We start from the raw sequence: 55,136 nt of genomic DNA on the forward strand, positions 1-55,136 counted from the left end.
GGTCATCAATGGAACCTGCCCGGCCAGTCTGGGCAGCATCCCTGCCGCAGCCCGGCAATACCCTGACCTGTGCCTGTTGTGGGTTGATGCCCACGGCGATTTCAATATCCCGGCGACGACCGACACGGGCTACCTTGGCGGGATGGTGGTGTCTGCGCTGTGCGGTCTCTGGGACAGCGGCTGCGGCGCGGGCATACGCTCGGAGAACGTGGTGCTTTTGGGCGCTCGCGACATCGACGCGCAAGAGCGCCAACTGTTGAGCGCCCATAACGTGCGCACGATTGCACCGCAGGACGCCACTGCCGAGAACGTGCGCCGCGCCATCGGACAATCGAAAGTCTGGGTGCACATCGATTGGGACTCCCTTGAGCCGGGTTATGTGCCAGCCGACTACGCGGTGCCCGGCGGCCTGCTGCCGCAACAACTCAGCTCGATTCTGGGAGCAATTCCGCTCGAGCAGATCGTGGGCCTGGAAATCGCCGAGTTCAATGCCTCCTGCGATGCCGCCACGGCCCAGCGTGCGACGAACTACATCATCGATATCGTCGACCCGATTCTGTCCAAGACGCACCTTGAAGCGAGCGTGTGTCATGCATAAACACACCGCCGATACTGGGCGGCTGCGTTTCAGCAAAATGCACGGCGCGGGCAATGACATGATCATTCTGGATCTGCGCAATGCACAGGATCCGTCGCGCGAGCTGTGCAAGTACCTGGCGAATCGCAATAAAGGGATCGGTGGCGATATGGTCCTGGGCGTCAAGGCGCCGCGCAATCCGTTGTCTGTCGCCTCGTTCGATATCTGGACTGCACAGGGCGAGTCGTCCCGGCAATGTGGCAATGGCGCGCGATGTGTGGCGGCATGGCTGGTACGTGCAGGCGTGACTGACGCGTGCGAGTTCACCCTCGACAGTCCTTCCGGGACCCATCGGGTCCGGGTCATGGAGGGTGGCAATTATCAGATCAGCATGGGCGCGCCGAACTTCTCGCCCGCTGCAATACCGGTCTTCGGCTTCACAGAGCCGCAGGCGGATTATGAGGTCGAAGTCGCCGGGCAGAACCTTGTGTGTGCCGCCGTATCGATGGGCAATCCCCACGCGGTGATCGATGCCCAGGACAAGGATTACCCAATCCCGGCTGTCGGCAGCGCCCTGCAAAACTCCGGGTATTTCTCTCCAGACGTCAACGTCGGGTTTGTACAGCTGGAGTCGCGAAACAAGATAAAACTCAAGGTTTACGAATACGGCGCCGGCGAAACCCTGGCTTGCGGCAGCGGCGCGTGCGCGGCTGTCGCGGTGTTGGCGCGCGCCGGACGGGTCGACCGTTCGGTCGATGTCGAACTGCCCGGCGGAACCCTTGGAGTGACATGGGAGAGTGATTTGTCCGCGATGTATCTCTCCGGCCCTGCTGAATTCGTATTTGATGGAGAACTCGCTCATGCCGTTGTATGAAAGCATTCTGGACACGATCGGCCGTACGCCAATCGTCAAGTTGCAAAGACTCGCCCCGGAACACGTCACCGTCTATGCCAAGGTTGAGTCGTTCAATCCCGGTGGTTCGGTCAAGGACCGGTTGGCACTGGCCGTGGTCCTCGATGCCGAGGCCAAGGGGCTGCTCAAGCCTGGCGATACGATCGCCGAATGCACCTCCGGTAATGTCGGGATTGCGCTGGCGATGGTGGCAGCCGCACGTGGCTACAACTTTGTGGCGGTGATGTCCGACAGCTATTCCATGGAGCGGCGCAAACTGATTCGCGCCTATGGGGGCAAGGTCCTGCTGTTTCCTGCCCACCTGGGCAGCAGCGGCGGCAATCAGTTGGCCGATGAGCTGGCGCAGAAATTCGGCTGGTTCAGGTCCCGGCAGTTCGATAACCCGGCCAACCCTTCCTATCACCGCGAAACCACCGCTGCGGAAATACTCGGCGATTTTGCCGGTAAACGGCTGGATTACTTCGTCACCGGTTTCGGCACCAGCGGCACGCTGACCGGCGTCGGCCAGATGCTGAGACTCGCCCGGCCGGCGGTGCAGATCGTGGCAGCGGAGCCGGAAAACGCCGCGCTGCTGTCGGGCGGTACCTGGGGCGTGCATCAGATCCAGGGGCTGGCGCCCAACTTCACGCCGACCATCATGGACAAGACGGTCATCGATACCGTCCTGACCGTGAATGAGTATGAAGCGCGCGATACGTCTCAACGGCTGGCCAGGGAAGAGGGCATTTTTGTCGGTATTTCTTCCGGGGCCTCGGTTGCCGCAGCGCTGAAAATTGCCGAGACCGCGCCGGCAGGTTCGGTGCTGCTGGCCATGCTTCCGGACACCGGTGAGCGTTATCTCTCGACCTTCCTGATGGACGGCATCGCCGAAGGTTCCGACGATGACTGGCTGCAATCGCTCGATCAGTAACAGGGAACGGTTACTTCGCAGAGCACCTGTTCTAAGGGATTGGCATCATGGTGGAAACTCTTCCGGCAGCAGCAGATTACATAGCGTTCACGCGCCCGTTTCCAATGCACCGTGGTGGTGTACTGGAAGATCTCAGGCTGACGTATGAGACGTTCGGGCAACTGAATGAACGTCGCGACAACGTCGTTCTGATCCTCCCCGGCATGTCGGCCAACAGCCATGTCTGCAGTGTCGCCCGCGATCCTGAGAGCGGCTGGTGGGAAGACTTTGCCGGCCCGGCCAAGCCGATAGATACAGACCGCTGGTTCGTGATCTGTTTCAACTACCTGGGCGGTTGCAAGGGAACGACCGGGCCGATGTCCATCGACCCGAGGAGCGGCAGACCTTACCGGTCGCGTTTTCCCGAGCTGGCCATCGAAGACATCGCTGACACGATCGTCATGGCCATGAAGGCGTTGGACATGGATGAAGTGGCCTGCCTGATCGGTACCTCGATGGGCGGCATGTGCGCGCTGGCCCTGTTGACCCGGCATCCGGGTTTCGTCCGGCATCACATCAACCTCTGCGGCGCCGCCAGTTCGCTTCCGGTGTCCACGGCCTTGCGGTCATTGCAGCGGGAAGCCATTCGCAGTGACCCGCTCTGGGCCGGTGGCGAGTACTCGCCGGATGCGCGGCCGATTCACGGGATGACGCTCGCCCGCAAGATGGGCCTGCTGAGTTATCGCTCCGGCGCGGAGTTGAATCGCCGATTTGCCCGCCCGGATGAGTCGGCAGGGAAATCCGCGGGCACGGCTCACGACTTCGAAGTTGAGGATTATCTGCAAGCCAATGCCTGTCGATTCGCCCGGGACTTCGATCCCAACAGTTATTTGCAACTGAGCCGCGCGATCGACCTTTATGCCTGCCTGAAAAGCCCCCGGGGCGGTTTTCAAACTGTAGGCCTTGAGCAGGTTCTGGTGGTGGGGGTCGAGAGCGACACGTTGTTTCCTGTTGCCCAACAGCAACACATCGCCCAAGGACTCGGACAGGATGGCGCGCAGGTGACCTTTGTCCGGCTGGATTGCCGTGACGGGCACGATGCCTTTCTGACCGATCTGCAAGCGTTCGGGCCACTGCTGGAAAATTTCATGAATCGTATTGGCTCCGTCCTTCCTGCGGGCAGGGCGGAGCGTCGCCTGGAGTTGCACGATGAACGATTTTGACAAGGTTGCATTGGTGACCGGCGCCAACCGTGGCATCGGTTTCGAGGTGGCACGCCAACTGGCCGGTGAGGGGGTGACGGTCGTGCTCAGCGGCAGGGATTATCAGGCTGTCGCGCAGGCCTGCGATACGCTGGTCGGCATGGGTCTGAAGGCCTTTCCGTGCCTGCTGGATGTCACGGATGAAGACAGCATCGCCTCGGCGGCCAAACTGCTGGAGGCGCGGTTCGGTCGGCTCGACATCCTGATCAATAACGCCGCGATTCGCATCGAATCCTACGGGTTGAACCCTTCGCAACAGCCACTCGAACAGTGGCGACAGACGTTTGAAACCAACCTGTTCGGCATGGTCGCGGTGACGCAGCACTTATTGCCGTTGATTCACAAATCCCCGGCCGGACGCATCGTCAACGTCTCCAGCCTGCTGGCATCGCTCACCACTCATACCGACGTTGATTCGTACGCCTATTCACCGATGTTCAAATCCTTGCCGGGGTATAGCGCCAGTAAAAGTGGCGTGAATTCGTGGACGGTGCACCTGGCTTACGAACTTCGCGACACGCCGATCAAGGTGAATGCGGTACATCCCGGTTATACCAAAACCGGCATGAATGACGGTGCCGGTGATCTTGAGGTGCAGGAGGGCGCGCGGACCAGTGTCGCGCTGGCAATGATCGGCGCCGATGGCCCCACGGGCACCTACCGGCATCAGGACCGCGTCATCCCCTGGTGAGTCAATGGCGGTTTTTATTCTTGTTGTTCAGTAGAAGGGATTCTTCATGATTAAGCTTGCACTCGTCACAGATAAGCCGAACCTGCACATCGATTACGACATGCCGCCATTGCTCCAGGCTTGCGAGCAACTGTCGATCAAGGCCGATGTGTGCTTCTGGGACGATGAGTCAATCGATTGGGCGGCCTACACCGCCGTGTTGATTCGCTCACCGTGGGATTGCATTGAAAACCTCGACGCGTTTTTTGCCTGGTGCGACAAGGTGCACGCACTGACCTGCCTGTTGAACGTGCCGTCAGTGGCCCGTTGGGGATTGAACAAGTTGTACCTGAAGGACATTGCTGCGCGCGGCGTGCCGATCATTCCCAGCGTGTTCCTGGCGCCTGACGATACTCCCGAAGGATTTCTGGCGGACTTCCTGCGGGCGAACAGCGACAGCCATGAGTTTGTCGTCAAGCCGACCATCGGTTCGTATTCGCGCGGGGTCAAACGGTTTGTCCGCGATGACAGCGCTGCGGCGCTGGCGCATATCCGTTCGCTGCAACAGCGTGGTTCGCATGTGATCATCCAGCCGTACATCACCACCATCGACACGTATGGCGAGACGGACCTGACGTTCTTCGATGACACGTTCAGCCATTCCATCCGCAAGGGCGCCATGCTCATGGCGGACGGCACGGTCAACGTTCCGACCCCCGAGTTTCGCCAGCCGCGGGAGGCGGATGCCGAGGAGCAGGCGGTGGCGCTTTCCGCGCTTGTGGCGTCTGCGCAGGTGTTGGGTCTGGAGTTGCCACTGCTCTATGGCCGGGTCGATGTGATCCGCGATTATGCCGGCCGGCCGATGATCATGGAGATGGAAATATGCGAGCCGTCGCTCAACCTGCCGTTTCGGGCTGACAGTGCGATGAACCTGATCCAGGGCGTGCTCAAGCGCATCGATCGGCATTTGGTTGATCTGTGAAGCCACGCTGACGCCCGTAAACAAGCCCGGCTGCACTGCCGGGCTTTTTTTGTGGGCGCGATTATTCGACTATGGGGGCTTTGCGATGACAGAAGGATCATGCGTCATGTCCGACACAGCCAAGCGGGTCAACATTGTCGACACTCAGGTGTTGTCCCACGACTGGTACCTGTTGAAAAAAATCACCTTTGACTACCTGCGCAACAATGGCGACTGGCAGCGCCAGACCCGTGAGGTCTACGACCGTGGCAACGGTGCAGCGATTCTGCTGTTCAACCGCGACAAGCGCAGCGTGGTGCTGACCCGACAGTTCCGGCTGCCGGTATTCGTCAATGGCCACGATGGCTTGTTGATCGAAGTGGCGGCGGGGCTGCTGGAAGGTGCGGCGCCGGAACAGCGGATCCGCGACGAGGCCGAAGAGGAAACCGGCTACCGCGTGCATGAGGTGAAGAAGGTGTTCGAGGCCTACATGAGCCCTGGCTCGGTGACCGAGAAACTGCACTTCTTCATCGCCGAGTACGACGCGAAGTCGAAGGTCAGCGAGGGTGGTGGCCTGGAAGAGGAGACCGAAGAACTGGAAGTGCTGGAATGGGCTTTTGATGACGCGTTGGCGGCGTTCCATCGCGGCGAGATCTGCGACGCCAAGACCATCATGCTGTTGCAGTATGCGGCAATGAATAATCTGTTCAGTGCCTGAGTCAGAACAGATCCCCGGTTGTGCCAATCGCTGACCACTGGCCACCCTCCAGCGTCAGCAAGCGCTCCTTGGCCTCAAGCCCTACGGCAAATCCGGTCAACTTCCCCGACGCGCCGATCACCCGATGACACGGCGCGACAATGGAAATCGGATTGCGCCCGTTCGCAGCGCCCACCGCTCGCGAGGCGGATGGACTGCCGATCTGTTCGGCGATCTGGCTGTAGGTGCGGGTTTCGCCAAAGGGGATGGTCAGCAGCGCAGCCCAGACCTTCTTCTGAAAATCGGTACCGACGAAATCCAGCTCCAGATCGAAGCAGTCGCGGTTGCCGGCAAAATATTCTTGCAACTGCCGAGCGGCTTTCTGCAGGAACGGATCGTCCGGCGCTTGCGTCATCGGCCCGAGGCGCACCCGGCCTGGTTTATCGTTTTCCCAGAGGATGGCCGCCAGTCGTGCGCCGTTCGCGACCAGCTTCAATTCGCCGACCGGTGAGGGTAGGGTGATGAACGTGTAAGGCATGGGCAGAACTCCGGTTCGGCACGGCAAGAGCGCCCAGCATACTGCCTGATCGAGGAGGCGCAAATCGCAATAGCGACCATACTGCTTGTTGCTTTTGAAGCGTTCCCGTCTGTCCTGCACAGAATCCAAAAACAATAAAAGAGATCGACTCATGAAGTACGAACCTTTGGCCAAAACGCTGATTGCGACGTCACTGGCACTGAGCTGCCTCATGGCCCACGCTGCGTCGGTGGCACCGGTTGCCGCCGAGAACGGCATGGTGGTCACCGCCCAACACCTGGCCTCCTACGTCGGCGTCGATGTGTTGAAAAACGGTGGCAACGCCGTCGATGCCGCGGTTGCCGTTGGCTATGCGCTGGCGGTGGTCTATCCCGCAGCTGGCAATCTCGGCGGTGGCGGTTTCATGACCATTCAGCTGGCGGACGGGCGCAAGACATTCCTCGACTTCCGCGAAAAAGCCCCGCTGGCGGCGACCGCCAACATGTACCTGGACAAGGACGGCAACGTCGTCCCGGACCTGAGCACCCGTGGCCATCTCGCCGTGGCAGTGCCAGGCACCGTGTCAGGCATGGAGCTGGCGCTGAGCAAGTACGGCACCAAGCCGCGCAAGGACATGATCGCCCCGGCGATCAAACTGGCTGAAGACGGTTTCGAACTGGAGCAGGGCGACGTCGATCTGCTGGACTACGCCACCGATGTGTTCAAGAAGGACATGCGCGATTCCGGGTCGATCTTCCTGCACAACGGCGAACCGATGCAGGTCGGGCAGAAACTGGTGCAGAAGGATCTGGCGAAAACCCTGCGCACCATTTCTGAAAAAGGCGCCGATGGTTTCTATAAAGGCTGGGTAGCCGACGCCATTGTCACCTCCAGTCAGGCCAACAAGGGCATCATCACCCAGGCCGATCTCGACAAATACAAGACCCGCGAACTGGCCCCGGTGGAGTGCGATTACCGTGGCTACCACGTGGTCTCGGCGCCACCGCCAAGCTCCGGCGGGGTGGTGATCTGCGAGATCATGAACATCCTCGAAGGCTATCCGATGAAGGACCTGGGCTTCCATTCGGCCCAGGGCATGCATTACCAGATCGAGGCGATGCGCCACGCCTATGTGGACCGCAACAGCTATCTGGGCGACCCGGATTTCGTCAAGAACCCGATTGAGCACCTGCTGGACAAGAACTACGCAACCAAACTGCGCAACGCGATCCAGCCGCAGAAGGCCGGAATCTCCGCCGAGCTGAAACCCGGCGTCGCGCCGCATGAAGGCAACAACACCACGCACTATTCGATCGTCGACAAGTGGGGCAATGCGGTGTCGGTGACCTACACCCTCAACGACTGGTTCGGCGCCGGCGTGATGGCGAGCAAGACCGGGGTGATCCTCAACGACGAAATGGACGATTTCACCTCCAAGGTCGGCGTGCCGAACATGTATGGTCTGGTCCAGGGTGAAGCCAACGCCATCGCGCCGGGTAAAACCCCGCTGTCGTCGATGAGCCCGACCATCGTCACCAAGGACGGCAAAGTGGTCATGGTGGTCGGCACGCCGGGTGGCAGCCGGATCATCACCGCCACCTTGCTGACCATGCTCAACGTCATCGACTACGGCATGGGCCTGCAGGAAGCGGTCGACGCACCACGTTTCCACCAGCAATGGATGCCGGAGCAAACCAACCTCGAAGACTTCGCCGCCAGCCCCGACACGAAGAAGATCCTCGAGAGCTGGGGCCACAAGTTTGCGGGGCCGCAGGACGCCAACCATATCGCTGCGATCCTGGTCGGTGCGCCGTCGCTGGACGGTAAGCCGGTGGGCAAAAACCGTTTCTACGGCGCCAACGATCCACGGCGCAATACCGGGTTGTCACTGGGTTACTGACAGGCGTAAAAGAGGGGGGGCGGACTCTGGTCCGCCCCCGTCTCAAGGATCGATCAAGGAAGGCCCATCATGTCTAGCGCATTGCTGATCATCGACGTCCAGCAGGTCCTCTGCTCCGGCCAGTACCAGTGCTTCGACATCCACCGCGTCATCGCCACCATCAACCAGCTCAGCACGCGCGCGCGTGAGGCCAGTGTGCCGGTGGTGCTGATTCAGCATGAAGAAAAGGACAGCCCGCTGGCCAACGACGCCGAAGGCTGGCAACTGGCCGAAGGCTTGCTGACTGACACGCAGGACCTGCGTGTATGCAAAACCACCCCGGATTCGTTCTACCAGACCGACCTGGGCAAACTGCTGCCCGGCGAAGACTTCGAACGCCTGATCATTTGCGGCCTGCAAACCGATTACTGCGTCAACGCCACCGTGCGTCAGGCCCATCAACTGGGGTATGACGTGGTGCTCGTCGCGGACGCCCACTCCACCCTCGACAACGGCAACATGAGCGCCGAAGACATCATCGCCGAACACAACAAAGACCTGGCGCACCTGACGGGTGCTACCGGCCGTATCGACGTCAAACCCGCAGCCGATATCGTTTTCTAGAGCCCGCGAATACCCCTGTAATAGCGAGCCTGCTCCGGGCGGCGTTCCGACGAAAGCGGTGTGCCAGTGACGCATGTGTTGGCGGACACGACGTCTTCGCGAGCAAGCCCGCTCCCACTGGGGATTGTGGGTGGATGAAGGATTTGCGGCTGACCGAGATCAAAAGTGGGAGTGGGCTTGCTCACGAATGCGCCGGCACAGCCAGCATCAATGTCGACTGACCTGACGCCTTCGCGAGCAAGCCCGCTCCCACAATAATGTGTGGTGTTCGCAGGTTTCCCTGTCCGGCATAAGTCCCCTGTGGGAGCGAGCCTGCTCGCGAAGGTGGCAGCACTGACAACACATCGCAGGCATAATGCCGCCGCCCCGAAGAATGGAATCTGTCGATGTTGTCTTTGAAACCCCGCCATGCTTTTCTGCTGGCGTCCCTGATGTTCATTCCCGCTGTACACGCCAGCAGTTTCGATTGCGCTAGCGCCACCAGTCCGGCTGAAAAAACCATTTGCTCTGATCCCTATATCTCGAATCTTGATGAGAAACTGGGCTCGCTGTGGCGTGCTGCGTTGCCGAACGTTGTGGATGCGAAAGCCTTGAAGGTCGATCAACGAGGCTGGCTGAAGCAACGCAATGAATGTGCTGCGGATGTTGCTTGTTTGCGCCGGCAATACCTGATGCGCCTCAAGGCCCTGGAGTTCATGACAAAACCCTTCAATTGGGATGCGACATGGCAGCTCATTCCATGGGGCGTCTCAGCGGCGGTTGTGGTGAATACCAAGCGTATCGATGCCACTCATATCGCCTTTGATATTTCAGGCGTGGCCGGCGCCAACTCCGGCGACATGGATGGCGTCGCCACCATTGAGGGCAGCGAAGCGCACTATGCCCAAGACGACTGTTCGTTGAAGTTCAGCGCATTCAACGGACTGTTGGACATTGCACAAGATGGTGCAGACCCTACTTGCGGTGGTGGTATGGTGGTCTATTACGGCGGGCGCTACGTGGCGTCGGAACAGTCACTGTCGATTGATTACGACCTGCTCAGTCTGGGGGTGGCGCGGACTGAGCAGGAAAACGAGCTGTTGCACACGCTGCTCAAAGGCGATTATCAGACGTTGTTGCAAAACAGCGGCTCGATGGTGACGGGGGAGGCTTCCAGCGATGTGCCGGATGCTCAGGTCGATGAGTTCTGGTTACGTGGGCTGGCCAATACCAATGCAGGCATCCTGATGCGAGCGCCGGACGCTCGGATATGGCTCGTGTTATTGGTGTTCGATGAGCAGCGTCAATTGCGTGCCCGCTATTACACCAACGTACCGCAATGGAAAAAACGTGTGCCCGAAGCACTGCTTGCCTGGCATAAGCGAATAGCAAACGGTGAGACTTTGCCGCTGGATTTCATGCCCTGATTCTCTGCCGCGAGGGACTGAGCGACACATCGACGGGGCTGCCCTGCAGGCCCCGCTTGGCTCAAGTCGCAAACATCCACCCTCGCGCACTCGCCACCGGCTCCGACACCACCCCCTCCAGCACCATCCGCGTGATCGTATCCGCTGCCGTTTGGTAGTCCTCATCCTGTGGCACCGGGCGCCCGGTGATGCAGCCCATTTGCCAGCCGATGTTGGTGTAGGTGCGGGTTGCCGACCAGATGAACAGCATCAGATGCTCCGGGTCCACCGGTGCCAGCAAGCCGCGCTCGATCCAGCTGCGCAGGCAGTCGACGTTGCGTCGGGCTTCGGCGTGCAGCAGGTCACGGCATTCGTCCGGCAACTGTCGACCGCCGAGCAGCAGTTCACCACTGAACACTTTGGCAATCGCCGGATGCTCGCGGGCGATGCGGATGCGTGCGGCGACATAGGCGCGCAGGCCAATCAGCGGATCGTCGCTTTCGCGCAGCGCTGCCGAGGCTTCCAGCAGCGGTTCGACGAACCCCAGCAGGACTTTGCAATACAGGTTTTCCTTGGTCTGGAAGTAGTAATACAGGTTGGCCTTGGGCACGCCGGCGCGGGCGGCGATGTCGCGTGTCTGGGTCGCGTCGAAGCCGTTGGCGGCAAACTCCTCGCTGGCGGCGGTGAGGATCAGTTGCTCGTTGCGTACGCGGATGGCGCTCATGGGAATACGATGTGAGTGGATGGCATGGGCAGGTTCTAGCGAATTCGGTTTCGCAATATACAAAACTATATAGCGGTGAGGCCAGCTAACTCGTCGGACAGCGCTATGCTGGTTCGATCATTGGAATAACGGGGAGGGGATATGACTATTCAGGTAATGCGCGCGACCACGGCTCAGTTGGAGGCGGTGGCAGAGCTGTTCGACGCTTATCGCGGTTTCTATCAGCAGCCGTCGAATCTGGCGCAATCGCGAGCGTTCATTGCCGAGCGCATGGCCGGCGATGAGTCGGCGATTTTTCTTGCGCAGGATGAACAGGGCGGAGCGCTGGGCTTTGTACAGTTGTATCCGACGTTTTCCTCGATCGATGCCCACCGCACCTGGCTGCTCAGCGACCTGTTCACCGCGCCTGCCGCCCGTGGTAGCGGGGTCGGACGATTGCTGATGAACACGGCCCGCGACTTTGCGCTGCAGACCGGCGCCAAAGGGCTGGTGCTGGAAACCGCTACCGACAACTTCACTGCGCAGGGGTTGTACGAGTCACTGGGTTATGTGCGTGATAGCGGTTATTACACCTATATGCTCGATCTGCGGCAGGACTGACTGACTTTTTGTGTAAATTTCCCGATTCAGTCTTTCCTCAAGCGACTGCTCTCTCTAGAATCCGCCCGGCCTCCGCAATGGAGGCTCTTTGATATCACTTGGCTCGGTTCAGATAGGGAAGACAATATGCAATTCGGGAAAATCCTGGCGCTGGGCCTGGTGTTTACGCTGGGTGGTTGTGCCAGTTTCACCAAAGACGAAGTGGCGCCGGTCAAACTGCCATCGATGGCCAGCTACGCCAACAAGCCCAATGTCTATGTGGATTTCGACTTCTATCAGGGCGAGCCGAAAAGCGCTTCGGCTGTAGAGGTGCCGCAGGCACGTGACCAGCTCAAACCAGAGCTGCAAAAGATTCTGAGCGATTCCGGCCTGTTTGGCCGTGTCACGCTGGACGAGTTCCAGAAGCAACCGGGCGATTACAGCCTGCGCCTGAAAATGTACAACCATCCGCCGAATGCCGGTTCGATGGTGCTGGGCTTCATCAGTGGTTTCAGTCTGGGGGTGATCCCGGCATACGGCACTGATCAATACACCATGAGCCTCGAAGCCGTGGACGGAACGGGTCAGGCCCTGACCACCGCGAGCAACCACGATGCGGTGGGTACCTGGATCGGCATCTGGTTCATTCCGCTGATGGGCAATACCCCGAAGGCGGCGGTCAATGACACGTTCGCCCGTCAGGTCAATGCGCTGCTCAAGCAAATGATCGACAACAACCACCTGAAATACTCGGCGCTCGAGACGCGTATTCCACGGGCGTGATGCGAAAAAAAGAGCCGCAATCGCGGCTCTTTTTTTTGCCCTTATTTCAGGGCCTGAATGAACTGAGGATCGCTGTACAGTTCCTTCAGCAGATCGCGCAGCATCGGGTTGTAGGCATTCACCGCATTCGGAATCGCAATGAAACCGAAGAAGCTGCTGCTCCACTGGCTGCTGACATTCTTGGTCGCGTCGTAGACCACGTGCTGACCGTCAAGCAGCGTAAAGCGTGCAGCGAGTTCGCCATCGCCTGTGCCCATGCCGGCCGACAAGTTGTTCTTCACCACCAGCACTTTCAGCTGACGCTGGGCTTGCGGATCAAGCAGGCCGGCCTTGCGCAGCTCTTCGGTGATGGCGTCCTGAATGTGCGCCGGGATGCTGCCGGACGGCGAGCGCACCGGGTTGGCCCGCACCGTCAGCGAACCTTCGCCGGACTCGGCACTCACTTGCGGATTGCTGATCGCATGCAGGGGAGGGGTCTGCTTGAGCTTCTGAACGTTTTCGTAGCTTGGCTCATAGCGAGTCATGGTCATGCCACAACCTTGCAGCAGCACGGCCAGCATCGGGATCAACAACAGAGACTTTTTCACGGCGTTTCCTTGCGTGCGGAATAAAGGGGGGGCGAATTATGGGCAGAGTGCCATCATTGGGCAACCGTCTTCGCCCATGAAGCGCTCAGTGCTTCAATAGACTCTCGATCTGTGCCAGCTCCCAGGTGCTGAGCAGATTCACCGGGTCAGTGCCGTACCGGCTGTCGAACCACCATTCGCGGCCGTCCGGACAACGGCAATGGTCACAGTGATGCAAGCGCCCACCCTCAACATCCAGCAACAGACGCCAGCCCTCGATATCGACCGCAGCCAGTCCGCCGTCGACGGGTGTCATGCATCTTTCGAACTTCAGTACACCCAGCGCTGCCTCGCGCAGGCGCTGGCAAACGTCGCGGGCACTCAGCAATGCAGTCATGGTCGTACTCGATGGTGGCAGAAGCGCGTCAGCATAAATCGCGAGTCGACGGGTGTCAGCGATCGCTGGCCCGATTCCGAACTATTCCGTAACATCCGCACCCCGCTTTTTTACGAACATCCGCGGCCACGCTCGTCGGCCGCTCAGTCAGGTAAGCCATGAAACCGATACGTCTGCGCGCCGATGTCCTGGCCGGACTCACCACCTCGTTTGCCTTGTTGCCCGAATGCATTGCATTTGCGCTGGTGGCCCACCTCAATCCGCTGATGGGCCTGTACGGCGCCTTTATCATTTGCACGTTGACCGCGTTGTTCGGCGGCCGGCCGGGGATGGTTTCCGGGGCCGCGGGTTCGATGGCGGTGGTGATCGTTGCGCTGGTGGTGCAGCACGGGGTGCAATACCTGTTGGCGACGGTGCTGCTCGGCGGCTTGATCATGATGGCCTTCGGCTTGCTGCGCCTTGGCAAACTGGTGCGCATGGTGCCGCACCCGGTGATGCTCGGGTTCGTCAACGGCCTGGCGATCATCATCGCGCTGGCACAACTGGAGCACTTCAAGAGCGGCGAACACTGGCTCAGCGGCACACCGCTGTACCTGATGACCGGGCTGGTGCTGCTGACCATGGCCATCGTCTACCTCTTGCCACGCCTGACCCGCGCGGTGCCGCCGGCACTGGTGGCGATCCTTGGTGTGGGGCTGCTGGTTTACCTGTTCGGTTTACCGACCCGAACCCTTGGCGACATGGCGCATATCGCCGGCGGCCTGCCGAGCTTCGCGCTGCCGGACATCCCGTGGAACCTGGCGACTCTACAGATCATCGCTCCGTACGCGATTCTGATGGCGCTGGTCGGCCTGCTGGAAACCCTGCTGACCCTCAACCTCACCGACGAAATCACCGAAACCCGTGGCTACCCGGATCGCGAGTGCGTGGCGCTGGGTGCGGCGAACATGGTCTCTGGCGCGTTCGGTGGCATGGGCGGTTGCGCGATGATCGGCCAGACTGTGATCAACCTCAGCTCCGGCGGACGCGGGCGCTTGTCCGGGGTAGTGGCGGGGGGGCTGATTCTGTTGTTCATCCTGTTTCTGTCACCGCTGATCGAGCGTATTCCGCTGGCGGCGCTGGTGGGCGTGATGTTTGTGGTGTCGCAGCAGACCTTCGCCTGGGCCTCGTTGCGGGTGCTGAACAAAGTGCCGCTCAACGATGTGCTGGTGATCATCGCGGTGACCACCATCACCGTGTTCACCGACCTGGCTACTGCCGTGCTGTGCGGGATCATCATCGCTGCGCTGAATTTTGCCTGGCAGCAGGCCCGTGAGTTGTACGCCGACGCGCACCTCGAAGCTGACGGTAGCAAACTCTACCGCCTGCACGGCACGTTGTTTTTTGCCTCGACCACGCCGTTCCTCAACCAGTTCGACCCGGCCAATGACCCAGCCAAAGTCACGCTGGATTGCCGGCATCTGAGCTTTGTCGATTACTCGGCAATTGCCGCGCTGAAAACCTTGCGCGAGCGTTACGCCAAGGCTGGCAAGGAGTTGCAGGTGTTTCACCTGTCCGAGCGCTGCAAGAAACTGTTGAAACGCGCCGGAGTGGAACACCACTGATCAATTGTGGGAGCGAGCCTGCTCGCGAAAGCGTCAGGTCAGGCGAACATCAATGCCGGATACGCCGGCCCCTGTGGGAGCGAGCCTGCTCGCGAAAGCGTCAGGTCAGTCGACATTAATGCCGGATGTACCGCCCCCTTCGTGAGCAAGCCCACTCCCACCCTCGATCTTGGCCAGCCCCCGAATCCTTCATCCACCACCAATCCAGTGTGGGAGCGGGCTTGCTCGCGAAGGCGTCAGGTCAATCAAAATCGATGCCGGATATGCCGGCCCCTGTGGGAGCGAGCCTGCTCGCGAAAGCGTCAGGTCAGTCGACATCAATGCCGGATGTACCGCCCCCTTCGTGAGCAAGCCCACTCCCACCCTCGATCTTGGCCAGCCCCCAAATCCTTCATCCACCACCAATCCCAGTGGGATCCCAAAGAGGACTACCGGGCGAATTTCTTGGCCCCGGCCACGCAGAGGATGACGCCTACCGTCACCGCCAGCATGCCGATGCTGACGTGCTCATGCAGTAACGTCGCTGCCAAGGCCAGGCCAAAAAACGGTTGCAGCAACTGTAACTGTCCGACGGCCGCGATCCCGCCTTGGGCCAGTCCGCGATACCAGAACACAAAGGCAATCAGCATGCTGAACAGCGAAACGTAGCCCAGGCAGACCCATGCCGACACGCTGATGCCGCTGAACGACGGCGGCGCCAGCCACAGGCTCGCGACGGCCATCAATGGCAGCGACAAGACCAGCGCCCAACAGATCACCTGCCAGCCACCCAGCGTGCGCGACAGCTTTGCGCCTTCGGCATAACCGAGGCCACAGACCAGAATCGAGGCTAGCATCAGCAGGTCACCGGTGGGCGAGGCGGACAGCCCTTGCGACAAGGCAAATCCAACCACCAGCGCACTGCCGAGGATCGAGAAGATCCAGAACACCAGGCGCGGACGCTCGCCACCGCGCAACACACCAAACAACGCAGTCGCCAGCGGCAGCAAGCCAACGAACACAATCGAATGTGCCGACGTCACGTGTTGCAGGGCCAGCGCCGTCAGTAGCGGGAAGCCGAGCACGACGCCCAATGCCACGATGACCAATGACAACCACTGATCCCTTGCCGGTCGCCGCTCACGGAACAACCACAACAACGCCACGGCCAGCACGCCGGCAATGGCCGCACGCGCGACGGTGAGAAACACCGGGTCAAACTCCAGCACTGCCAGGCGCGTGGCCGGCAGCGAGCCGCTGAAGAACACCACGCCAATAAAGCCGTTGATCCATCCGCTGGTTTTTTCCAGTGCAGGGTTGCTCAGGTTCGAAGTCCGTTCCATACGATTCACGCTCATTGTGGGTTGCTTTGAGAGAATCCTATGATCGAGAATCAGGACAATCAAAAAATTGTCATGGATACATCCCGACATGTCGCGTTCCCGTTACAAGACCCTCGTTGACACTTACGCCGCCGACATTCGCACCGGTCGACTGGCCCCCGGCACGCGACTGCCGACGCACCGGCAACTGGCCACGCAGGAAGGGCTGGCGCTGGTCACGGCCTCGCGGGTGTATGCCGAACTCGAAGCCATGGGGCTGGTCAGCGGCGAAACCGGGCGCGGTACTTTTGTGCGTGAAACTTCGTTGTCACCGGGGCAGGGCATCGATCAGAAAGATGTCGCGGCCGGCATGATCGACCTCAATTTCAACTACCCGTCGTTGCCCGGTCAGACGCAGTTGTTGCGCAGCGCCTTGCGTCAGTTGGCGTTGTCCGGTGACCTGGAAGCCTTGTTGCGCTATCAGCCGCATGCCGGTCGTGCTCATGAGCGGGCCTCGGTTGCCCGGCATTTGCGCAGTCGCGGGGTGACGGTGGATGCCGAGCAAGTGCTGATCGTCAACGGTGCCCAGCAGGGGCTGGCGGTGACGCTGATGGCGTTGCTCAAGCCCGGCGACGTGATTGCCGCCGATGCGTTGACTTATTCCGGGTTCAAAGTGCTGGCCGAAGCGTTGCATCTGGAAGTGGTGGCGATCCCGGTCAACGAGCACGGGCCGGATCTGCCAGCGCTGGAAAAACTCTGTCGCAGTCGTTCGGTACGTGCCGTGTACAGCATGCCGACCCTGCACAATCCGCTGGGCTGGGTGATGCCGCTTGCGCAGCGCGAGGAACTGGTAGCCATCGCGCGGCGGCATGATCTGACCCTCATCGAAGACGCGGCCTACGCCTTTCTGGTGGAAAACCCTCCGCGGCCCTTGGTTGATCTTGCGCCGGAGCGCACGGTTTACGTCTCTGGTCTTTCGAAGAACATCGCCACCGGCCTGCGCGTTGGCTTCATCGCCGCACCTGCAGCCAGCGTGCCGGCATTGGAGCGGATTATCCGCGCAACCACCTGGAACACGCCGGGGCTGATGACCGCGATTGTCTGTGGCTGGCTTGACGATGGCACCGTGATCGAGCTGGAAGCGCAAAAGCGCAGCGACGCTCAGGCCCGCCAGGCACTGGCCGCCCGGTTGCTCAAAGGCTTGCCGTGCGTTGCCCATCCGAATTCGTACTTCCTGTGGCTGCCATTACCGGAAGACGTGCGCGCTGATCAGATCGTGGTGGAGTTGATGCACGAGCAGATTTCGGTGACCACGGCCGAGCCGTTTGCGGTATCGGCGCATGTGCCGCATGCGATTCGGCTGGCGCTGGGGTCGGTGGAAATGGATGTGTTGGAGCAGGCGTTGATCACTGTCAGGAGGATCATCGCTGCTTACCTGTAAAACGAGACCCTGAGTACAAATGCTACCCTTGCGCAGCCAGATTCAAGCCGTTCCGGAACCTTAGATGAAAAACACCGTTGCACTCTTGCTAGCCTTGACCGCCACCGCGGTTCTGTTCAGCTCGACCACCCGCGCCGCAGGCGACCCAGGCGCTGGCGAAAAAATCTTCCCGCGTCTGTGTGGCGGCTGCCATCAGGTGGGGCCGGACGCCCGTCCGGGGTTCGGCCCGCAGCTCAACGGCATCATCGGTCGAGCGGCCGGAACCTCGGCCAATTACGTGTATTCCGACGCCATGAAAAACTCTGGCGTGACCTGGGATCGCGACACGCTGACTGCGTATCTGAAAGACCCCAAAGGCGTGGTGCCGGGCACGCGGATGATTTTCTGGGGCCTGAGTGATCAGGAGAAGATTGATAACCTGCTGGCGTATCTGCAGCAATTCTCCGATTAAAGATTGTGCTCGGCCTGCCTGGCAAACCACTGCATGACCACCTCGCACGCCGGATTTGAAGCCGCTGCCGGCTGCAGGCACAACGCGTAAATTCCGCCGGTCTTCAACGGCTGCCCAAACGGCACCACCAACACTCCACGCTCGATGGACTCCGCCGCGAGCGTCATGTCCGTCACCGCCACGCCCAGACCTCGCGCCGCCGCATCCAGCGCCAACTCATCGAGGTTGAACGGGATGTGCCGGTAGCGCTCCAGCGGCTGGCCGTCATTGGCTGCCAGCCATTCGATCCAGGCCTGCCGATCGGCCGAGCGATGCAGCAAGGCGAAACGCTGTAACTCATCAACTGACCGGGGTGCCCCCGCAAGGCTGGGCGCGCACACCGGCACCAGGGTTTCCTCGAACAGCGTCAGACAATCCGCGCCAGCGGACGGCTGCGACAGATAAAGGATGTAGGCGTCGCTGTCACTGGCCGGTTCGACGACTTCGGTGGCAACGGTTTCAATCGCCAGCGAGACCTCGGGGTGGCTGAGGTAGAAGTCGCTGAGTCTGGGCAGCAGCCAGCGTACCGCCAGTGACACGTGCATACGGATACGGAACGGGCGCTTCTGCGGGACGAGGCGTTCTTCGAGGGTTTTCAGTTGGTCGAGAATGCTGATGGCGCTGGCCAGAACCTGTTCGCCTTCCGGGGTCAGGCGCAGGCTGCGGCTGGTGCGGATGAACAGCGCGACGTTGAAATGGCTTTCCAGTTGCTGAACCTGCCGGCTGACGGCGCTCTGGGTCAGGCACAGTTGCTGTGCAGCCTGAGTGAAGCTGGCGCAGCGGGCGACTTCAACCAGCGTCTGCATGGCTTGCAGCGAGGGCACGTGGCGGATTTTATCCATGCGTTTTCAGAATGGCTCGATGATTTTATAACGTTGGTTGGGCAAGCCAGGACCTTATAGATTTTAGCTCTGGCGGCGACCTTTGCAGTTTTTTCATGCGATTCACGCATGGAGCAGGGCGAAAGGCAAGCCGTGGAACGACAGTCGAATGAGGTCAGTAATGGAAAACGTATGTGGCTGGATCGCGCAGGCCGGCAGTTCGCCACAGCGCGGTCGCCTGAGCGATACGCAACACGCCGACTGGCTGGTGATCGGCGCTGGCATCACCGGTCTCAGCGCCGCGCACAACCTGGCACAAATGCACCCGCAGGCGCGCATCGTAGTGGTGGATCGGCAGCGCGCGGCGCAAGGCGCTTCGGCACGTAACTCGGGATTTGTCGTGGCCCACGAGCATCCCGCCGACAGTGAATTGATCGGCGCACCAGGCTTTGCCGGGTTTGAAATCGACACGGCGATTTCCCGTGCGGCCAGCGACGCCGTACGCCAGTGCATCGCCGACCATGCGATTGACTGCGACTTTCGTGACAACGGGTATTTCTTCGCTGTCAGCGACGCCGCCAAGCTCAGCCATGTCGACGCCAAACTGGCGACCTTGCGCGCCCTGGGTGCCCGCGCTGAATTTCTTCAGGGCGCGGCACTGGCGCAAAAGCTCGGCACACCGCACTACACGGCGGCGATCTGGTGCGGCAACGGCAATGCACTGCTGCAACCTGGCAAATACGTGAAAGGTCTGCTCAATGCGTTGCCGGGCAACGTCACGGTTTACGAACACACCGACATCACCCGCCTGGAGCGCATGAGCCACGGGCGACTGCGAGCCAATGCGGTGAGTGGCAGCGTCGAGGCCAAACGGGTGCTGGTGTGCCTGAATGCCTTCATCCCCCGGGTCGGAATCCATGACAGCAGTACCTTCCCGATGGAACTCAGCGCCAGTCTGACTCGGCCGCTCAGCGATCAGGAGTTTCAGGCCATCGGCGCGGTCGAGCCGTGGGGCGTGCTGTCGACCCGGCCGTTGGGTGCCACGGTGCGGCTGACGCCGGATCGTCGGGTGATGATCCGTAACACTGCCGAATACCGCACGCGGGATCTGTCCGAGAGTGAATTGGCAGTGCGCCGTCAGCACCATGTTCGCGGCCTGCAACGGCGCTTTCCGTTCCTCGGTGAGCAAGACCTGCAATACACCTGGTCCGGTCACTTGAGCGCGACCCGCAGCGGTCAGGCGTTTTTCCAGCGCGTGGAAGAGGGCGTGTTTGCCGTGGCCGGTTGCAATGGTTCAGGGGTGGCGCGCGGCACGCTGTGGGGGCGTTTACTGGCGGAACTGGCATCCGGCGTTGATTCACCGCTGCTGCAATCGGTGATGCAACGGGCCGAACCCGGTTGGCTGCCGCCGCGACCTTTTTTCGACATCGGTGCCATGCTTCGCATGCGCGTGGAGGCAGTCAGGGCCAGAACAGAAATCTGAATATTCGCCTACCGCACAACAACAAAAGCCACTCAACACAGGTGACAGACCATGCGCGTCAATCCACTTTCCCTGGCGATTCTGCTCGCGGCCAGCACGGCCGCTTGTGCCGACGAAACCGTCAACATTTCCAACTGGAACAGCTACATCGCCCCGGACACCCTGGCCAATTTCACCCAGGCCACAGGGATCAAGACTACCTACGACATTCACGACAGCAACGAAGTGCTGGAATCGAAATTGATGACCGGCAACACCGGTTATGACGTGGTCAGTCCGTCGAACCACTTTCTCTCGCGGTTGATCAAGGCCGGAGCGATTCAGAAGCTCGACAGGGCGCAACTGCCGAACTGGAAAAACCTCGACCCGGTGCTGCTGCAAAAGCTGCAAGTCAACGATCCCGGCAACCAGTACGGCTACCCCTACATGTGGGGCACGGCCGGGATCGGTTACAACGTCGAGAAGATCAAGGCGATCTTCGGCAGCACCGATGTCACCCAGTCATGGGACTTTTTCTTCAACGAAGAAAACATCAAGAAGCTCAGCCAGTGCGGCGTGGCGTTCATCGACAACCCGACACAGGTGCTGCCGATCACGCTGAACTACCTGCACTTGCCAGCGCACAGTCATGAGCCGGCGGATTACAAACAGGCCGAACAGGCCTTGCTGAAAATTCGCCCGTACATTCAGTACTTCCACGCCTCGAAGTACATCAGTGACCTGGCCAACGGCAACGTCTGCGCGGTGATCGGCTTCAACGGCGACATCGTTCAGGCTGCCGCCAGTGCCAAGGAAGCGAAGAACGGCATCGACATCGCGTACTCGATTCCGAAAGAAGGCACGACCTTGTGGTTCGACATGGTAGTCATGCCCAAAAGCGCGCCGCATGAAAAGAACGGTTACGCCTACATGAACTACCTGCTCGACCCCAAAGTGGTGGCCAATATCAGCAACAGCATTCACTACGCCAACCCGAATGCGGCGGCCGAGCCGTTCCTCGATGCGGACGTGAAGCAGGATCCGGCTATCTACCCGCCCAAGGACGTGATGCAACGGTTGTTTACCGTGGAAGAGTTGCCGGCAGCGATTGCGCGGTTGTCGACGCGCTTGTGGACCAAGTTGAAAACCAATACCTGAGTGCACGCACTCGATCCGCGCTGTGCAGGGATGCACGGCCCGTACCCTCAAGGCTTCATTCTCGTCTGTGCGCTGACATGGCAATCGGGATGGCGTCCGCGTGTTCAATGACGCCAACCCCATCGCCTATTCACCCGAGCAATACGCCATCGATCCCGAGGCATTGTGCAAGGCATTCAGGCTGATCAAGCCACCTGATTGCGTCCAGCCGCTTTCGCCTGATATAGCTGCTGGTCGACGCGTTTGATCAGCATGGCGTGGCTGTTGTCCGCCGGATCGGCCAGGCCGACGCCGATGCTCACGGTAACCTGTCCGATGTTGGGGAAGTGCGACTGGGCCACGGCGGCGCGGATTTTCTCCGCGACCACGTCCGGCGTATCGGGCTGGGCGATTTCCGGGAGCAGCACGGCGAACTCCTCGCCGCCGTAACGGGCGACGAAATCGGTGGCGCGGACGTTGATCTCAATGATCTGCGCCAACTGCTGCAGCACGTCGTCGCCAATCGCATGGCCGTAGGTATCGTTGATGCGCTTGAAGTGATCGGCGTCGACCAGCAACAGGGCAAACGGTCGCCCGGTACGGCGGAACAGCAGGCTGTATTCACTGAGTTTTTCATCAAGGCGACGCCGGTTGTAGACGCCGGTCAGCGCGTCGTGGGTCGCCAGGTTCAACAGCTCGGCGTTGGCCTGCATGAGCGCGGCGGTGCGCTGGGTGACGATGGCTTCAAGCGAGGCGTTCGCTTCCTGCAGCTCGCGTTCCTTGGCCAGCAGCGACCGGGTCATGGCGTCGATTGACTGACCGAGCTGGGCGATTTCCAGTACCGGGTGCTGTAACGGGAAGTGTGCGCCAGGCTGCTTGTTCTGTACCTGTTTGGCCGAGTGCGCGAGTTGCTCGATCGGGCGGCTCAGGTATTGCGCCAGGTAGTACGCCACCAGGGCGAATCCGACCGCCGCCGCAACGCCCAGCAGCAACAATTTATAGAGCAGCAGACGCGCAGGCTCCAGGGCGGTGTCCAACGGTTGGCGTACGGCGATCGACCAGGACAGCGCGGTACTCGGCGGCGTCGGTACGCTGACCATGCTGGTCAGGTAACCGTTGCCAACCGACCAGCCCGACGACTTCGCATCATTCACCGCCAGTTGCTGGCCCACCAGCGCTTCGGGGTACAGCACCTTGCCGTCGTGATCGATGATCAGCGCCTCGATATCCGGCGATGTGTTTTTATGGGAGAACGCCCCCGACTCGACGATGTGGGTCACCCAGCTCCAATGCGCGTGCGCTCCCAGCACACCAATCAGCTGGCCGTCGGCGTTGCGGATAGGCGCGGCAAAGTCGATGAAACGCAGCGGTTCGCCGTTGGGCATTCCCGGTAGCAATTTGGCCAATAACACGGCTTCGTGCGGATCGCCGGTGTACTCGCCGCGCAGACCGGCCTGAAACCATGGTCGCTGTTGCACCGATTGACCGACCAGCAGATTGTTGACCGCTTGATGCACCTGACCTTGAGCATCGGTCACGCCCATCCACGCATATTCGGCACGGGCCTGGGTGCGCAGTTGCATTGATTTGAGAATCGCCGGGTTGTCCAGATCGCCCCGTTCGAGGTGCGGCGCGCGGCTGAGCAGGTAAACCTCCAACTGGCGTTCGCGCAACTGATCACCGAGCAACGTCGCTGCCGAACGCGCGGTATTCAACAACGCATTGCCGCTGGCCTGTTTCATCTGTTCGGTGGCGATATGACCGACATAGAAACCGACGCTCACCAGCGTCAACAGGGACAAACCGGCAAACCAAAGGGTCAGGTGGCTTCGCAGACTGGCTTTGAGCATGGGCGGGCGAATTCTGTTTTGGAGTTGTCGGCGCATGGTATGCGCAATGAGCGTCGGGCTGCCAGTCAGTCGATTCGGTCACTTGTTGTCGGAGCTTTCGCCAGTGCTCGCTACCGCGTCGTCATTGCTGACGGCCTGTGTTGAAACAAGCCACAACTGCAAAAAATCGAGATGAAAAAAGCCCGGCTGATCAGGCCGGGCTTCCGGGGAGAACCATTGGTTCAGGCGTTGCGACTTTCGATCAGGCGATCCGAGCCACCTTCGGCAACACGGCGTTCCAGCAGACGATCCGAGCCACCTTCGGCAACACGGCGTTCCAGTAGACGATCCGAGCCACCTTCGGCGACACGGCGTTCCAGTAGACGATCCGAGCCACCTTCGGCGACACGACGTTCCAGCAAACGATCGGAGCCACCTTCGGCAACGCGACGTTCCAGCAAGCGATCAGAACCACCTTCAGCCAGACGGCTTTCTATCAACTTGTCCGAGCCGCCTTCAGCGACCAGGGTGTGAGCGGGCGTTGCTGCAAAAGCGTTGACTGCGAGAACCGAGAAAGCGATGCCGAGGATGGTTTGGCGTTTCATGATCGTGTGCTCCGGGGTGTAGTTGGTTTGTCTGGAGCCGATGTTACGCCGCGGATTTTTTATGAGAACTTCATTGGCGTGATGGTGACTATCGACGCCAGCGATGTGTGCCGGAACCCGCGATTCAGAGGCCCGCCGCCCGAATGCACAGCTCCCCGGTGGCGCGGGTCAGGGCCAGATCGTGCAATGCATCGTGGGTCAGACCCTGACGCGCCCTGGCCAGCCAGACCGGACAATCAGGGTCACGACGATAAGGGACGAAGTCGGCGTATTGGCGCAGCAGACGGCTCTGCAATTGGTCCAGTTGCGGGCGAATCTGTTTCGCCAGATCCGGTCGCGGCGTGTCCGGCGCGCGACCTGCCGCCTGCCATTGCGCCAGCAGCCCGTACTGCACCAGTTTGTTCGCTTCCATTTGCGCGGCGATCAACTGGGCGACTTCTTCGGGATCAAGCTTGTATTCGCTCGCCAGCGTCCGGGCATTGGCGATGACCTGTGCTTCGCGCGGGCTGTCCTGAATCGGCTTGCCGCTGTCCCATTTGGTCAGCGCTACGAGGTCGCCGATGTTCAGGCGTTGGTTCAGGGTTTTGAGCAGGGGATGTACCACCTCAGGTGAGGATGAAGCGCCGTTGGCTGAGCAAGTGAAAGCCGCTAATAGGGCGCACGTCAGCAAGTGGAAGCGGGATGGCTGCGCAAGCATTCTGAAAACTCTCTTGGGGAACTACACGATTGGATAACGCGCGATTGTCCACAAGGATACTGAGTTGTCGATCGCGCAGGGCATGGAAAATTGATGAGCAAGATGGTGGCTCTGGGCCACTATTTTCGTGCATGATTCAGCCTTTCACCGACAAGGAACAAGTCTGTGCACAAAATGGCAATTGGCAAACGAAATGAATTCCGGGTGTGGGCTCGCCTGATTGATGCTGGTTTTGATGTGTATCCGTCACTGGTCGACGATAAAGGCATTGACGGCTTGGTCGGTTTCAATGGGAAGTATTTTGAAGTTCAGATTAAAAGCGGTATGAATTGGGTAAATCAGCGCGGTATCGGTACTGCTGCATTGTCGGTTAATCCAGAGCGTGTATTTATAATTTATAATTACACGCTTGAAGATATTCGCTATTTTACTGCGGGCCAGATTCTCGGTGAGCGTGAATGGAGTGAATCAATAACGTGGAAAATTCCACAGATAAAGCTAAATAAAACGCTTCTGGGGAAATACGCGCTGCATAATTGGGATGGCCTGTTCAAGTACCTGAAGGGTGCTCTTTGTACTTGATGTCAAGGTGTTTGGTTGGTTGTGTTCTAGCCTGGAAGGGAAGTGCTGATTGTGTTTTTCAGATTGTGTATGGCTTTTGCGGTTGTATTGGCATGGATGATATTGGGTTGGGTCGCACCCATTGTCCAGTTAAGTGAAAATCAAGCGTTGTATGTTTTTTCCTCTCAAGCGCAAATTGTTGCGGCTATTTATGGTTTGACCATTACCGGCTATATATTCTTGCATGGGCAGCAAGAGCGGTTGGCTGATAAGGACGAGACGATTGTTGGTGCATTGAATGATATCAAGGTCAGGCAACATTCGTTCATTACGTTTTTGTCACTGGTATCATTGTTTTCCATTTTTTTTGCGCTGTTTGCGATCGTTTTCCGCGAGTCGCCAAGCGCACTGCTGAAGGTTCTTACGCAGAATGCCGCGGCTTCATTATTTTTCATAGCGCTGATCTGTACCGGGTATTTTGTACACGAGGCCATGAGGCCGAACAAGATTGAGGAAGCAAGCGAGAAAATTAAGAGAGAGATTGAAGCGCGTTCCAGGGCCTTGTCTGAACTTTCGGATGGGCAGAGTAAAGGCAATGTTAAATCGAATGGTGCCGTTGATGGTGATGGTCTCGGCAAAAAAACAGGCGCAACCAATAGTAGTCTCAATGACGGGAAGATGAACTCTTTTGAAGAGTTTCTTGGTCGCTACAATTACATTGAACACTCGCTCGATATCTTTGCTGATTTGTATCTGGAGCATAACAGACTTGGTGAGAGTGATTTGTCTCGCCATCCATCCTATCGGGAGGATAAAACCGCCAGTCGATTGCGTTGGCCGAGACCCAGGGTTGTTAAGGCCATGCTCGATCAGGGTTTGATCAATCAAACATTTGCTGAAGAATTACACGAGTTGATTCGGTATCGAAATGCACTGGTGCACGGGCGAGACTTTTTTGTGTCGAATGAAGTTCTGGAGAAGGCGAAGTATGCTGCAACTGAACTGGAGAGGATTTTACACAAGATCAGTAATTGGTAATTCTTTGATGCTGTTCTATTAACACAACCGGATAATCAACCTGCATGGAAAAAACTGTTTTGATGTCTCGAACGATCATTGGCCTTCTGGTTTCGCTGCTCGGCTCATCTGCTGTGGCTCAGGCAAGCCCACCTGGCGCCGAGCAATACGAGCTGATGCTAACCGCGATGAGCGAGGCGCAAGAGCGAGTACAGTCGATCATCGGCATACTGAATGACAAAAGTACTGACAAGGATAAAGTGCAGGCTGCGACCGAACAGCTTGCCGAGGACAGGGCGCGGATCGAGAGCCTTCTGGACGTCGCCATCAAGTCAGGAAATGCCGCCGCTCTTTACATGCGGGCGCGCATGACGGAGGCGAGCAAGCCCAAGGATAACAATTGGGCGCAAATGCGCGAGAGCGCCTGTGTCATGTATGGCGAAGCAGCGCAGAAGGGACTGGTGGCGGCGGCCGTGGCGTTCGTCAATTGCAATGACAGGTTCCCGCGCACACCCCGATATGAGACCAGTCGTACTGTGCTACGCGCCGCGCTGAACGGTCAGGATATCTATACCGATGCCTACCCTTTGCCTTTGACTCTCGCCAACTGTTTCAAAAAGGAGGCCGCACCATCCGACCCGGACGATTCGCCGCTGACGAAAATGATGAAGGCACTGGAGCCTGTAATGCTTGATGCCAGACAAATGAGAGCCGAAGGTTTTTATGTGTTGGCCGCCGACAAGGTGTATCCAATGACGAGTCAGGCGAAAATCGACTTGGAGAGTGCCTTTGCGGCCGGTTGCGAGAACGATCCGCAAGTGCTCAAGCAGCGTGTATTGGCCGATCAATGAAGTGTTGTTGCGAGGGGGGAAGGGAAAAATAATTGCTGTATCGAGACTGGGTGCAACGCATCGAAGCTATCGTTAATCTGCCCACCCGCCATCCAGATGGATCTTTGTTTTATGCAAACCCCGAGCGCCACCAAACCCCTCTGGCAAACCTATCTGCTGTTCCTTGCGCCGATGGTGCTGTCCAACTTCCTGCAGTCGATGTCGGGCACGGTCAACAGCATCTACATCGGGCAGATGCTCGGTACGCAGGCACTGGCGGCGGTGTCGGGGATGTTTCCGATCATCTTTTTCTTTATCGCGCTGGTGATCGGGCTGGGCGCGGGCGCCGGGGTGTTGATCGGCCAGGCGTGGGGCGCGCGCGAGGCGCACATGGTCAAGGCAATTGCCGGGGCGACGTTGTTGCTGGGCGTGTTGATCGGGCTGGCGGCGGCGGTGCTCGGCAGTGTGTTCGCGCGGCAGGCTTTGCAGGGGTTGGGCACGCCGGCGGATGTGCTGGACGATGCAGTGGCCTATGCGCACGTGATGATGTGGATTCTGCCGTCGATGCTGGTGTTTGTGCTGTTCACGCAATTGCTGCGCGGGGTCAGCGATACCGTGTCGCCGTTGTTGGCGTTGATGGTGTCGACCTCGGTCGGGCTGGCGCTGACCCCGGCATTGATTCGTGGCTGGTTCGGTTTGCCTCAGCTGGGCATCCAGAGTGCTGCCTACGCCGGCCTTGCGGGTAACCTGTCGGCGATGGCGTGGCTGGCGTGGCGGCTGATTCGCAAGAACCATCCGCTGGCACCGGATCGCGAGTTCTTCGCCGCACTGCGGCTGGACGCGGCGATTCTCGGCAAGGTCCTGCGCATCGGCCTGCCGACCGGGGTGCAGATGATCGTGTTGTCACTCTCGGAGCTGGTGATTCTCGCGCTGGTCAACCAGCACGGCTCGCAGGCCACGGCGGCCTACGGCGCGGTAACGCAAATCGTCAACTACGTACAATTCCCGGCGCTGTCGATTGCGATCACCGCCTCGATCCTCGGCGCGCAGGCCATCGGTGCCGGGCGCCTGGAACGCATGGCGCCTATCCTGCGCACCGGGCTACTGATCAACGTGTGCCTCACTGGCGGTCTGATTGTGCTGGGTTACCTGTTATCGCACTGGTTGCTGGGGCTGTTCCTGACCGAAGATTCGACCCGGGTGATGGCAGAACACTTGCTGCACATCATGCTCTGGAGTCTGCTGGTGTTCGGCTTCCAGGCGATCATTGGCGGGATCATGCGCGCCAGCGGCACGGTGCTGGTGCCGGTGGCGATTGCGATTGTCTGTGTGGTTGGCGTGCAACTGCCGGCGGCTTACTGGCTGGATGGGCAGTACGGCCTGCAAGGCGTGTGGATGGCGTTCCCGGTGGCGTATCTGGGCATGCTGGTGTTGCAGACCCTGTATTACAAACTGGTCTGGCAGCATCAGAAGATCGAGCGGTTGGTCTGAGGTTGATCCTCATGGGCAGACAGGTGACATGGCGCATTCGCAGGTTGTTTGCTTAAGTCAGTCGAAGCCTTGAAGGTTTGCCCTGTCCGGAGAATCCCATGCGTGCCCGATTCACCGCTGCGGCACTGTCTGCCTGCCTGTGCGTCATGCATGTCGCGCAGTCCGCTGAATACAACCGCGTCAACACGACTGCCAGCCAGATCAGTTTCACCTACAACCAGATGGGCTCGCAGATGTACGGCACCTTCGGCAAGTTCGACGCGACGCTGCAGTTCGACAGCGACAACCTCGCCGGCGCCCACACCACGTTGCACATTGATCTCAACAGCATCGACGCCGGCAGCACCGATGCCAACACCGAGCTGGTGAAGCCGGCGTGGTTCGATACCCAGCGCTTTCCCGTGGCGCTGTTCGAGTCCAGTCGGTTTACCCAGGTGGCGGACAATCACTATCTGGTCACCGGCCAGCTCACCGTCAAAGGCATCACCCGCGAGGTGCAGGTGCCGGTCGAGCTTAAACCGGACAGCGCGATCGGCATTTTCGACGGCGAACTGGTACTCAAAAGGAGCGAGTTCGGGCTGGGGGCGGGGGAGTGGGCGGACACGGTGGTGTCCAACGACATCGCCATCAAATTCAAAGTGGTGGCGCCACAGCAGTGACGCCAGCCCTTTGGGTCAATAGGCCCGCCAGTGTCCTGGCACCCAGCGCCATTCATTGCCGCCCCAGCGATAATGACCGGCGACCCAGTGATAACCCGGCGCAGGCATGACCGGCACGACTTCCACCGGCGGCGGTGGTCGGTGCGGACGCGCCGGGGCAACGACGCATCCGGACAGGGTGATGGCCACCAGTGCAGCAGCGAGCAAGGCTTTAACGGTTCTGGACATGGGAAGTTCCTTATAGTTGAGAGGCTCAGGTTGACGAGATTTCAGCGCACCCAGCGCCCTTCAACCCAGAACCAGTTCGGCCCGCGAGCCTGCCAGTGCCCCGGCCGCCAATGCGCGCCGTAGCGCACCGGTTGCCAGTGACCGGGCATCCACACATAACCACGTCCTTCCCACCGCCAATGGCCTTGGTCCCAGACATAACCGTGACGCGGCCCGGGCATCACTTCCATGCGCATCGGCGGCGGGGCTTGCTGGACGATCACCACTTGTTGGGCAAACACCGGCGCACTGGCCAGCGCCGCCAGTGTCATCGGCACCAGCAGCAGGGTCTTTCGCCATTTGAACAGGGAACGCAAAACGCTCATGACAACTCCTCAAGGCCTGCGTGAAAAACACATCGCAGTTGAAGAATTGGACGCCAAATCGGCGAAAGATCCGGTTTGCAGCAGATGAAATTTTCTTCAGGGTCGAGCAGGTGGCCGCAGGGTTCGTCGAGCGCTAGGGGGCTTTCAGTTCACGGGTGAGTTCGGCCAGGAATGTGCGGACATCCGCTTCGTTCAGTTCGGCATTGATGCGGGTGCAATCGCTTTCCGAAATGGGCGCATGTGTCAGGCTGATCATCAGAGAAATGAGTCGGTAGTCTTGTTTATTACCCTGTCCGGCATTGTTCTTGATGATCGCAGCGAGATCATCGACTTTGCTGCGCTCCCCGGCGTGTTGCAGATCTTTGAGCGTGTCGAACAGGGCGTGGATGTAAACATCGAACGCTCGGTAATTCTCGCCGGCATAAACGTCATCCGGGCTCTGGAACAGCGCGAAGAGATGCCCGTAGGCCTCGGGGTAGGCATGGGGGGCTTCAAACGGTCCGTAGACATGGGCATAGCTATCGCCGAGGGCGTGGATCAGGAAGCCGGTTTTCCAGTCCGACGTTGTGCCCCTCGCATACGAGGCAGCCACCAGTCTTTGCAGGTTGGATCGTCTGGCAGCGACCGCCTGGCTGTCGCCGCCATGCAATGAATGCAGTGAATTGACGATCTGGTGCCGCCAGGTTCGGTCGTAGAAGGTATTTTTGATCGAGACCGGAATGGCGTTGTAAGTGCTTATTGCGTCCGGCGCCTGAGAAAAACACGTCAACCTGTCGGCTCTGCTGCGTTCGACACCTGCCAGCTCGGCGATATAAGAAACGGTGTAGAAGTGTCCACCTATCTGATACAGCGGGATCAGATGAGCAGGAATCGCGAACTCCTTCTGCAGCACCTCTGCGGTAGGGACATCCATGTGTGGCGCGTTAAACGTGGGGCCGTCGGCGGCGGAACTCACAGGTGCTGCAAGGAACAGCAAAGTTGCCAGCAAAAATCGACGTCGTGTGTTCATTCCATGCTCCGAGTATGCTGGTCAGCGCCACCCTTGCAAGCGGGAGCGGGCGTATCCCGCTCATCCTGTTTGTAGTTCGCAATCGGCAAACACGCCAACATGCCATGGCATCAAAGGATGCGCAGCGCATCAATAAAACCGGTCTTGCTCTTTCATGGCCTGGATCTGCCAGAAGGTGCGGCCCGAGATCAGCAGGCACAGCAGCCCGAGCAGGAAGCCGCCGGTCATGATGTAGAAGCCTGGACGATAGGTGTGAAGCTCGCTGGCCAGGGTGCTCTTGTCCGGCAGCCAGCGCGATACCAGCAGCGGCACCGGGCCGTCGACTGCGTATTGGCTGTGCTCGGCGTAGCGTTCGTCCTGATACTGGCCCTCGTGAGTCTGGCCTTGAGTGTCGCTGTAACGATAATGAATGATCTTGCCGTTGCGGTTCATCATGATCTCTTCCAGCTCCGTGACGGTGCCGCTGACTTCCAAGCCGTTGAAATTCAGCGCGCCATACACAATGCCTTGCTGTCGGGCCATGCCGGCCAGCAGCAACAAGACGCAGCAGGCGACGGTCAGCAAGACGATACGGTTGTAGAGGTGGTCTCTTGCAGATTCGCGGGGATAGAACATGACCTGATCCTTGGTGATGGCAGACGCTGGAAGTCGCTGCATCGGCGCTGGACCCGGGAACTTTAGGCCGTGGCCGGGCCGGGCACGGTATGATGTCGCGGTTCGCTGGCAGCCCGACCGCCGGCAACATGTCTTTACCGCCGGAGTTCAGCTGTCATGCCACGCATCACCCACTACAAATCCCCATGCCCCGAAAGCGTCAACAGTCAGATTCTGCAACTGGTGGTCGACTATCTGACCGACATCAGCGCGGTCGGTCTCGGCCCGAGCAACCTGCTGTACAACGTCTATCAGTACGCGGTTGGCTATGAGGTGCATCTGTATCTGGAAGCGCTGAACGGTGAGAAGGGCACCGAGGTGGAGTTGCTGGTCGCGACGGCCGAGGACGACCCGGAGCTGGTCATCGGTTTCCTCTTGTACCTGCCGGTGCAGGGCGATTGGGAAGCGTGCAGCGTCGCCTACATGGCCGTGCGCGAAGGGTATCGGCGCCAGGGTGTGGCGCGGGCGATGATCGGCGAGATGATCAGCCGTTATCCGCATGCCGAACTGACCTGCAGTGTCGGCAAAGTACCGTACTTCGAGGCACTGGGTTTCGAGGTGATCGGCGCGCGCGAAACACAAGTGCTGATGAGCACCCGGCATTACCGCAGTAACGGCTTGCGCGGTTTTATCGACACCACGCCGATCTACCGTTCGCTGGAAGTGCAGCAGATCCACACCTACCTGCTGCAGAAGAACGGCAAGCGCGCGATGCTTGATGCCGAGAAACAGCGCGACCGGCAGCTGGATCAGGTCACCCGGCACACCGAGGCATTTGTCCGCCAGCGCCTGACGCTGCACTGATTATCCGTCTGCCTCCAAAAGCCCTTGTTGCGCGTCCCGCAGCAAGGGCTTTTTTGTGGCTATGAATTCGAAGCAAGGGACCGAATGCGACACCAGCGTCGGCGCGATCTTTCACCATTTCGGCAACAAGAAAGGGCGGTGGCGGTGCTGATCATCGGCCAGGCCGACCGTTATTGCCGGGCGTGGCGTTCGATTCGTGGTGCTGACGGCGCTGACACCTGAAATGCACAGACAAAAAAAGAGCCTCAAAGCTCTTTGATGGGGAGGAAGTAGAGCCCGTGAGGCTCAAGGTGCGCGTGGAACAAGGCGTGGGCTTGATTGGGGTTCAGAACACCCGCGCCTACGCAGCGCTGGAGGAGCCAAGTCGCTGCGTAACTCCATCCTAGGAGTGTGCCGGGGTCGGCTCAAGTACCGCCAGTCGCACGGGCGGCGGCGCGTTCGACCATTGCAACGATGGTCGCAAACAACTCGTCGCTGGCCTCTGCAGCACTTATCTCGCCATTGGCGGCGGCATGCGACAGCGCTTCGGCCGAGCCGAGCATGGCGCGCAGCCCGGCCTGGGTGATCTGTCCGCCATTGGCATGGGGCGCCAGATCGCTGCGGCATTTTTCGAGGAAGATCGCCTCGTAATCGCGCTTGATTCTCTCAAGCTCCGGGCTGCTTGCCAGCGCGGCAATCACCCCCGGTATCTCGTTGCCCTGCAACAACACGCAATCGACATACGCCGTGGCGATCACCCGTGCGGTGCCGGTCAATGTCGGCTCGGCATTGGCAATCGCGGCGTTCATCACTGCGGTCTGTCGGGTGTCGAAATCCCGGTACAGCGCGGCGAGCAGGCCGGCACGTGTGACGAAGTGGTCGTAGACCACCGGTTTGGTCACCCCGGCCTGTTCCGCAAGATAGCCCAGGGTCAAGGCATCGGTGCCTTCGGCGCGGATGATCTGCCAGGCGACGTCGAGCAGTTGGCGATTGCGGTCTTCGCGCGACAGACGGCGGCGCGGTTGGGCAGGGGAATCGGCTTCGCTCATTTCAGTGGTTGACATCGCTAATATACCAAACGTAACTTACTGTTCGTAACTTACCAAGAGTATATAGCCCTTGGTCAGCGCAAACTTACAGGAGAATCCCCATGCACGCATTGATTGTTATTGCGCATCACCAACCGCGTTCGCTGACGCACAGCGTGGCGACGCAGATTGCCGAGGGCCTGACCCTGGCCGACTCCGCCAATACCTTTGAAATCGCTGATTTGTACGCCGAAGGTTTCCAGCCGGTTTTCGGCGCAGCGGATTTTGCCGTGCATCACCGCGAAGCGCATCCGCCCGCCGACGTGCAGTCCGAGCATGCGCGAATTGACCGCGCCGACGCGCTGGTGCTGGTGTTCCCGGTGTACTGGTGGTCGATGCCGGCGCTGCTCAAGGGCTGGATCGATCGGGTGTTCAGCAATGGCTGGGCGTTCGATTACGGCAGTGACCAGAAGCATGTGAAGAAGCTGCAGCGACTGCGGGTGCACTTGGTCGGGCTGGGAGGGGCGGACGCCGGGGCGTTTGAACGCCACGGCTATGGCGCGGCGATGAAAGCGCAGATCGAGCACGGCATTTTCGATTACAGCGGGGCGACGGTGCAGAGTTCGACGTTGCTGCTGGAATCGGAGTCGAGTGATCCGCTGGTGCATCTGCAGACGGCTTATAAACTAGGTGTCCGGATATTCCCGGTTCTGGGTGGGAGCGAGCCTGCTCGCGAAGGCGCCCATGACGTTGAACTGATTACCAACTGACAGACCGCTTTCGCGAGCAGGCTCGCTCCCACTGGGCATCTTAATGTCAGCGGGTGCCGGGCCAGCCTGCCCTGGCAAGGGCGGCGAGCAAGGTTTCCTTGTCCAGCCCCGGCACCGCATGCCCGTTGCCTGCGGTGCTGTCGCTGGCGAGCAGGGCGTTAATGATCGCCTCTTCTACCGCTTCGGTGGCAGCCAGGAACAACTCGCTGATGTGGTCGTTGTTGACCATGCGCAAACCGTCGCAGGTGGGTGCACCTTTGCCTTCATACGCGGCGGGCGGGACGTGATCATTGCCGGTGGCGAAGGCGATGAAGATGTCTCCGCTGTGGTCTTCGTTGCCGCCGCCGCTGCGCGCCAGGCCGAGGCTGGCCCGTTGCGCCAGACGCGTGCACTGATGCGGCAGCAGCGGGGCATCGGTGGCCAGGCAGACCACGATCGAACCCATGCCCGGGTGTGGCAGCGCCGCGCGCAGGAACGGCGAATCCACCTGCTCCATGTAACGACCTACCGGATAACCGTCGACCCGCAACTCGCTGCGAATCCCATGGTTGGCCTGGACAATCGCCCCCACCGTCCATCCGCCTTGCGCGCTGTTCAAACGGCGCGATGCGCTGCCGATCCCGCCCTTGAATTCATGACAGATCATGCCGCTGCCGCCGCCGACTGCACCTTCTTCGACGGCACCGTCATGCGCGTCATTCAGCGCCTCGGCGACATGCTCGGGGCGCACGTGGAAACCATTGATGTCGTTGAGCAAGCCATCGAACGTCTCCAGCACCACCGGCATGTTCCAGTAGAGTCGGCCGTCGTCTGGTTGCTGCTGGCGATCCAGTGCAATCAACGCATCGCGCACCACGCCAAGGCTGTGGGTGTTGGTGAAGGCGATCGGACTGGTCAGCAGCCCGGCCTCGCGAATCCACTCAAGGCCGGTGGCATCGCCATTGCCATTGAGCACGTGCACCCCGGCGAAACACGGTTGCTGGTTGGTCGAGCCGCGACGCGGTTCGATCACGGTGACGCCGGTGCAGATGTCGCGTCCGGCATCGCTGCGCCCGCGCACATTACTGTGGCCGACGCGCACGCCGGGGACGTCGGTGATGGCGTTGAGCGGGCCGGGTTCTAATTGGCCGATGCGGATATTGAGGTCACGTGCACGGGGTTTCATCGAATTCTGTCTCTCTAAAGTTGCTGGATTGTTCACCGCTCCCACAAGGGAAATAGTGGTGGGTCTACTGGCCGTTCTTGACCTTGCTCCACACCCGCGTGCGCACCCGCTCGGTGGCTTTAGGCAGCGGTTCGAGGGTGTACAACGTGGCCATCGCGGTGGCGGACGGATACACCGCCGGGTTATCACGAGTGGCTTCGGCCACCAGTGGCGTCGCGGCGCGATTGCCGTTTGGATACGACAGGTGATCACTGACTGGCGCGATCACTTCCGGGCGCAGCAGGTAGTCGATGAATGCCAGGCCCTGAGCGCGGTTCGGCGCATCCTTGAGCAGCACCAGCGTGTCGAACCACACCGGCGCGCCTTCCTTGGGAAGGCTGTAGGCGATCTTCACGCCGTTGTTGGCCTGCTCGGCATTGGTCTTGGCTTCGAGCATCGCGCCGGACCAGCCCACGGCCACGCAGATGTTGCCGTTGGACAGGTCGCTGATGAATTTCGACGAGTTGAAGTAGGCAATGTGCGGGCGCAGTTTGAGCAGCAGCGCTTCGGCTTTCTGGTAGTCCTCGGGGCGGGTGCTGTTGGGCGGCAACCCGAGGTAGTGCAGGGCCACCGGGAGCATTTCCGACGGCGAATCGAGCATCGCCACACCGCACTGGCCAAGCTTGGCGAGGTTCTCTTCGTTGAACACCAGGTCCCAGGAATCCACCGGCGCCTTGTCACCGAGGGCGGCGCGAACCTTGTCGACGTTGTAACCGATGCCGTTGGTGCCCCACAGGTACGGCACGGCGTATTGATTGCCGGGGTCGTTATTGGCCAGTTTGCTCAGCAGGTCGTTGTCCAGATTCTTCCAGCCCGGCAGTTGATCGCGCGGCAGCGGGGCGAGGGCGCCGGCCTTGATCAGCGTCGGCAAACTGTAGTTGCTCGCCACCACCACGTCGTAACCGCTGCGACTGGTCAGCAGTTTGCCTTCGAGCACCTCGGCGCTGTCGAAGGTGTCGTAGACCGGTTGAATGCCGCTGTCGCGCTTGAAGTCAGCCAGGGTCGTGGGGCCGATGTAGTCGTACCAGTTGTAGACGTGCACGCTCGGTGCATCGGCGGCACTGGCGGCGCCTGCGACGCTGATGCAGGCCAGCAGGCCCAAGTTGATATAGCCACGGTGACAACGCATGATGCGGCACTCCTGGCCTGCGGCAGGCCGGTGATGATCGGGAGTGCTCAGCCTATCGGGCCGGTCACGCCTGACCCATTCCCATCATGGGTTACTCAAAAGGGGTAGTGCGTGGACGCGTTGTTGCAGGAGTTGCCGGTGCATCAAAGTCTGGCGCGGGTATTTGCCGCGGTCGGCCAGGACGCTTTCTGGCGCGCGCTGGTGGACACGTTGCGGCTGCTGGTGCCGCTGGACAATGCGCTGGTGGCGTTGATGAAGACGGGGCAGGCGCCACGATTACTGATCGATTTCGACAGCAAGGGGCGCGCCGATGAGCAGGAGGAACTGGCCAGCTACAGCGCCGGGATGTACCTGCTCGATCCGTTTTACCAAACCGCTTCGACCGGCATTGCCGACGGCTTGCACAGCCTGGCCTCGGTGGCGCCGGACCAGTTTCTGCACAGCGAGTATTACCAGAGTTATTTCCGTTCGGTGGTGGGCGAGGACGAGTTGCAGTTCATGATCAACCTCGAAGGCGGCGTGCTTGGCTTGTCACTGGGGCGCTCGACCGCTTTCGATCTGGCCGAGCAGGGGCGCTTGCTGTGTGTGCGCGACTGGGTGCTGGCAGCGATGCGTCGCCATGTGCAACTGTTGCCGCCGCAAGGGGCGGGCGCCGAACCTGTGGCGGGGGACCTGGCGACCTTGCTCGACCGCTTCGATGCGCGCCTGACCGCGCGCGAAGTCGATACCGCGCGGCTGATTCTGCAGGGTTTCTCCAGCAAGGCCATCGCTCAGCAGATGGGCATTTCGCCGGAGACGGTGAAGGTGCATCGGCGCAATCTTTATCACAAGCTCAATGTGAACGGGCATGGCGAGCTGTTTGCGCTGGTGCTGCGCCCCCACGCCTCCTGAACCCCCACAATTCCCCTTGTGGGAGCGAGCCTGCTCGCGAAAGCGTTCTGTCAGTTGATGAAATCCTGGCTGACCCACCGCATTCGCGAGCAGGCTCGCTCCCACATGGGTTATCGGGGTGTCAGGTCATTCCGTGCGTTTGAAGACCAAGGCTTTAAGGCCACTCTGCGGATCAACATCCGCAAACTCCGGCGGATTCTCCAGCCGCTGCTCGAAGCGCAAGCTGGGTGCTTCCTGAGTCACGCCATCAATCAGAAAGTCCGAACCGAACGAGGGGTCATTCATGCACGCCAGCACCGAGCCTTGTGGCGTCAGCAATTCCGGCAGGCGGCGCAGCACCCGCTGGTAATCCTTGGTCAGCAGGAAACTGCCTTTCTGGAACGACGGCGGGTCGATGATCACCAGGTCGTACGGGCCGCTGTTGATCACCTTGCCCCAGGACTTGAACAGGTCGTGGCCGAGAAAACTCACCTTGCTCAGGTCATGCCCGTTCAAGCGATGATTGTCGCGGCCACGGCTGAGGGCGGCGCGGGACATGTCCAGATTGACCACATGGCTGGCGCCGCCTTCGATCGCGGCCACGGAAAAGCCGCAGGTGTAGGCAAACAGGTTAAGCACCCGTTTGCCAGCCGCCTGCTCGCGGACCCAGTTGCGCCCGTAGCGCATGTCGAGAAACAGCCCGGCATTCTGCTTGCGACCGAGATCGACGCGGTACTGCAAGCCGCCCTCGACGATGCTCATCTCGTCGATCTCATCCCCCAGCAGCCATTCGGCGGTGCTTTGCGGCAAGTAGCGATGTTGCAGCAGCAAAGTGTGGGCGCCGCACTGTTGCCACTGCGCCGAGGTGCTGATGTCGAGCAGCAATTGCTTGAGCGCCTCGAGCTGCTCCGGCGCTGGTTCCTTGAACAGTGAGACCAGCACCACGCCTTGCAGCCAGTCCACCGTCAGTTGCTCCAGCCCCGGCCAGCAACGTCCGCGCCCATGGAACAGGCGGCGGGTTTCGCTCGGTGCCGTGGCGAGTGCAGGCAGCAGATGGGCGCGGAGGGTGGCGAGGGCTTCAGGGTTCATCAGTCACGGTCGGCAAGCAAAAGGGCCGGCATTTTAACCACAAAAACCGCCTGCCGAACGCTTGTCGCCCAAGGCCGCTCAGCACTGTTAAGAAAAGACCTGTATCAAAAATGAATTTATGCAGGTCGCGCTGCTCATACCAGATAAGCAGCGGATTCGAGCCGCTAAATCGTTAATGCAATTCAGGGAGTGCCAGTTCATGAGTCCAATACCGACGTCGAGCGCGCACCTTCCTGGCGGGTTGATTCTAGTGGTTGAGGACGATCCGTTGATTCTGGAGTTTCTCTGCGAAATTCTTCAGGAGGAAGGTTTTGTGGTCGAACCGCGGACCAGCGCGGATGACGCCAAGCTGTATCTGGAAGAGCACGCGCCCGAGGTGGCCTTGCTGCTGACTGACATCACCATGCCCGGTGAGATCAATGGCGCTGGGCTGGCCAATCTGGTCGGCGAGCGCTGGCCGGACAAACCGGTGATGGTCATGTCCGGTTATGAAACCCCGGAGACGTCCGGGGTCAAGCATCCGGTGGCGTTTATCAAGAAGCCCTGGGCTATCGGCCAGTTGCTCGACTGCGTGGACAGCGCGTTCAAGTCCAAGGCTCCGCGCCTGCACTGAAGTGGCAGGTCGAATCGCCGGGCAAAAATGCTACATTGCCCGGCCAATCTGCCAAGTCTTTCAAAGGATGCGACCTTTTGTCTGCTCACGATAACGTCTTCGACCGCGCGTTCGGCGCGTTCCTGTTAGACATGGACGGCACCGTCCTCAACTCCATCGCCGCTGCCGAGCGGGTCTGGGCCGCGTGGGCAGAGCGCCACGGGGTTGATGTCGAGACGTTTCTGCCGACCATCCACGGTGTGCGCGCCATCGACACCATCCGCCGCCTGAACCTGCCGGGAGTGGACGCCGAGGCGCAAGCGGCGTTCATTGCCCAGGCGGAAATCGACGACGTGCAAGGGATTGTGCAGATTCCCGGCGCTGCCGCGTTTCTCGCCAGCCTGCCCGCCGGGCGCTGGGCCATGGTGACGTCGGCGCCACGGGATCTGGCCTTGCGCCGGATGGCGGCGGCGGGGATTGCCGAGCCTGCGGTGATGATCACTGCTGAGGATGTGAGCGTCGGTAAACCTGATCCGGCCGGTTATCGCCTGGCGGCGAAGCGCCTTGGGGTCGAACCTGGCGACTGCCTGATTTTCGAAGACGCCACCGTTGGCATCCAGGCAGCAGAAGCGGCGGGCGCAGCGCTGATGATCATCACCACGACGCACCAGCATCCCCTCGAAACCAGCCATGCGACCGTCGGCAGTTACGAAGCGCTCAGCGTTACCGTCGACGGCAAAGGTCAATTGCACCTGCAAAAAAGCTGACACAAAACAGCCCGTGTGGGAGCGGGCTTGCTCGCGAATGCGGTCTGTCAGTGGCAGGCGATGTCGACTGATCCACCGCATTCGCGAGCAGGCTCGCTCCCACAGGGATTTGCGGTGACCTCAGGTCAGTAAACCCCCGGCAATAACCGCCAGCTGCGCGCGCAATAGGCATCGTACTCAGCGCCGAACTGGCCACGCAGCAGTGCCTCTTCCGAGTGGATGCGGGCGATCAGCGGGATCAGTGTCAGCGCCGCCAGAATCAACCCGACGCTGGAACGAAACGCCAGCCCCCAGCCCATCGCGTTGACCACCAGCCCCAGATAGCTCGGATTGCGCAGGCGTCTGTAAATGCCGTCAGTGACCAGGCGATGGCCCGGTTGAATCGCCACCAGCCCGCTGAACCGCCGGCCCAGCACAAACACCGGCCACAGTCGTAGCGCACCACCGACGATAAACAGCAAGGCACCGAGCCATCGCACACCTTCGGCGCCGAAGGTCCAGAAGTCGACGCGGTCGCAATACGCCGGCAGAAAACCGCTGACCAACCCGATCATCGCGAACGCCGGAATCACCCAACGATTGGCGCGATCCTCACGCTCGCCGGAGCTCATGTTCACATCGGTGAACAGTGACGCCACCACCATCAGCACGGTTGCCAGCGCAATCACCACCAGCGCCCCGTGGGCAAAGAATACCGCCGGCCCGCCAATGCCCCACACCGCAAGGCCCAGGTAGGCGAGGGTGGCGAGCACCGCGACCACGATCATTTGCGCAGACATCTTCATGGGCACCTCACGGCAGATCGCTCGTCCCCTGAGTGTAGATCGCCAGTGGTAGCGCTGTACCCGTGGGAGCGGGCTTGCTCGCGAAGGCGGAGTGTCAGTCAGCATATGAGGTGGCTGACATGGCCTCTTCGCGAGCAAGCCCGCTCCCACAATTTTAATTGGGTGGTGTCAGGGGTACTGGCACAGCACCGGCCCCATGTGGGAGCGGGCTTGCTCGCGAAGGCGGAGTGTCAGGCAGCATATGAAGTGGCTGATATGGCCTCTTCGCGAGCAAGCCCGCTCCCACGGTTTTAATTGGGTGGTGTCAGGGACGCTGGCGCAGCGCCGGCCCCATGTGGGAGCGGGCTTGCTCGCGAAGGCGGGGTGTCAGTCAGCATATGAAGTGGCTGATATGGCCTCTTCGCGAGCAAGCCCGCTCCCACGGTTTTAATTGGGTGGTGTCAGGGACGCTGGCGCAGCGCCGGCCCCATGTGGGAGCGAGCCTGCTCGCGAAGGCGGTGTGTCAGTCGCTGATGATGTTGGATGTGTCGGCGCCATCGCGAGCAGGCTCATTCCTGCAGGGGAGTGTGTGCTGGTCTGCGGGGGCGGTCAGGACTTTGCGGAAGGTCTCCACCAACGGCCGCAAATTGATCCGGTGCCACGCCGCCCACAACGGTGTGGTGAACGCCAGCCACGGCACTTCGCGCAGGATCACACCGGGTGGTGCGTTGTGGCTCAGGCCTTTCTGAATCATCGCGATCCCCAGCCCGGACGCCACCAGCCCCAACGCGGTGAATGGTTCGGTGGCCTGCATGCGCACATCCGGAGTGAACCCGGCGCGGATGCAGGCACTGACAAACTCGTCGCTTGCGCCCTGACGCGATTGCACGCCGATCCACTCCTGATCGGCCAGATCCGCCGGACGCAGCACCGCCAGCCGGGCCAGTGGATGCTGTTCGGGGAGCGCCAGCAGCATCGGATCGTCCAGCACCTGAAAGCCCAAAAGGTCCGGATCGTCATCGGTCGGCGGCTCACTCACCAGGGCGATATCGAGACTACGCTGACGCAGGCCTTCGAGTTGTTCAGCGGCGCTCAGGTTGTACAGCGCGACATGCACATTCGGCCGATCGACCCGCAACACCCGCAGCGCATTGGGCAACACCCCGGCGTGCATGGCGTTCTCGCTGTAGCCGATGCACAGGCCGCCTTCTTCACCGCGGCCCAGGCGTTTGCCGAGGGATTCCAGGCGACTGGCGTGAGTCAACAGGGCGCGAGTTTCGGCGAGGAAAGTCTGGCCATCGCGAGTCAGGCGGATGCGCTGCTGACTGCGTTCGAACAGCGTCAGGCCCAGGCGCTCTTCGAGCTGGGCGATCTGCCGGCTCAGTGGCGACTGGGAAATGTGCAGCCGTTCGGCGGCGCGGCCGACGTGTTCTTCTTCGGCGACGGCGACGAAGTAGCGCAATTGGCGGATGTCGATCATGTAAGACCTATAGGGACTCAAGTGCTGCACATTATGTCTTGGACGGTCTCGGCGCCGCAATCTAGGATCTGCCCAACGGTCACACAGACCCAGACACCTACGAGGACTCCTCAATGAGTTTGAAAGACAAACTGCCTGGCCAACTGGGCTTCGGCACTGCGCCACTGGGCAACATGTTCCGCGCCATCCCTGAAGACGAAGCGCAAGCCACCGTGCACGCCGCGTGGGACGCCGGCGTACGCTACTTCGACACCGCGCCGTTCTACGGCTCGGGCCTGTCGGAAATCCGCTTGGGCGAGGCGCTCAAGCAATACCACCGCGATGACTACGTATTGAGCAGCAAAGTCGGCCGGGTGATTCTCGATGAAGTCGAGGACGCCGCCGCCCGCGACCTGGGCGAAAAAAGCGGGGTGTTCGAACACGGTCGGCCGAACAAGATCGTCAACGATTACAGCGCCGACGCCACGCTGCGCTCGATCGAAGACAGCCTCAAACGCCTGCAGACCGATCGCCTGGACATCGTCTGGGTTCACGACATCGCTCAGGATTTCTACGGCGATCAGTGGCTGGAGTACTTCAATCAGGCCCGCACCGGGGCCTTCAAAGTCCTCACCCGCCTGCGCGAGGAAGGCGTGATCAGGGGCTGGGGTTTGGGTGTGAACAAGGTCGAGCCGTGCGAATTGACCCTCGACCTTGCGGAAGCGCAGCCCGATGGCTTCCTGCTCGCCGGGCGCTACACCTTGCTTGATCACGAGCGTGCGCTACAACGTCTGATGGACGCGGCGCTGGCGCAGAACGTCGAGATCGTGGTCGGCGGCCCTTACAGCTCGGGGATCCTGGCCGGCGGCGCGCACTTCGAATACCAGAAGGCCAGCCCGCAGATCATCGCCAAGGTCGAGCAGATCAAACGCATCGCCGCTACGTTTAACGTCGATGTAAAAGCCGCCGCCCTGCAATTTTCGCTGGCCAACCCGGTAGTGGCAGCGGTGATTCCCGGTGCGAGCAAGCCGGGGCGCATTGCTGAAGATGTCGCAGCATTGTCGGCCACGATTCCGGCCGGTTTCTGGCAGGCCCTGCGCGACGCAAAACTGGTGTCCGAACGTGCACCGTTGCCAATCGATGAGGTGAAAGCATGAAAATCGATCTGAGTGGAAAACTCGCAATCGTCAGCGGCAGCACCGCCGGCATTGGTCTGGGCATCAGTCAGTCGCTGGCCGAGGCCGGCGCCACCGTAGTGGTGATCGGTCGCGAAACGGCCAAGGTCGAACAGGCACTGGCGAGCATTCGGCAGAAAGTGCCAGGTGCACAGTTGCGCGGTCTGACGGCCGATCTGGGCACCGCCGAAGGTGCTGAAAAACTCTTCGCCGCCGAACCGCGCGCAGACATTCTGGTGAACAACCTCGGGATCTTCGACGCGGTGGATTTCTTCGATACCCCGGACAGTGAGTGGACACGTTTCTACGAGGTCAACGTGATTTCCGGCGTGCGCCTGTCGCGGCATTACGTGCCGGCGATGGTCGAGCAGGGCTGGGGCCGGGTGATTTTCCTGTCTTCTGAATCCGGTGTGGCGACGCCGGCCGACATGCTCAACTATGGCGTGACCAAAAGCGCTAACCTCGCGGTGTCCCATGGTCTGGCCAAACGGCTGGCCGGCACTGGCGTCACGGTCAATGCCATTCTGCCGGGGCCGACCTTCACCGATGGCCTGGAGCAGATGCTCAAAGGCGCTGCGGCCGAGTCCGGGCGCAGCCTGCGTGATGAGGCTGACGCCTTTGTACAAAAGGCCCGCCCGACCTCGATCATCCAGCGCGTGGCCGATGTCGAAGAAGTCGCGCATCTGGTCACCTACATCGCTTCGCCGCTGTCTTCGGCCACCACCGGCGCGGCCCTGCGGGTCGATGGCGGCGTCGTCGACAGCATGGCGATCTGACCCCGAATCTTTCTGGAGCAACGTTTATTTATGGCAACTGCATCTGCAACCATCGACATCCCGGCCTCGGCCGATCAGGTCTGGCAATTGATCGGCGGCTTCAACACGCTGCCGGACTGGCTGCCGTTCATTCCCAAGAGTGAACTGAGCGAAGGCGGGCGCGTGCGCACCCTGCAAACCGCCGATGGCGGCGTAGTCATCGAGCGTCTGCAAGCGTTCGACAACGCAGCGAAGACCTACAGCTATTCGATTGAACAGGCGCCGTTTCCGGCCACTGACTATCTGGCGACCCTCAAGGTTGAAAGCCATGGACAGGGCGCTCGCGTGACGTGGTCGGGGCGTTTTACCGCCAAAGGCGTGAGCGATGAGGAAGTGGTGGCGTTGTTCAGCGGCATCTACCAGGGTGGTCTTGAGGCGCTGCGGGCGAACTACCCCGCGTGAGGTGACAAAGATCCCCCTATGGGAGCGGCGGTGCGACGATTACCATAGGGGGGCCATGTCCTGTCAGGTATTGGCGATCAAACTCTGCCGACAATCCAGCACCAGTTTCGCGCCCCCCAGCTCACTGCTGCCCACCTCAAGATTGAAGCCATGCAGGCTGACAATCGCCGCGACAATCGACAGTCCCAGGCCAAAGCCACTTTGCGGTTGTCCACCTTCGGCCCGATAAAAACGCTGGAACACTGCCTCACGCTCGGCTTCGGGAATCCCCGGCCCGGAATCGTGGACCTCGATCCGCGTATGCCCGCCGTTATTCACGCCACGCAAGATCACAGTCCCGCCAGTCGGGGTGAACTTGATCGAGTTGCTCAACAGATTCGCCAGCGCCTCAAACAGCAGCGCCCGGTCACCGTTCAGGCGTGGCAGGGTTTCCGGCATGTTCAACACGAACAGCAGTTCGCCTTCCTCGGCGAGCGGCAGGTAAAACTCATGCAACTCTTCCAGCAACTGCACCGGATCGAGTTCGATAAACCCTGAGCGGCGCTGGCGGTCTTCCAGCTCGGAAATCCGCAGCAACCCGCGAAACCGCGCCATTAACGTATCCGCCTCGGCCAGCACCAGATCCAGTTGCGCGGCTTCCTGTGAGCCTTCGCCCGCCTGTTGCTGCATGCGATATAACTGCGCGCGCAAACGCGTCAGCGGCGTGCGCAAGTCGTGGGCGATGTTGTCGCACACACCTTTGACTTCATGCATCAGCCGTTCGATGCGATCGAGCATGGCGTTGACGATGGCGGCGAGCATGTCCAGTTCATCGCGGCGATTGGACAGCGGCAAACGGTGGGTCAGGTCGCCGGCGACAATCGCCTGGGCGCTGTCCTGAATGGCGCGGATGCGGCGCATCGGTCGGCGGCGCAGCAGATGCCAACCGGCAATCCCCGGCAGAATCGTCAGCGACACGCCCCAGAACAACGCATGCAGAATGATCCGCGTCACCGCGAACAGCGAACCGTTGTCGCGCAGCAACACCAGCCAGCGACCGTCACGGGTCTGGGTCGCCACCGCGTCGCAACTGTCGGCGGGCAGGGTCGGGTCGTCGGAGTCAGCGCAGTCATCCAGAGTGTGGATCTTGCCGTCCAGCGGCAGGCCTTCGGGCAGTTGCTGCAGCGCACCGCCGAGGTACACGCCCTGGGCGTCGAACAGGCCATAGGCGTCGATGCCGCGGATGTCGAAGGTCATGCTGGCGGCGAGCGCTTCTTCCAGTTGCTCACCGCGAAAGTGCGAAAACAGATGCTGACGCTGCATCAACGAATGCTTGGCGAGGTTGTCGAGGTAACCGGAGACCTCGAAATACATGACCCCCATGAGGATCGCGCTCCACGCCACGAACAGTGAACTGTACAGCGCCAGCAAACGGCTGCTGGAGGAACGCCAGCCGTCAGACGGGTTCGGCAATGACATAACCCGAGCCCCGTACCGTGCGAATCAGCGGAACATTGCCCGCCGCGTCGATCTTCTTGCGCAGACGACCGATGTGCACGTCGATCAGGTTGGTGCCCGGGTCGAAGTGATAACCCCAGACCTCTTCGAAAATCATCATCCGCGACAGAATCTGTCCGCTGTTGCGCATGAGGAATTCCAGCAGCTTGTATTCGGTCGGCAGCAGTGTCAGCACCTGTTCGGCGCGGCGCGCTTCGTGGCTGATCAAGTCCAGTTCGAGGTCGGCGACCTGCAGCGTGGTGGCCTGAGTGGCGACGCTGTTCTGGCGGCGCAGCAGCACTTCCACGCGCGCCGCCATTTCGTCGGTGGCGAACGGCTTGGTCAGGTAGTCATCACCGCCAGCGCGCAGGCCACGCACACGTTCATCGACATCGGAGAGCGCGCTGATCATCAGAATTGGCGTGGCCACGCCCATGGTGCGCAGGGTGGTGACGATGGCCAGGCCATCGAGTTCGGGCAGCATGCGATCGAGGGTGATCAGGTCGTAGTTGCCGCTGACGGCACGGTCCAGGCCTTCGCGGCCATTGTCGACCCAGTCCACCTCCAGGCCGTGGCTGCTGAGTTCGGCGACGATTTCACGGGCAGTCACGGCGTCGTCTTCGATGGTCAAAATACGAGTCATAGGGCAGGCCTTGATCGGTTCAAACGGAATGGCAGCATTTTGCCAAGTATTTTCCGTGACGCTTTAAATTAACTTTCATGTTTTAGCTGCGATTTGCCAAGGCTGCGGAATTATTTCCGCGATCATTGATATCATCTGGCCATAATTTTCGACAGGAGTGGTTCCGTGCGTACTTCGATTCGCCGCGGCTGGATGCCGATCACCGGTTTGTTGCTGATGCTGCTGAGCACTGCAACCCTGGCCGGCAACACACCGTGTTCCGGGAAGAAGGGCGGCATCGATCGCTGCGACGGCGATCTGTTTTTGTGCAACGACGGCTCCATCAGTGGTTCGAAGAAGAGTTGCGCGGCAATGTTCGGAATCAAGGGCCAGGCGCGCTCACAGCAATTTCTGCAAAGCGATGATGGCTGCACCTGCGGTACCGGCTCATTCTGCACCGGGCCGCGTGGCGGCGTGTATTGCCTGACGCCAAGCGGAAACAAAAGCTACAAGCGCAAATGACTCGCCTTGTGCCAATGCATAAAACCCGCTGCTTTCAGTGCTTTGTTGCAAATTGCAATGATTCTAGAAGTTCAGTCTTTTTAACCTGTTGAAAAATAAGAATTTATTTAAAGTTGATAGATGGCACGGTCGCTGCAATTCCTCTGATGACGAGTTGTAACACCATTTTTCATGCCTGGAGCACTACAACAATGAATAGATCCTCTGATGGGTTTTATCCTGCCTTCGAAGGAGAATCGAGCAACGTGTCAGGCGTGTCCTGGGGCGCGATTTTCGCGGGCGCAGCGGCGGCCGCAGCACTGTCGATGATTTTGGTGCTGCTCGGCTTCGGTTTGGGATTTTCTGCCGTTTCACCCTGGGCCGGGGAGGGCGTCAGCGCCAAGAGCCTGGGGATTTCGACGATTGTCTGGCTGGCGGCGACGCAAATCATCGCGTCGGGCCTTGGCGGCTACATTGCCGGTCGCCTGCGGGTGAAGTGGGCCAACATGCACGGTGATGAAGTGTATTTCCGTGATACCGCCCATGGTTTCCTTTCCTGGTGCGTGGCCACGCTGGTGACCGCGGTGCTGGTGGTCGGCTCGGTCAGCAGTGTGATCAGTGGCGGTGTGCAGGCCGGTGCCAGTGTGGCCGGTGGCGCCGCAGCTGCCGTGACTCAAGCGGCCGGTACCGCTGCTGCGAACACCAGCAGCGACCAGTACGGTTACTTCGTCGACAGCCTGTTCCGCGATGATCGCCCGGCATCCGTCAGCGATGACGCCGCCCATGGCGCCGTGACCCGGATCTTCGCCCAGAGCCTGGCCAACGGCCAACTCAGCCCTGAAGACCGTACCTATCTCGCGCAACTGGTCGCCCAACGGACCAACCTGAGTCAGGCCGACGCCGAACGTCGTGTCGATGAAGTCTATGCCCGCACCCAGAAAGCCATTGCCGACGCCAAAGTCAAAGCCCAACAGGCTGCCGACACCGCTGCCAAAGTCGCTGCCTGGACTTCGTTGTGGATGTTCATCGCGCTGCTTGCCGGTGCGTTCTTCGCGAGCCTCGCCGCTACCTTCGGCGGTCGTCGCCGGGATGCGGTCGAGTACGTAGAAGTCGACACCTACGCAACCACTACCACCACGCTGCCTCCAGTCCGTTAAGCAAGGAGAATCACCATGCGCTCATTACTGCTGTTTTTCCTCGGCGTGCCGATCCCGATCATCATCCTGATCGCCCTGTTCGTACACTGATCCCTCTGAGGCGATTGCCTCGGCCGCTTCCACTTCACGGTGGAAGCGGCTTTTTGCTTTCTGCAGTCCAACAAGGCGAGAATCGGCGGCTGAAGCGCTGCGCTTCATACCGCGAGCCCTCTATTTAAGGAAAAGTACGTTGGACAAGAAGGAAATCAAACGTCAGGCCATGCAGATGCTTGAGGCGGGGCGCTCGAAAACCGAGACCTTCCAGGCGCTGGCAGGTGGTGCGGTCAAGGACAAGGTGCTGGCTTACTGGATCGGCTCCCGCCCGGATCCGCAATTGCTTGAGCGTCATGCCGGCAAGATCAAAGTGTTGTTGGGGCTGATTTACGTGCAGGCGTTGATCGGGCTGCTGGGCGGCTATCTACTGGGGCTGACCATCAGCAGTGGTTTTGCGATCTTCCTCGGATTGCTCGGTGGCGGTGTGCCGCTGCTGTTCGCCTGGGGTTTTTACCGCAACTCGGCGCAGACCTACACCGTGTACATGCTGCTTTCGATCAGCCAGTTGCCACGGCTGTTCAAGGATTACGCCGAAGACCCGGTGTCGGTCATCGTCGGTGCGGTCATCACGCTGGCAATGGTGTTTTTCGTGGCCTGGGTGAAAAACCTGCTGTTTCCCGACCTCGGTTTCATGGGCTCGAAAAAGATCAAGGGGCAGTTCGTCTTCTCCAACTGAGATCGTTGAACAATCCGACCGCTTTCACTGGCCTGGATCAATATTTCGTTCGCTCATTTCGCCTAACGTAAATGATCCAGGCCTTTGCTGAGGTATGAACTACAGTGCTTCACGCGCATCTCGTTGCGCTGACGAAGTACCCGCGTCGACGCCCCAATCAAAGCAATAAAAGTCGACACGGTGTAGTGCAGCAAGGAGCTGACACAACCTCAACCGAACATTCACGGATGAACATTGCAATGCACTGCCTAGAAAGAACCTTCGATATCCAGCCCCTGACCCAGGCGGATATGACCGTCCACATCAACGGCCAAGCGGTGACTGCCGCCATCGGCGAAACCGTCCTCAGCGTCATCCAGTCCATCGGCGTGCGCCAGATTGCGCGCAATGATCATGACCAGATCAGCGGTGCCTACTGCGGCATGGGCGTGTGCCAGTGCTGCCTGGTGAAAATCAACGGTCGGCACAAGCGCCGTGCCTGCCAGACCGTCGTGCGTGACGGCATGCAGATCGAAACCCAGGTCAATCGCGTCGCTGCGCAGGAGGTCGTATGAGCCAGCAACCGGTGATCGTCGGCGGCGGCCCGGCGGGGATGGCGGCAGCCATCGAACTGGCGCGCCACGGGGTGCGCTGCACGTTGCTCGAAGAAGCATCGCGCCTTGGCGGTGTGGTCTATCGCGGGCCGTTGCGCGACGGTGTGCAGCTCGACTATCTGGGGCCACGCTACTCCGAGGCACTGGGCAAACTGCACGGTGATTTCCAGGAACACGCCGCTCTGATCGACGTGCGCCTGAACCACCGCGTGGTTGGCGCCGAAGGCACCCGGGCGCTGGTGGTGCTCGATGGTGACGAGCAACTGCACGAGATTGGCTACCCGCAGCTGTTGCTGGCTGCCGGTTGTCATGAGCGCAGCGTGCCGTTCCCCGGCTGGACACTGCCGGGAGTGATCATGCTCGGCGGCCTGCAACTGCAAATCAAAAGTGGCGTGGTCAAACCGCAGGGGCCGGTGATCATCGCCGGTACCGGGCCGCTGCTGCCGTTGGTGGCCACCCAGTTGCATGCGTCCGGCGTCAAGGTCGCGGGCGTGTATGAAGCCTGCGCGTTCGGCAAGATTGCCCGCGAAAGCCTGGCGCTGCTGAACAAACCACAGCTGTTCCTCGATGGCCTGAGCATGCTCGCCTATCTGAAACTGCACGGCATCGCGATGAACTACGGCTGGGGTGTGGTCGAAGCGCACGGCGACGGTGAGCTGAAAAGCGTCTCGGTGGCACCGTACTCGGCCACCTGGGAGCCGGATCTGACGCGCATCGAGCGCTTCGAAGCCAAGACCCTCGCCGTCGGCTACGGCTTCATTCCGCGCACCCAGCTCAGTCAGCAAATGGGCCTGGATCACGGCTTCAGTGACGACGGTTACCTGCGCGCCAATTCGAATATCTGGCAGCAAAGCAACGAGCCGCACGTGCACCTGGCCGGCGACATGGGCGGGATTCGCGGCGGTGAAGCGGCGATGCTCGCCGGCAAGATCGCCGCGACTTCGATCCTGCTCCAGCGCGAGATTATCGAAGAAGATCTGGCGCGGGTGCGTCGCGACCGCTTCCTGAGCAAGCTGAAAACCATCGTGCGTTTCCGCGCGGCAGTGGACCGCTACACCGAACGCGGTGTCGGCCAGACTGCGCTGCCGGCCGCTGACACAGTGATCTGCCGCTGTGAGCATGCCACTCGCGCCGACATCGATCTGGCGCTGGAGCAGGGCGTGCAGGACATCGCCAGCCTGAAGATGCGTACCCGGGTGAGCATGGGCGATTGTCAGGGGCGGATGTGCGTCGGCTATTGCAGCGACCGCCTGCGCCAGGCCACCGGGCGCAAGGACGTCGGCTGGTTGCGCCCGCGTTTCCCGATCGATCCGATTCCTTTTTCCGCGTTCCAGTCCGTCGGCACGGAGGCCGCTTCCCATGAGTAAGTTCTATGACGTGATCATTGCCGGCGGCGGTGTGATCGGGGCGTCCTGCGCCTATCAATTGTCCAAGCGCCAAGGCCTCAAGGTCGCGCTGATCGACGCCAAGCGCCCGGGCAATGCGACCCGTGCGTCGGCGGGTGGTTTATGGGCCATCGGCGAGTCGGTGGGGCTGGGGTGCGGGGTGATTTTCTTCCGCATGATGTCGGCCAATCGCAAGCGCGAAACCCAGGGTGCGGCCGTGGCAGTGGATGCCAGTACGCCGCACATCCTGCCGGAGTCGTTCTTCGATTTCGCCTTGCAGTCCAACGCGCTGTACCCGGCGTTGCACCGTGAGCTGAAAGACAATCACGGCATGGATTTCAAGTTCGAAAAGACCGGGCTGAAATTCGTCATCTATGACGACGAAGACCGGCTCTACGCCGAGCACATCGTCGGCTGCATTCCGCACCTCGCCGATCAGGTGCGCTGGCTTGATCAGGCGGCGCTGCGCGAAGCCGAGCCGAGCGTCAGCCACGAGGCCCGTGGTGCGCTGGAGTTCCTCTGCGATCACCAGGTCAGCCCGTTCCGCCTCGCCGATGCCTACATGGAAGGCGCGCGGCAAAATGGCGTAGACATTTACGTCAACACCAACGTCACCGGCGTGTTGCACCACGGCACCCGTGTGACCGGTGTGCAGACGGCCGAGGAGGGCGTGTTCCATTGCAAGACCCTGATCAACGCCGGCGGTGCGTGGGCGGCGGACCTGAGCGAGTGGGCCACCGGGGTGCGCATTCCGGTGAAACCGGTCAAGGGCCAGATCCTGCTGACCGAGCGCATGCCGAAGATCCTCAACGGCTGCCTGACCACCAGCGATTGCTATGTGGCGCAAAAGGACAACGGTGAAATCCTGATCGGCAGCACCACCGAGGACAAAGGCTTCGACGTCACCACCACCTACCCGGAAATCGCCGGACTGGTGCAGGGCGCAGTGCGCTGCCTGCCGGAACTCAAGGACGTCAATCTCAAACGCACCTGGGCCGGTCTGCGTCCGGGGTCGCCGGATGAGCTGCCGATACTCGGACCGATGCGTGGGGTGGAGGGCTATCTGAATGCCTGCGGGCACTTCCGCACGGGCATCCTGACCTCGGCGATTACCGGGGTGCTACTGGACAAACTGGTCAATCACGAAGCGCTGCCCCTGGACATCACGCCGTTTCTGGCAGATCGGTTTGAGGTCGCACCAGTGCAAGAGGTGCGCGAACTGGAACTGGCCTGACCCACGTCCAGGGCCAACCCCAGCGGGCGCGAGCCTGTTCGCGAAAGCAATCTGTCAGTTGCCGGCGTGTTGGCTGACACATCGCGTTCGCGAGCAGGCTCGCTCCCACATTGATCAATGGCATGCCGATCATTTGCGCACGACACCAAACCCTGTGGGAGCGGGCCTGCTCGCGAAGGCGTCCGGCCAGGCGAAATCGATGTTGAATGTACTGGCCTTTTCGTGAGCAAGCTCACTCCCACAGGTTTATCGGGTGTTCACAAAGTCCAGGTACGGCACAAGACCCCGTGGGAGCGAGCCTGCTCGCGAAGGCGTCCGGGCAGGCGAAATTGATGTTGAACGTGCCGGCCTCTTCGTGAGCAAGCCCACTCCCACAGGTTTATCGGGCGTTCATAAAATCCAGGTACGGCACAAAACCTCGTGGGAGCGAGCCTGCTCGCGAAGGCGTCCGGTCAGGCGAAATCGATGTTGAATGTACTGGCCTCTTCGTGAGCAAGCTCACTCCCACAGGTTTGTCGGGTGTTCATAAAGTCCAGGTACGGCACAAAACCCCGTGGGAGCGGGCTTGCTCGCGAAGGCGTCCGGTCAGGCGAAATCAATGTTGAATGTGCCGGCCTCTTCGTGAGCAAGCCCACTCCCACAGGTTTCTCCAGTGTTCACAAAGCCCGGGTACGGCGCAGCACCGTGTGGGAGCGGGCTTGCTCGCGAAGGCGTCCGGCCAGGCGAAATCGATGTTGAATGGACTGGCCTCTTCGTGAGCAAGCCCACTCCCACAGGTTTCTCCAGTGTTCACAAAATCCAGGTACGGCACAAAATCCCGTGGGAGCGAGCCTGCTCGCGAAGGCGTCCGGTCAGGCGAAATCAATGTTGAATGTTCCGGCCTCTTCGTGAGCAAGCCCACTCCCACAGGTTTCTCCAGTGTTCACAAAGCCCGGGTACGGCGCAGCACCGTGTGGGAGCGGGCTTGCTCGCGAAGGCGTCCGGTCAGGCGAAATCGATGTTGAATGTACTGGCCTTTTCGTGAGCAAGCTCACTCCCACAGGTTTATCGGGTGTTCAAGAAATTGCAGGCAAAAAAAAACCCGCCAATGGGCGGGTTTTTTATTGGCTAAGCGAAGATTACTCTTCGATGTTGCCCATGGCGGTGGTGTTGAAGCCGCCGTCCACGTACATGATTTCACCGCTGATGCCCGACGCCAGGTCGGAGCACAGGAAGGCGCCGGCATTGCCGACTTCGTCGATGGTGACGTTGCGACGCAGCGGGGTTTGCGCTTCGTTGGCGGCCAGCATCTTGCGGAAGTTCTTGATGCCCGACGCTGCCAGGGTACGGATCGGGCCAGCCGATACGCAGTTGACGCGGGTGCCGTCCGGGCCCAGGGAGCCGGCCAGGTAACGTACGCCAGCTTCCAGCGAAGCCTTGGCCATGCCCATGACGTTGTAGTTCGGCATGGTGCGCTCGGCGCCCAGGTACGACAGGGTCAGCAGGCTGCCATTGCGGCCTTTCATCATTTCGCGACCCGCCTTGGCCAGGGCCACGAAGCTGTAGGCGCTGATGTCGTGAGCGATGCGGAAACCGTCACGGGTGGTGGCTTCGGTGAAGTCGCCGTCCAGTTGGTCGCCCGGGGCGAAACCAACGGAGTGCACGATGCAGTCCAGGCCGTCCCACTTCTTGCTCAGTGCTTCGAAGACCTTGGCGATTTCTTCATCGCTGGCCACGTCGCACGGGAAGCACAGCTCAGGGCTCGAACCCCAGCCTTGGGCGAATTCTTCAACACGACCTTTGAGTTTGTCGTTCTGATAAGTGAAGGCAAGCTCAGCGCCCTCGCGATGCATGGCGGCAGCGATGCCGGATGCGATGGACAGCTTGCTGGCGACACCGACGATCAGTACGCGCTTACCGGCGAGAAAACCCATGTGTTGCTCCTCTTTCAGGTTATTGCGCAGTGGCTGGTGCCAAAAAAGCGGCTTCCAGCAACTGCTGTGTATACGGATGTTTAGGGGCGGCAAAGATTTCTTGCGCGTCTCCCTGTTCGACCACTTGGCCATGCTTGACCACCATCAACTGGTGGCTCAGCGCTTTGACGACAGCCAGGTCATGGCTGATGAACAAATACGTCAGGTTGTACTTGGCTTGCAGTGAACGCAACAGCTCCACCACTTGCCGCTGCACCGTCCGGTCGAGCGCCGAGGTCGGCTCGTCCAGCAGGATCAGCGCCGGTTTCAGCACCAAAGCCCGGGCAATGGCGATACGTTGCCGTTGCCCACCGGAAAACTCGTGGGGGTAGCGGTGCCGGGTTTCCGGATCCAGACCTACCTCCTTCAATGCCGCAATGATCGCCGCTTCCTGTTCGGCTGCGGTGCCCATCTTGTGAATCCGCAGGCCTTCGCCAACGATGTCGCTCACGCACATCCGTGGGCTCAGGCTGCCAAACGGGTCCTGAAACACCACCTGCATCTCCCGACGCAACGGGCGAACCTCATTCTGCGTCAGGCAGTCTAGCTGCTTACCTTCAAAGCGGATCGCGCCTTTGCTGCCGATCAACCGCAAAATCGCCAGACCCAGCGTGGATTTACCGGAACCGCTTTCCCCCACAATCCCCAGAGTCTGACCCTGAGGCAGGCTGAAGTTGATGCCGTCCACGGCCTTGACGTGATCCACCGTGCGCTTGAGCAGGCCTTTCTTGATCGGGAACCAGACTTTCAGGTTCTCGACCTCAAGCAGCGGCGCGCCGATTTTATTGCTCGCCGGGCCTCCGCTGGGCTCCGCGCCGAGCAATTCCCGAGTGTACGGATGCTGCGGCGAACGGAACAGCTCTTCGCACGATGCCTGTTCGACGATGCAACCGCGCTGCATGACACATACGCGATGCGCAATTCTTCGCACCAGGTTCAAATCGTGACTGATCAGTAACAGCGACATGCCCAATCG

At 60.4% G+C, this 55,136-nt stretch carries 60 protein-coding genes (2 of these 60 only partly in view); 36 read left to right on the forward strand and 24 right to left on the reverse strand.

Translation table 11 applies throughout. The features are described from left to right. From AC1UK9_RS11295 to AC1UK9_RS11325, 7 genes are all read left to right on the forward strand, one after another. Positions 1-598, forward strand: partial view of an arginase family protein gene (locus AC1UK9_RS11295; protein WP_482580081.1) — the 3' portion only. It extends 242 nt beyond the left edge of the window; the window shows 598 of its 840 coding nt (coding positions 243-840); the start codon falls outside the window, past its left edge; it ends in the stop codon at positions 596-598. Beyond that, positions 591-1,451: a diaminopimelate epimerase gene (gene dapF / locus AC1UK9_RS11300; RefSeq protein ID WP_473015250.1), complete on the forward strand. Its 861-nt coding sequence runs from the start codon at positions 591-593 to the stop codon at positions 1,449-1,451. The genes AC1UK9_RS11295 and dapF overlap by 8 nt, the downstream gene beginning before the upstream one ends. Next, entirely contained in the window at positions 1,438-2,400 is a 963-nt protein-coding gene (cysK, locus tag AC1UK9_RS11305; protein ID WP_025109035.1) for a cysteine synthase A, read from the forward strand. The genes dapF and cysK overlap by 14 nt, the downstream gene beginning before the upstream one ends. Before the next feature lie 47 nt (positions 2,401-2,447). Next, positions 2,448-3,602, forward strand: a complete 1,155-nt coding sequence (gene metX / locus AC1UK9_RS11310) for a homoserine O-acetyltransferase MetX (RefSeq protein WP_482580082.1) — start codon at positions 2,448-2,450, stop codon at positions 3,600-3,602. Beyond that, positions 3,589-4,332 carry an SDR family oxidoreductase gene (locus AC1UK9_RS11315; protein ID WP_473015252.1) on the forward strand — a complete coding sequence of 248 codons (744 nt, stop codon included), beginning with the start codon at positions 3,589-3,591 and terminating at the stop codon, positions 4,330-4,332. Before metX ends, AC1UK9_RS11315 begins: the two co-directional genes overlap by 14 nt. 46 nt (positions 4,333-4,378) lie before the next feature. Continuing rightward, positions 4,379-5,293, forward strand: coding sequence for an ATP-grasp domain-containing protein (locus AC1UK9_RS11320; protein WP_025109038.1), 915 nt, complete (start codon positions 4,379-4,381; stop codon positions 5,291-5,293). 106 nt (positions 5,294-5,399) lie between these two features. Further along, entirely contained in the window at positions 5,400-5,990 is a 591-nt protein-coding gene (locus tag AC1UK9_RS11325) for an NUDIX domain-containing protein (RefSeq protein WP_473015254.1), read from the forward strand. A gap of 1 nt (position 5,991) precedes the next feature. Here AC1UK9_RS11325 and AC1UK9_RS11330 read toward each other — a convergent pair whose 3' ends face one another. After that, positions 5,992-6,507 (reverse strand): methylated-DNA--[protein]-cysteine S-methyltransferase, encoded by a 516-nt coding sequence (locus AC1UK9_RS11330; RefSeq protein ID WP_482580464.1) that lies wholly within the window; start codon positions 6,505-6,507, stop codon positions 5,992-5,994. Between the two features lie 151 nt (positions 6,508-6,658). On the opposite strand from AC1UK9_RS11330, the gene ggt reads away from it, so the two are divergent. From ggt to AC1UK9_RS11345, 3 genes are all read left to right on the forward strand, one after another. Continuing rightward, the gene (gene ggt, locus AC1UK9_RS11335) at positions 6,659-8,386 is read left to right on the forward strand and encodes a gamma-glutamyltransferase (protein WP_482580084.1); all 1,728 of its coding nucleotides are present in this window, start codon (positions 6,659-6,661) and stop codon (positions 8,384-8,386) included. A gap of 69 nt (positions 8,387-8,455) precedes the next feature. Next, a complete protein-coding gene (locus AC1UK9_RS11340; protein WP_482580085.1) occupies positions 8,456-8,989 on the forward strand; it encodes a cysteine hydrolase family protein in 534 nt (177 codons plus the stop codon). Between the two features lie 386 nt (positions 8,990-9,375). Then, on the forward strand, positions 9,376-10,395 hold the full coding sequence (locus AC1UK9_RS11345) for a lysozyme inhibitor LprI family protein (protein ID WP_482580087.1): 1,020 nt from the start codon (positions 9,376-9,378) through the stop codon (positions 10,393-10,395). Positions 10,396-10,456: 61 nt separating this feature from the next. Here AC1UK9_RS11345 and AC1UK9_RS11350 read toward each other — a convergent pair whose 3' ends face one another. Further along, the gene (locus AC1UK9_RS11350; RefSeq protein ID WP_025109044.1) at positions 10,457-11,098 is read right to left on the reverse strand and encodes a TetR/AcrR family transcriptional regulator; all 642 of its coding nucleotides are present in this window, start codon (positions 11,096-11,098) and stop codon (positions 10,457-10,459) included. A gap of 141 nt (positions 11,099-11,239) precedes the next feature. Here AC1UK9_RS11350 and AC1UK9_RS11355 point away from each other — a divergent pair, with 141 nt between their 5' ends. Together AC1UK9_RS11355 and AC1UK9_RS11360 are read left to right on the forward strand one after the other, a co-directional pair. Continuing rightward, positions 11,240-11,698: a GNAT family N-acetyltransferase gene (locus AC1UK9_RS11355; protein ID WP_482580088.1), complete on the forward strand. Its 459-nt coding sequence runs from the start codon at positions 11,240-11,242 to the stop codon at positions 11,696-11,698. A gap of 126 nt (positions 11,699-11,824) precedes the next feature. Continuing rightward, positions 11,825-12,460, forward strand: coding sequence for a hypothetical protein (locus tag AC1UK9_RS11360; RefSeq protein WP_025109046.1), 636 nt, complete (start codon positions 11,825-11,827; stop codon positions 12,458-12,460). Positions 12,461-12,501: 41 nt separating this feature from the next. On the opposite strand, the gene AC1UK9_RS11365 is transcribed toward AC1UK9_RS11360, so the two are convergent. After that, the gene (locus AC1UK9_RS11365; protein ID WP_025109047.1) at positions 12,502-13,047 is read right to left on the reverse strand and encodes a hypothetical protein; all 546 of its coding nucleotides are present in this window, start codon (positions 13,045-13,047) and stop codon (positions 12,502-12,504) included. 85 nt (positions 13,048-13,132) lie between these two features. Then, positions 13,133-13,423: a DUF7693 family protein gene (locus AC1UK9_RS11370; protein WP_482580091.1), complete on the reverse strand. Its 291-nt coding sequence runs from the start codon at positions 13,421-13,423 to the stop codon at positions 13,133-13,135. A 158-nt stretch (positions 13,424-13,581) separates the two neighbouring features. Here AC1UK9_RS11370 and AC1UK9_RS11375 point away from each other — a divergent pair, with 158 nt between their 5' ends. Continuing rightward, a complete protein-coding gene (locus tag AC1UK9_RS11375; RefSeq protein ID WP_473015261.1) occupies positions 13,582-15,027 on the forward strand; it encodes a SulP family inorganic anion transporter in 1,446 nt (481 codons plus the stop codon). Positions 15,028-15,455: 428 nt separating this feature from the next. On the opposite strand, the gene AC1UK9_RS11380 is transcribed toward AC1UK9_RS11375, so the two are convergent. Then, positions 15,456-16,349, reverse strand: coding sequence for a DMT family transporter (locus AC1UK9_RS11380; RefSeq protein WP_025109050.1), 894 nt, complete (start codon positions 16,347-16,349; stop codon positions 15,456-15,458). 88 nt (positions 16,350-16,437) lie between these two features. On the opposite strand from AC1UK9_RS11380, the gene AC1UK9_RS11385 reads away from it, so the two are divergent. Both AC1UK9_RS11385 and AC1UK9_RS11390 read left to right on the forward strand, forming a co-directional pair. Then, complete coding sequence (locus AC1UK9_RS11385) at positions 16,438-17,769, forward strand: aminotransferase-like domain-containing protein (RefSeq protein WP_482580092.1); 1,332 nt, start codon at positions 16,438-16,440, stop codon at positions 17,767-17,769. A 64-nt stretch (positions 17,770-17,833) separates the two neighbouring features. Continuing rightward, a complete protein-coding gene (locus AC1UK9_RS11390) occupies positions 17,834-18,220 on the forward strand; it encodes a c-type cytochrome (RefSeq protein WP_025109052.1) in 387 nt (128 codons plus the stop codon). On the opposite strand, the gene AC1UK9_RS11395 is transcribed toward AC1UK9_RS11390, so the two are convergent. Continuing rightward, positions 18,217-19,101 carry a LysR substrate-binding domain-containing protein gene (locus tag AC1UK9_RS11395; RefSeq protein ID WP_482580093.1) on the reverse strand — a complete coding sequence of 295 codons (885 nt, stop codon included), beginning with the start codon at positions 19,099-19,101 and terminating at the stop codon, positions 18,217-18,219. The two genes, AC1UK9_RS11390 and AC1UK9_RS11395, sit on opposite strands and share 4 nt — an antisense overlap. A gap of 160 nt (positions 19,102-19,261) precedes the next feature. On the opposite strand from AC1UK9_RS11395, the gene AC1UK9_RS11400 reads away from it, so the two are divergent. Further along, entirely contained in the window at positions 19,262-20,563 is a 1,302-nt protein-coding gene (locus tag AC1UK9_RS11400) for an NAD(P)/FAD-dependent oxidoreductase (protein ID WP_473015266.1), read from the forward strand. Positions 20,564-20,614: 51 nt separating this feature from the next. Then, positions 20,615-21,700 (forward strand): polyamine ABC transporter substrate-binding protein, encoded by a 1,086-nt coding sequence (locus tag AC1UK9_RS11405; protein ID WP_482580095.1) that lies wholly within the window; start codon positions 20,615-20,617, stop codon positions 21,698-21,700. Between the two features lie 185 nt (positions 21,701-21,885). Here AC1UK9_RS11405 and AC1UK9_RS11410 read toward each other — a convergent pair whose 3' ends face one another. The 3 genes from AC1UK9_RS11410 to AC1UK9_RS11420 all read right to left on the reverse strand — a co-directional run bounded on the left by AC1UK9_RS11410 (position 21,886) and on the right by AC1UK9_RS11420 (position 24,810). Next, positions 21,886-23,529 carry a sensor domain-containing diguanylate cyclase gene (locus AC1UK9_RS11410; protein ID WP_482580097.1) on the reverse strand — a complete coding sequence of 548 codons (1,644 nt, stop codon included), beginning with the start codon at positions 23,527-23,529 and terminating at the stop codon, positions 21,886-21,888. 221 nt (positions 23,530-23,750) lie between these two features. Further along, positions 23,751-24,113 (reverse strand): hypothetical protein, encoded by a 363-nt coding sequence (locus tag AC1UK9_RS11415; RefSeq protein WP_482580099.1) that lies wholly within the window; start codon positions 24,111-24,113, stop codon positions 23,751-23,753. Positions 24,114-24,237: 124 nt separating this feature from the next. Beyond that, positions 24,238-24,810, reverse strand: a complete 573-nt coding sequence (locus AC1UK9_RS11420; RefSeq protein ID WP_482580100.1) for a chorismate mutase — start codon at positions 24,808-24,810, stop codon at positions 24,238-24,240. Between the two features lie 165 nt (positions 24,811-24,975). Here AC1UK9_RS11420 and AC1UK9_RS11425 point away from each other — a divergent pair, with 165 nt between their 5' ends. The 5 genes from AC1UK9_RS11425 to AC1UK9_RS11445 all read left to right on the forward strand — a co-directional run bounded on the left by AC1UK9_RS11425 (position 24,976) and on the right by AC1UK9_RS11445 (position 29,368). Next, positions 24,976-25,392, forward strand: coding sequence for a hypothetical protein (locus AC1UK9_RS11425; RefSeq protein ID WP_482580101.1), 417 nt, complete (start codon positions 24,976-24,978; stop codon positions 25,390-25,392). 42 nt (positions 25,393-25,434) lie between these two features. After that, positions 25,435-26,409 (forward strand): hypothetical protein, encoded by a 975-nt coding sequence (locus tag AC1UK9_RS11430; protein WP_482580102.1) that lies wholly within the window; start codon positions 25,435-25,437, stop codon positions 26,407-26,409. Between the two features lie 44 nt (positions 26,410-26,453). After that, positions 26,454-27,239 (forward strand): hypothetical protein, encoded by a 786-nt coding sequence (locus AC1UK9_RS11435; RefSeq protein WP_482580104.1) that lies wholly within the window; start codon positions 26,454-26,456, stop codon positions 27,237-27,239. Positions 27,240-27,350: 111 nt separating this feature from the next. Continuing rightward, entirely contained in the window at positions 27,351-28,709 is a 1,359-nt protein-coding gene (locus AC1UK9_RS11440) for an MATE family efflux transporter (RefSeq protein ID WP_482580105.1), read from the forward strand. A gap of 98 nt (positions 28,710-28,807) precedes the next feature. Then, complete coding sequence (locus AC1UK9_RS11445) at positions 28,808-29,368, forward strand: YceI family protein (RefSeq protein ID WP_473015268.1); 561 nt, start codon at positions 28,808-28,810, stop codon at positions 29,366-29,368. Positions 29,369-29,383: 15 nt separating this feature from the next. Here the strand turns inward: AC1UK9_RS11445 and AC1UK9_RS11450 are convergent, their stop codons facing one another. The 4 genes from AC1UK9_RS11450 to AC1UK9_RS11465 form a co-directional block, all read right to left on the reverse strand. After that, on the reverse strand, positions 29,384-29,596 hold the full coding sequence (locus tag AC1UK9_RS11450) for a YXWGXW repeat-containing protein (protein WP_007965935.1): 213 nt from the start codon (positions 29,594-29,596) through the stop codon (positions 29,384-29,386). Positions 29,597-29,637: 41 nt separating this feature from the next. Then, entirely contained in the window at positions 29,638-29,961 is a 324-nt protein-coding gene (locus AC1UK9_RS11455) for a YXWGXW repeat-containing protein (RefSeq protein ID WP_025109062.1), read from the reverse strand. A gap of 133 nt (positions 29,962-30,094) precedes the next feature. After that, positions 30,095-30,970 carry a hypothetical protein gene (locus AC1UK9_RS11460; protein WP_482580107.1) on the reverse strand — a complete coding sequence of 292 codons (876 nt, stop codon included), beginning with the start codon at positions 30,968-30,970 and terminating at the stop codon, positions 30,095-30,097. 129 nt (positions 30,971-31,099) lie between these two features. Further along, entirely contained in the window at positions 31,100-31,585 is a 486-nt protein-coding gene (locus AC1UK9_RS11465; RefSeq protein WP_482580108.1) for a hypothetical protein, read from the reverse strand. 156 nt (positions 31,586-31,741) lie between these two features. Here AC1UK9_RS11465 and AC1UK9_RS11470 point away from each other — a divergent pair, with 156 nt between their 5' ends. Beyond that, entirely contained in the window at positions 31,742-32,428 is a 687-nt protein-coding gene (locus tag AC1UK9_RS11470) for a GNAT family N-acetyltransferase (RefSeq protein ID WP_482580110.1), read from the forward strand. 404 nt (positions 32,429-32,832) lie between these two features. Here AC1UK9_RS11470 and AC1UK9_RS11475 read toward each other — a convergent pair whose 3' ends face one another. Further along, positions 32,833-33,471, reverse strand: coding sequence for a TetR/AcrR family transcriptional regulator (locus AC1UK9_RS11475; RefSeq protein ID WP_473015275.1), 639 nt, complete (start codon positions 33,469-33,471; stop codon positions 32,833-32,835). Between the two features lie 86 nt (positions 33,472-33,557). Between AC1UK9_RS11475 and AC1UK9_RS11480 the strand changes: the two genes are divergently transcribed. Next, positions 33,558-34,205 (forward strand): NAD(P)H-dependent oxidoreductase, encoded by a 648-nt coding sequence (locus AC1UK9_RS11480; protein ID WP_482580112.1) that lies wholly within the window; start codon positions 33,558-33,560, stop codon positions 34,203-34,205. 46 nt (positions 34,206-34,251) lie between these two features. Here the strand turns inward: AC1UK9_RS11480 and AC1UK9_RS11485 are convergent, their stop codons facing one another. Both AC1UK9_RS11485 and AC1UK9_RS11490 read right to left on the reverse strand, forming a co-directional pair. Further along, positions 34,252-35,370, reverse strand: coding sequence for a DmpA family aminopeptidase (locus AC1UK9_RS11485; protein ID WP_482580113.1), 1,119 nt, complete (start codon positions 35,368-35,370; stop codon positions 34,252-34,254). 64 nt (positions 35,371-35,434) lie between these two features. Continuing rightward, positions 35,435-36,538, reverse strand: coding sequence for a polyamine ABC transporter substrate-binding protein (locus tag AC1UK9_RS11490; protein ID WP_025109069.1), 1,104 nt, complete (start codon positions 36,536-36,538; stop codon positions 35,435-35,437). Between the two features lie 111 nt (positions 36,539-36,649). Here AC1UK9_RS11490 and AC1UK9_RS11495 point away from each other — a divergent pair, with 111 nt between their 5' ends. Continuing rightward, a complete protein-coding gene (locus AC1UK9_RS11495; protein WP_482580115.1) occupies positions 36,650-37,429 on the forward strand; it encodes a helix-turn-helix transcriptional regulator in 780 nt (259 codons plus the stop codon). A 126-nt stretch (positions 37,430-37,555) separates the two neighbouring features. On the opposite strand, the gene AC1UK9_RS11500 is transcribed toward AC1UK9_RS11495, so the two are convergent. Then, the gene (locus tag AC1UK9_RS11500; RefSeq protein WP_482580116.1) at positions 37,556-38,497 is read right to left on the reverse strand and encodes a class I SAM-dependent methyltransferase; all 942 of its coding nucleotides are present in this window, start codon (positions 38,495-38,497) and stop codon (positions 37,556-37,558) included. Positions 38,498-38,696: 199 nt separating this feature from the next. Here AC1UK9_RS11500 and AC1UK9_RS11505 point away from each other — a divergent pair, with 199 nt between their 5' ends. Both AC1UK9_RS11505 and AC1UK9_RS11510 read left to right on the forward strand, forming a co-directional pair. Beyond that, a complete protein-coding gene (locus AC1UK9_RS11505) occupies positions 38,697-39,110 on the forward strand; it encodes a response regulator (protein ID WP_025109072.1) in 414 nt (137 codons plus the stop codon). A 77-nt stretch (positions 39,111-39,187) separates the two neighbouring features. Continuing rightward, positions 39,188-39,856: an HAD-IA family hydrolase gene (locus AC1UK9_RS11510; protein ID WP_482580118.1), complete on the forward strand. Its 669-nt coding sequence runs from the start codon at positions 39,188-39,190 to the stop codon at positions 39,854-39,856. Between the two features lie 125 nt (positions 39,857-39,981). Here AC1UK9_RS11510 and AC1UK9_RS11515 read toward each other — a convergent pair whose 3' ends face one another. Further along, entirely contained in the window at positions 39,982-40,641 is a 660-nt protein-coding gene (locus tag AC1UK9_RS11515; RefSeq protein ID WP_482580120.1) for a methyltransferase family protein, read from the reverse strand. Between the two features lie 502 nt (positions 40,642-41,143). Next, on the reverse strand, positions 41,144-42,100 hold the full coding sequence (locus AC1UK9_RS11520) for a LysR substrate-binding domain-containing protein (RefSeq protein WP_473015284.1): 957 nt from the start codon (positions 42,098-42,100) through the stop codon (positions 41,144-41,146). Between the two features lie 113 nt (positions 42,101-42,213). Here AC1UK9_RS11520 and AC1UK9_RS11525 point away from each other — a divergent pair, with 113 nt between their 5' ends. Genes AC1UK9_RS11525 through AC1UK9_RS11535 form a run of 3 tightly spaced genes read left to right on the forward strand, consistent with a single transcriptional unit; the run spans position 42,214 to position 44,471 of the window. Continuing rightward, entirely contained in the window at positions 42,214-43,236 is a 1,023-nt protein-coding gene (locus AC1UK9_RS11525) for an aldo/keto reductase (protein ID WP_482580121.1), read from the forward strand. Continuing rightward, complete coding sequence (locus AC1UK9_RS11530) at positions 43,233-44,030, forward strand: SDR family NAD(P)-dependent oxidoreductase (protein WP_025109077.1); 798 nt, start codon at positions 43,233-43,235, stop codon at positions 44,028-44,030. Before AC1UK9_RS11525 ends, AC1UK9_RS11530 begins: the two co-directional genes overlap by 4 nt. A gap of 30 nt (positions 44,031-44,060) precedes the next feature. After that, a complete protein-coding gene (locus AC1UK9_RS11535) occupies positions 44,061-44,471 on the forward strand; it encodes an SRPBCC family protein (protein ID WP_473015286.1) in 411 nt (136 codons plus the stop codon). 63 nt (positions 44,472-44,534) lie between these two features. Here AC1UK9_RS11535 and AC1UK9_RS11540 read toward each other — a convergent pair whose 3' ends face one another. Beyond that, entirely contained in the window at positions 44,535-45,929 is a 1,395-nt protein-coding gene (locus AC1UK9_RS11540) for a sensor histidine kinase (RefSeq protein WP_025109079.1), read from the reverse strand. After that, on the reverse strand, positions 45,907-46,590 hold the full coding sequence (locus AC1UK9_RS11545) for a response regulator transcription factor (protein ID WP_003223938.1): 684 nt from the start codon (positions 46,588-46,590) through the stop codon (positions 45,907-45,909). Before AC1UK9_RS11545 ends, AC1UK9_RS11540 begins: the two co-directional genes overlap by 23 nt. A 165-nt stretch (positions 46,591-46,755) precedes the next feature. Between AC1UK9_RS11545 and AC1UK9_RS11550 the strand changes: the two genes are divergently transcribed. Beyond that, entirely contained in the window at positions 46,756-47,091 is a 336-nt protein-coding gene (locus tag AC1UK9_RS11550; RefSeq protein WP_025109080.1) for a YdcA family protein, read from the forward strand. Between the two features lie 191 nt (positions 47,092-47,282). Further along, positions 47,283-48,227, forward strand: a complete 945-nt coding sequence (locus AC1UK9_RS11555) for a hypothetical protein (RefSeq protein WP_482580123.1) — start codon at positions 47,283-47,285, stop codon at positions 48,225-48,227. A gap of 24 nt (positions 48,228-48,251) precedes the next feature. On the opposite strand, the gene AC1UK9_RS11560 is transcribed toward AC1UK9_RS11555, so the two are convergent. Beyond that, on the reverse strand, positions 48,252-48,425 hold the full coding sequence (locus tag AC1UK9_RS11560) for a hypothetical protein (protein ID WP_157836051.1): 174 nt from the start codon (positions 48,423-48,425) through the stop codon (positions 48,252-48,254). Positions 48,426-48,456: 31 nt separating this feature from the next. On the opposite strand from AC1UK9_RS11560, the gene AC1UK9_RS11565 reads away from it, so the two are divergent. The 4 genes from AC1UK9_RS11565 (at position 48,457) to hcnC (ending at position 52,208) form a co-directional block, all read left to right on the forward strand. Continuing rightward, positions 48,457-48,996: a hypothetical protein gene (locus tag AC1UK9_RS11565; protein WP_025109082.1), complete on the forward strand. Its 540-nt coding sequence runs from the start codon at positions 48,457-48,459 to the stop codon at positions 48,994-48,996. 239 nt (positions 48,997-49,235) lie between these two features. After that, entirely contained in the window at positions 49,236-49,550 is a 315-nt protein-coding gene (locus AC1UK9_RS11570; protein WP_025109083.1) for a (2Fe-2S)-binding protein, read from the forward strand. Continuing rightward, positions 49,547-50,956 (forward strand): cyanide-forming glycine dehydrogenase subunit HcnB, encoded by a 1,410-nt coding sequence (hcnB, locus tag AC1UK9_RS11575; protein ID WP_025109084.1) that lies wholly within the window; start codon positions 49,547-49,549, stop codon positions 50,954-50,956. Before AC1UK9_RS11570 ends, hcnB begins: the two co-directional genes overlap by 4 nt. Then, entirely contained in the window at positions 50,949-52,208 is a 1,260-nt protein-coding gene (hcnC, locus tag AC1UK9_RS11580) for a cyanide-forming glycine dehydrogenase subunit HcnC (RefSeq protein ID WP_482580124.1), read from the forward strand. The genes hcnB and hcnC overlap by 8 nt, the downstream gene beginning before the upstream one ends. Before the next feature lie 1,118 nt (positions 52,209-53,326). On the opposite strand, the gene fabI is transcribed toward hcnC, so the two are convergent. After that, positions 53,327-54,121 (reverse strand): enoyl-ACP reductase FabI, encoded by a 795-nt coding sequence (gene fabI, locus AC1UK9_RS11585; protein WP_007910591.1) that lies wholly within the window; start codon positions 54,119-54,121, stop codon positions 53,327-53,329. A gap of 19 nt (positions 54,122-54,140) precedes the next feature. Further along, positions 54,141-55,136: the 3' portion of an ABC transporter ATP-binding protein gene (locus tag AC1UK9_RS11590; RefSeq protein WP_473015292.1), read on the reverse strand. 615 nt of this gene lie beyond the right edge of the window; 996 of the gene's 1,611 nt are visible here — the last part of the coding sequence; its start codon lies off the right edge, out of view — the gene reads right to left on this strand; its stop codon occupies positions 54,141-54,143.

It is taken from the genome of Pseudomonas sp. AK-TSAG1-1, assembly GCF_056821665.1.

Coding starts and splice junctions, on each gene's coding strand:
- dapF (WP_473015250.1), top strand. CDS start 591: ATGCATAAACACACCGCCGATACTGGGCGGCTGCGTTTCAGCAAAATG.
- cysK (WP_025109035.1), top strand. CDS start 1,438: ATGCCGTTGTATGAAAGCATTCTGGACACGATCGGCCGTACGCCAATC.
- metX (WP_482580082.1), top strand. CDS start 2,448: ATGGTGGAAACTCTTCCGGCAGCAGCAGATTACATAGCGTTCACGCGC.
- AC1UK9_RS11315 (WP_473015252.1), top strand. CDS start 3,589: ATGAACGATTTTGACAAGGTTGCATTGGTGACCGGCGCCAACCGTGGC.
- AC1UK9_RS11320 (WP_025109038.1), top strand. CDS start 4,379: ATGATTAAGCTTGCACTCGTCACAGATAAGCCGAACCTGCACATCGAT.
- AC1UK9_RS11325 (WP_473015254.1), top strand. CDS start 5,400: ATGTCCGACACAGCCAAGCGGGTCAACATTGTCGACACTCAGGTGTTG.
- AC1UK9_RS11330 (WP_482580464.1), bottom strand. CDS start 6,507: ATGCCTTACACGTTCATCACCCTACCCTCACCGGTCGGCGAATTGAAG.
- ggt (WP_482580084.1), top strand. CDS start 6,659: ATGAAGTACGAACCTTTGGCCAAAACGCTGATTGCGACGTCACTGGCA.
- AC1UK9_RS11340 (WP_482580085.1), top strand. CDS start 8,456: ATGTCTAGCGCATTGCTGATCATCGACGTCCAGCAGGTCCTCTGCTCC.
- AC1UK9_RS11345 (WP_482580087.1), top strand. CDS start 9,376: ATGTTGTCTTTGAAACCCCGCCATGCTTTTCTGCTGGCGTCCCTGATG.
- AC1UK9_RS11350 (WP_025109044.1), bottom strand. CDS start 11,098: ATGAGCGCCATCCGCGTACGCAACGAGCAACTGATCCTCACCGCCGCC.
- AC1UK9_RS11355 (WP_482580088.1), top strand. CDS start 11,240: ATGACTATTCAGGTAATGCGCGCGACCACGGCTCAGTTGGAGGCGGTG.
- AC1UK9_RS11360 (WP_025109046.1), top strand. CDS start 11,825: ATGCAATTCGGGAAAATCCTGGCGCTGGGCCTGGTGTTTACGCTGGGT.
- AC1UK9_RS11370 (WP_482580091.1), bottom strand. CDS start 13,423: ATGACTGCATTGCTGAGTGCCCGCGACGTTTGCCAGCGCCTGCGCGAG.
- AC1UK9_RS11375 (WP_473015261.1), top strand. CDS start 13,582: ATGAAACCGATACGTCTGCGCGCCGATGTCCTGGCCGGACTCACCACC.
- AC1UK9_RS11380 (WP_025109050.1), bottom strand. CDS start 16,349: ATGGAACGGACTTCGAACCTGAGCAACCCTGCACTGGAAAAAACCAGC.
- AC1UK9_RS11385 (WP_482580092.1), top strand. CDS start 16,438: ATGTCGCGTTCCCGTTACAAGACCCTCGTTGACACTTACGCCGCCGAC.
- AC1UK9_RS11390 (WP_025109052.1), top strand. CDS start 17,834: ATGAAAAACACCGTTGCACTCTTGCTAGCCTTGACCGCCACCGCGGTT.
- AC1UK9_RS11395 (WP_482580093.1), bottom strand. CDS start 19,101: ATGGATAAAATCCGCCACGTGCCCTCGCTGCAAGCCATGCAGACGCTG.
- AC1UK9_RS11400 (WP_473015266.1), top strand. CDS start 19,262: ATGGAAAACGTATGTGGCTGGATCGCGCAGGCCGGCAGTTCGCCACAG.
- AC1UK9_RS11405 (WP_482580095.1), top strand. CDS start 20,615: ATGCGCGTCAATCCACTTTCCCTGGCGATTCTGCTCGCGGCCAGCACG.
- AC1UK9_RS11410 (WP_482580097.1), bottom strand. CDS start 23,529: ATGCTCAAAGCCAGTCTGCGAAGCCACCTGACCCTTTGGTTTGCCGGT.
- AC1UK9_RS11415 (WP_482580099.1), bottom strand. CDS start 24,113: ATGAAACGCCAAACCATCCTCGGCATCGCTTTCTCGGTTCTCGCAGTC.
- AC1UK9_RS11420 (WP_482580100.1), bottom strand. CDS start 24,810: ATGCTTGCGCAGCCATCCCGCTTCCACTTGCTGACGTGCGCCCTATTA.
- AC1UK9_RS11435 (WP_482580104.1), top strand. CDS start 26,454: ATGGAAAAAACTGTTTTGATGTCTCGAACGATCATTGGCCTTCTGGTT.
- AC1UK9_RS11440 (WP_482580105.1), top strand. CDS start 27,351: ATGCAAACCCCGAGCGCCACCAAACCCCTCTGGCAAACCTATCTGCTG.
- AC1UK9_RS11445 (WP_473015268.1), top strand. CDS start 28,808: ATGCGTGCCCGATTCACCGCTGCGGCACTGTCTGCCTGCCTGTGCGTC.
- AC1UK9_RS11450 (WP_007965935.1), bottom strand. CDS start 29,596: ATGTCCAGAACCGTTAAAGCCTTGCTCGCTGCTGCACTGGTGGCCATC.
- AC1UK9_RS11455 (WP_025109062.1), bottom strand. CDS start 29,961: ATGAGCGTTTTGCGTTCCCTGTTCAAATGGCGAAAGACCCTGCTGCTG.
- AC1UK9_RS11460 (WP_482580107.1), bottom strand. CDS start 30,970: ATGAACACACGACGTCGATTTTTGCTGGCAACTTTGCTGTTCCTTGCA.
- AC1UK9_RS11465 (WP_482580108.1), bottom strand. CDS start 31,585: ATGTTCTATCCCCGCGAATCTGCAAGAGACCACCTCTACAACCGTATC.
- AC1UK9_RS11470 (WP_482580110.1), top strand. CDS start 31,742: ATGCCACGCATCACCCACTACAAATCCCCATGCCCCGAAAGCGTCAAC.
- AC1UK9_RS11475 (WP_473015275.1), bottom strand. CDS start 33,471: ATGTCAACCACTGAAATGAGCGAAGCCGATTCCCCTGCCCAACCGCGC.
- AC1UK9_RS11480 (WP_482580112.1), top strand. CDS start 33,558: ATGCACGCATTGATTGTTATTGCGCATCACCAACCGCGTTCGCTGACG.
- AC1UK9_RS11485 (WP_482580113.1), bottom strand. CDS start 35,370: ATGAAACCCCGTGCACGTGACCTCAATATCCGCATCGGCCAATTAGAA.
- AC1UK9_RS11490 (WP_025109069.1), bottom strand. CDS start 36,538: ATGCGTTGTCACCGTGGCTATATCAACTTGGGCCTGCTGGCCTGCATC.
- AC1UK9_RS11500 (WP_482580116.1), bottom strand. CDS start 38,497: ATGAACCCTGAAGCCCTCGCCACCCTCCGCGCCCATCTGCTGCCTGCA.
- AC1UK9_RS11505 (WP_025109072.1), top strand. CDS start 38,697: ATGAGTCCAATACCGACGTCGAGCGCGCACCTTCCTGGCGGGTTGATT.
- AC1UK9_RS11515 (WP_482580120.1), bottom strand. CDS start 40,641: ATGAAGATGTCTGCGCAAATGATCGTGGTCGCGGTGCTCGCCACCCTC.
- AC1UK9_RS11520 (WP_473015284.1), bottom strand. CDS start 42,100: ATGATCGACATCCGCCAATTGCGCTACTTCGTCGCCGTCGCCGAAGAA.
- AC1UK9_RS11525 (WP_482580121.1), top strand. CDS start 42,214: ATGAGTTTGAAAGACAAACTGCCTGGCCAACTGGGCTTCGGCACTGCG.
- AC1UK9_RS11530 (WP_025109077.1), top strand. CDS start 43,233: ATGAAAATCGATCTGAGTGGAAAACTCGCAATCGTCAGCGGCAGCACC.
- AC1UK9_RS11535 (WP_473015286.1), top strand. CDS start 44,061: ATGGCAACTGCATCTGCAACCATCGACATCCCGGCCTCGGCCGATCAG.
- AC1UK9_RS11540 (WP_025109079.1), bottom strand. CDS start 45,929: ATGTCATTGCCGAACCCGTCTGACGGCTGGCGTTCCTCCAGCAGCCGT.
- AC1UK9_RS11545 (WP_003223938.1), bottom strand. CDS start 46,590: ATGACTCGTATTTTGACCATCGAAGACGACGCCGTGACTGCCCGTGAA.
- AC1UK9_RS11555 (WP_482580123.1), top strand. CDS start 47,283: ATGAATAGATCCTCTGATGGGTTTTATCCTGCCTTCGAAGGAGAATCG.
- AC1UK9_RS11560 (WP_157836051.1), bottom strand. CDS start 48,425: ATGAAGCGCAGCGCTTCAGCCGCCGATTCTCGCCTTGTTGGACTGCAG.
- AC1UK9_RS11570 (WP_025109083.1), top strand. CDS start 49,236: ATGCACTGCCTAGAAAGAACCTTCGATATCCAGCCCCTGACCCAGGCG.
- hcnB (WP_025109084.1), top strand. CDS start 49,547: ATGAGCCAGCAACCGGTGATCGTCGGCGGCGGCCCGGCGGGGATGGCG.
- hcnC (WP_482580124.1), top strand. CDS start 50,949: ATGAGTAAGTTCTATGACGTGATCATTGCCGGCGGCGGTGTGATCGGG.
- fabI (WP_007910591.1), bottom strand. CDS start 54,121: ATGGGTTTTCTCGCCGGTAAGCGCGTACTGATCGTCGGTGTCGCCAGC.